The following is a 57,671-nucleotide window of genomic DNA, read 5'->3' on the forward strand; positions in this document are numbered from 1 at the left end:
TTCGCGAGCCGGAGGTTGTCCTTCACCGTCCCGTGGAACAGGAACACGTCCTGGAAGACCACGGACAGGCGCTCCAGCAGCGCGTCGAGCGGGATCTCGTTCACGTCGACGCCGCCCATCTCGACGCGGCCGCTCGTCGCTTCCCAGAGCCTCGGCACGAGCCGCGCGATCGTCGTCTTGCCAGCGCCGGACGGGCCGACCAGCGCCGTCACCTTCCCAGCGCCGGCCTCGAAGCTCACCCCGCGCAGCGCCTCGTTCCCGTCGGTGTAGCGGAAGCCCACGCCTCGGAAGGCCAGGCCATGGTGCAGAGGCTGGGCCTTCTTCGTCGCCTCGACCAGATCCGGGGCGAGCAGCACCCGCGCGATCCGCGCGTTGCCCTCGCCGATGCGCTTCACGTTCCCCCAGGCGAACATCACCCGCATGAGGGAGGTGAGGAGCTGGGGGCCGAGCACGAGGAACAGCACGAGGTCGGGCAAAGCGAGCGACCCGGCGAGGTAGAGATGGCCCCCCATCGGGACGAGCACGACCAGGCTGGAGCCGATGAGCGCATGGAACGCGCCGTACGCGCGGCCGTGGCGGCGCATGAACCGCTCCATCCAGCGGGTGTTCTCCTCGATCGACTGGGCGAGGTCGCCGAAGCTCTTCGCGGTGAGACCGAACGTCTTGATGACGTGGATGCCGCGCAGGTACTCGAGCAGCCCGTTGTTCGTGCGGTCCTGGGTCGCTTGCCAGGTGCGGTACTGCTCCTCCGTCCCGCGCAGGGCGAGGGACATCACCAGGACGGCGACCGGCGCGGCGGCGATGCTGGCGAGGGCCATGCGGTAGTCCACGCTGACGAGCGCCGCCGCGGTGAGCAGGGGGACGGCGAACGCCGCGACGCCGTCGGGGAAGTTGTGGGCGACGAACGCCTCGATCTGGTTCACGTCGTCCATCATCACGCGCTTGAGTTCACCGGTCGTGCGCGTGGCGAAGAACGACAGCGGCACATCGCCGAGCTTTCTCGCGAGGCGCATGCGCAGCTCGTGCAGCAAGCGGAACGCAGCGACGTGGGCCAGCACCGTGGCCAGGCCGGACATCACGTAGCGGAGCGCCACGGCGCCGACCGAGGCGAGCGCCAGGGTGCGCACCTCGTCGAGGCGCGGGGGCGTCGCGAAGATGGCCGTGGCCATGTGCGCGAGGAAGAAGAATGGCGCGAGTCCCGCCGCGACGCCGAGCACGGCGCTCAGCGAGGCGCCGATGACGAGGGGGCGTTGCGTGCCCATGAGGGCGAACAGGCCGCGCATGCCCTCCATGCGGTGCGCGTCGATCGGGGGAGGCTCGGTGGGCACGGAGAGGGCGTGTCCGTGCGTCTCGACGGCCGTCGTCACGAGGCCCTCTCGACGAGGTGTGCCGAGGGGTGCCTCGGACGATCGCCGAGGGCGGTCGAGGCGTTGCTTGCTGGAGCCTTCATCCCGCGTTCCTCCACATGAATGAGCGCAGGGCAGACACTATCGATAATTAATGAAAACGCAAGTCAATATCAAATCGAAGGCTGAAACAGGCCACGCGTGAAAGAGGAAGGGCGAGCGGGATGGCGTGGTGGGGTTTGCGTGGAGGTGAGCGGGAATGCCGTCGTTCGTGGCTTTCGCTTCTCGTCAGGGCGGAGCGGTGCGGAGAGAGGGGGCGATGGGGGGATGGTGGTGTTTCGCGGCGTGGGGCGAGAGGGGGACGTCGTGCGTGAAGGAGGGGGTCTCGCGGGGGCGCTCGGGGTCGAGCGGCGCTGTGTGCCGGCGTCGTGCACGGTGCAGTTCGCATGTCGTCGGGAGGAGGCGCGCTCGGCGGGAGCAGAAAGGCTGGGCTGACGGGGACGGTGCGTGGTGGCGCTGGGGTGAGCGGCGCTGATGCTGAAGTGGCCGTGGGCTGCCTCGGCGTGAGCAGCGCTTGCCTTGGGGTGAGCAGCGCTTGCCTCGGTATGGTCGCCGGCTGCCTTGGTGCGAGCAGCGGTTGCCTTGGCGCGAGCCGCGGCTGCCTTGGCGTGGACGACGATTGCCTTGGGATGAGCAGCGGTTGCCTTGGTATGGACGCCGGCTGCCTTGGTGTGAGCCGCGGCTGCCTTGGCGTGGACGACGATTGCCTTGGAATGGATGCCGGTTGCCCTGGCGTGGACAACGGCTGCCTCGGCGTAGGCGATGATCGCGTCGGCATGGATGCCGGCTGCATCGCGAGGGCAGCCGCTGCCCTGAGGTGAACCGCTGCTGCCTCGGTGAAGACGGGGCTGCTTTTGGAATGGAGGACGGTCGCTTCGGAAGTGTCACCGAGGCGGTGAGCCGATCCACGTGGGGCTCCCTGGAAGTCGCAGTGGCGACGGAATGAGCGCGGTGCGCTCGAGGGTGTGGCGCTGCGCGGCCTTGGATCTCCGTGCGGAAACGCTCGTGCATGCGGGTGCAGTGGCTGATTCGGTCCTCTGCGATGAAAAATCGAGTTTCGAAAATTTCTTTGGAAGAAAACGTCCCTTCGCGCGTCTCACATCACGCATCACGCGATGCACTTGTCGGCTCACCCGGCCGAAGCGTGACGTCATGGCGCCTCGACGACCGTCGAGACTGCATCGCCATGGCGTCGACACCGACACAGGAAACAGGCCCAGGGGAAGACCCAGGGACACGTCACGATGAAGGGAATCACTCGACATGACGACCATCGATCTCTCCGCGATGTCTGCGAACGTGCGTCAGGATTACATCCGCATCGGGCGGGGCTTCGGCTCCGTGGCGACGCTCGCTCAGGCCAACAAACACCTTCAAGCGCTCGGGAAATTCGGGGCCGAGCTCACGCGGCATGGGTTCAGCGCAGCGGACGCGGCGCAGCTCGCCAGCGCGCGGGATGCGCTGGAGCGCGCGGCCGTCGATCGGAGCGGTGTGAGGGGAGGCAACAGGACGACGCTCCAGACGCACCGCGAGCTGCTCGCTGCGGCGCGGCGCGAGCGGAGGGCGGCCAGGACCATCGTGCTGGCCACGGCGCGCGCCCTGCGTCAGGGCGGCGTCGAGGCGGACGAGGCGGTCGCGCGCAAGCTCGACGCCGTCCTGATGATCACGCGAAGGAGCCCGGGACGCGTCGGCGAGAAGCTGGCGGAGCAGCTCGAGGTGCTGCTCTCCGTGCTCCGTGACGTCGCAGTGGTGACGGCGACCGCCGATCGAGGGGGGCCACTCACCGTGGCTGCGCTCGACGCGACGCTGGTCAAGCTGCGCGCGAGCAACCAGGAGCATACGGGGGCAGGGACGCGCGTGGAGACCGAGCGGCTCGACATCCTCGATGGCCTCGTGTTGACGCTGATGCGGAACGCGCGCAAGGCGGCCGTCGACGCTGCGGCGCGGCTCGGCTCTCCAGCACTGGCGGCAGCGTTCGAGCTGACCGAGATCTATGGCCAGCCGAGGGCAACGGCCACGACCAGCCCGGCGCCGACGTCGCCAGTGAAGCCGTGTGCCGACGGGCCGCGTCCGGTCAGCCCGTCGGGAGGGACGCCGGCGTCGATGACTCCAGCGTCGATGGCTCCAGCGTCGATGGCGTGATCCCTGGGCGCGCACGTGGCGTGGTCCCTGGGGGTGCCCATGGCGTGATCCCCGGGCGCGTCGACGGCGTGCGCTGAGCCTGGGGCGCACGCCGAGCGCAAACGCGCGGGGTCAGGGGAGAGCTCCTGGCCCCGCACGAGGCCCATCCCTGCGAACCCGAAGCGTTCGTGAGCAGCCGCAACGGAAGCGTACCGGCGCTCGGCCGGCGGTCGCTCGCGGCGAGGCTCGATCGGGTCGACACCGGCATCCGCGCTGCCGCCGATCGTTGACCGCGGTCCATCGTTTCGGTACCCAAAAATGACGAGGACCGCGTCACGCACACCGTGATGCTGGCAAAGACCAAGGTTCGAAGGATCGGGGGATCCAGGATCCTCGAACCCAGCGATGGATGCGCCGAGAGGCGTCGGCGGGACGACCGCGTGCAAGGAGTGGCCATGAGGGCGAAGGGGTTCACCTGGGTCGTTCTGATTTCGGCGGACAGCGCGCTCCAGCCGCCGCAGCCCTGCCATCACGACGCGAGCAGTCCATTATCGGTACGGGTGGCCGAGCCCACCGAGCGGCGCACCCTGCCCCGTCGAGACGCCTGGCCCGAGCGCGAGCGCTGAGGTAAAGCTGGGGCGCGCCGATGCGCTCGCCCCGGATCCTGATCGCCCTGCTGTTCGGGGCCACGGCGTGCCTGGGAAGCAGCGAGCCTCCGGGCCGATCCTCGATGGAGCGGCTCGACCCGCCGGTGCTGTCGCCGCCGCCTCCCGCGCCGCCCGAGCAGGAGGCGGAGATCGTGCCGGTCGAGAGTCCGGACGCGCTGCGGCCAGGGCAAGGGGATCGGCTCGCCAGCACGGCGATGCGCACGTTCGTTCATGCCGAGCCGCGCCGTCGGTCGATGCGCCTCGGGTACCTGCGGGCCGGTACGGTCGTCGAGCGCGCGGCAGCGCCCGCCGGGACCGATGGGTGCAGCAAGGGCTGGTACGCGATCCATCCGCGGGGCTACGTGTGCATCGGCAGGACGGCGAGCCTCGACGTCGACCTCGACGTGGTGCACGCGACGCCGCACGGGCCACTACGCGGTGAGGCGTACCCTTACCGCTACGTGGTATCGCGAAATCCGCCGCCGCACCTCTACGTGCGGCTGCCGACTCCGGCCGAGCAGCGCAAGGTGGAGGGGTACGGAGGTCGGCACGAGAAATCGAGCTGGGAGCTGCGCAACGAGCAGCTGCTCGGTGTGCCGGATCCTCCCACGGAGTACCTGGCCAGCGGGCGTGATCTCCCGAAGCCGTACGGGGCCGAGGAGAAGCTGCGCTATGCGTCGCACCGGGGGCGGGCGCGGCACAACTCGGCGTTCGGGCTGATCTCCACGTTCGACTGGACGGGGCGCCGCTTCGGGCTCACCACCGAGCTGGATCTGATCCCGATCGACCGGACGCGCGCGGTGATCCCGTCGCAGGTGCGCGGGGTGGAGGTGAAGACGGAGGGGACGCCCGCGTTCGTCATGCACCACGGGGTGCGGACGCTGAAGCCCGACGCGGCCGGGGAGCTGCGCCCGGAGGGCTGGGCCGAGCATCGCTCGGGCTGGGTGCTCACCGGGCGGTCGGCGGTGAGCGGGGTCTACGTGGAGACGGACACCGGGCTGTGGTTGCCCGCCTCGGGGCTGCGCATCGCGCAGCTCGGCCGGGATCTGTGGGCGTACGCGAGCCGGGGGCTGAAGTGGATCGACGTTTCGATCGACCGGCAGATCCTGGTCGCGTACGAGGGGACCCGCCCGGTGTTCTCCGCGCTGGTCTCGACCGGGCGCGGAGGGCTCGCCGATCCGGAGACGACCAGCGCGACGGTGCAAGGGACGTTCTTCGTCCAGTCGAAGCACGTGAGCGCGACGATGGATGGGGACGAGGCGAGCGAGAACGCGCGGGACCTGCGGGATGTGCCGTACGTGCAGTACTTCCACAAGGGCTATGCGCTGCACGGGGTCTACTGGCACGACGACTTCGGCAAGGTGAAGAGCAACGGGTGCGTGAACATGTCACCCGCGGACGCGGCCTGGCTCTTCGCGTGGACCGAGCCCGTGGTGCCACCAGCGTGGCACGGGACGATCCACGAGAAAGGCGGGACGCTCGTCTACGTTCACCCGTGAGCCAAGCGCTTCGTTGTTCACCCGTGCGCCGGGCGCTTCGTCGTGCGTGGGCTGACGCGGTTCGCCGGCGGGTCAGTCGCGCACGGCGTTGACCACGAAGCGTTCGCGGACGCGCGCCTCCTTGGACTCGTGGCGCACCTGGATCTCGTAGCGGCCGGGTTCCTGGAAGGCGACGCGCACGGGGGTGCCGCCGCCGTCGCTGTGGGTGAAGCGGTGCACGCAGCGGGGAGCGATGCAGGGGTGTTCGAGGAGGCTCCCGTCCTCGCCGGGCACGCGCACGCTGACGCGCTCTGGCACCTCCAGGTGGACGACCGACGCGCGCCCGGCGTGATGATGGGTCCAGAGGTCGAGCTCGGCCCAGGTCTGCCCCACTTCGTCGAGCCCCACGGCGCGCTCCTCGAAGCGCTCCAGGGCGGCGATGGGATCGCCCTGGTTGCCCGCGAGATGCACGGCGACGGCGAGGGCTGCGAGGGCGGGGACGAGGGCCAGGCCGCCGAAAAGCCAGCGCGGGTTGCCGCGCTGCTGGGTGGAGGCGCCCTCGGTGGCCTCGGTGGGACGACGGGTGGGGAGGGCCGCGAAGGCGCGCGTGACGAGGTCTTCCGAGGGCTCGCGGGCGCGGAGCGCCTGGAAGCCTCGCGCCAGGTCTTCGGGGAGAGGGGGCAGGTCCTGCTCTCGGCGGTTCACGTCGACTCCTCCCGTGCCGGTAGCCCACCCTGGGCGACCATGCGTTCGTACACCTCACGCAGCCGTGCGCGACCGCGCGCATGGCGACTCTTCACCGTACCCTTGGGGATGGAAAGGAGGGCGGCGACCTCGTCGTGGCCCAGCTCTTCGATATCACACAGCACGATGACGGTCCGGAAGTCCTCGGGGAGCTGCTGCAAGCAGGCGAGGACCAGGTCGGTGTCCTCGGCGTGGATGAGCGCGGCGTCGGGGGCCTTCGCGTCGTCGGGGGCGAGGCCGAGCGCTTCGGTGCAGGCGTCCATGAAGCGCTCGAAGAGGCCGCGACGTCGCGCCTCGGTGCGGCGCTGTTCGAGGTACTCGTTCCGCGCGATGCCGCAGAGCCAGCCGGCGAGGTCCGAGCGACCTTCGTAGGTGGCAGCGTTCAGGAACGCCTTCAAGATGGCGTTCTGAAAGAGGTCGTCGGCGCGATCGTGATCGCCGCTGAGCGAGACGCAGTAGCGGTAGAGGCGCGGCAGGACCGGGCGGACCGCGGCCTCGAACTGTGCACGCGTGGTGCCGAGGGTCGAGGAGCGCGGGGCGGTCATGAGCGGCTCGGCACACGCCGGGTGCGTCGGCTGGCGGACTCTAGCCGGGTGCGGACGGATGTCCATCGTCGGCGCTGGAGGCCAGAGGGCCTCAGCCGCACCCAGCGCGATGCAGGACGCAACTGCCATGACGACGGGAGACGGGATGACGGGCCCGACGGTTCCTGGCGGGTGTCACCGTCAGGGGTCGTGGGGGGTCTCGACATGGGGGCGGGGGTTGCCGTCATGAAGACGAAGCGTCGGGAACCGCGCCAGCGCTCGTCCCGTCTCCCGCGCGTTCGAACCGTGGCAGCTGGCGCGCACTGCGCCTCTCTGGCCCGTCGACCCGAAAATTTTCATGGCCAGCACAGAAGTTCCAGTCCAGGCAGCGCCCCCGCTGGGGCCGTCCTGGAAGGCGGATCTCGTCTCGGGCTTTCTCGTCTTCCTCATCGCGCTCCCGCTCTGTCTCGGCATCGCGATGGCGAGCGGGTTCCCACCCGTCGCCGGGATCCTCACGGCCGTCGTCGGCGGCGTCGTCGCCACCTGGGTGGGCAGCGCGCGGCTGACCATCAAGGGGCCTGCCGCAGGGCTCATCGTCATCGCGCTGGGCGCGGTGACCGAGCTGGGCGGGGCCGACGGAGGAGGCTACCGGCGCGCGCTCGCGTGCATCGTCGTCGCCGCAGCGCTCCAGATCGCGCTCGCCCTCGCCCGCGCGGGCAAGCTGGGCGATTTCTTCCCGTCGTCGGTGGTGCACGGGATGCTCGCTGCGATCGGGATCATCATCTTCTCGAAGCAGATCCACGTCCTGCTCGGGGTCGCACCTGCCGCGAAGGAGCCGCTCCATCTGCTCGCCGAGATCCCCGCGAGCCTTTCCCGATTGAACCCGGAGATCGCGCTGATCGGTGCGCTCTCGCTCGCGATCCTCTTCGGCTGGCCCGCCGTCGCGGCGAGGTTCCGCTGGGCGAAGCGTGTCCCTGCGCCGCTCCTGGTGCTGGCCGTATCCATGCCGCTCGCGTACCTCTTCGATCTCGAGCACGAGCACACGTACACCTTCTCCATCACGCACCACGACTACACCGTCGGGCCGAAGTTCCTCGTCAACCTGCCCGGCAACCTGCTCAAGGCCGTCGCGTTGCCCGACTTCAGCCAGATCACGTCGTCGGTCTCGATCAAGTACGTGGTGATGTTCACCCTGGTGGGCAGCATCGAGTCGCTGCTCTCCGCCAAGGCCATCGACGCGCTCGACCCGCAGAAGCGCCGCTCGGATCTCGACAAGGATCTCCTTGCGACCGGCGTGGGGAACCTCATCGCGGGGCTCATCGGTGGCCTGCCGATGATCTCCGAGATCGTGCGCAGCTCGGCGAACATCGGCTACGGCGCGCGCTCTCGCCTCTCAAATTTCTTCCACGGCCTGTTCTTGCTGCTCTTCGTGGCGTTCGCGCCGGGGCTCATCCACCGGATCCCGCTCGCAGCGCTGGCGGCGATGCTGACCTTCACGGGCATCCGGCTGGCGTCCCCGAAGGAGTTCATGCACACGCTCCGCATCGGCAAGGAGCAGCTCGTGATCCTGGCGACGACGACGGTGGTCACCCTGGCGACCGATCTCCTGGTCGGCGTCGCGGTGGGCATCGTGGTGAAGATGCTCATCCACCTCCTCAACGGGACGCCCGTGAAGAGCCTGTTCCGCCCGGAGATCGAGGAGGTCGTCCTGGGGGAGCGGGTCACGCTGCGGGTGAAGCACGCCGCCGTGTTCAGCAACTACCTGGGTCTCAAGCGCCGCGTCGAGGCCCACCCGGACGCGCGGGTGATCGCGATCGATCTCTCCAGCGCGCGCGTCGTGGACCACACGGTGATGACCAACCTGCACGATCTGCGCGCCGCGCTGGAAAGCGAGGGCAAGAAGCTCGATCTCGTCGGGCTCGACGCGCTCCATCAGCTCTCGGCGCATCCGCTCTCGGCACGCAAGAAGGTGCTGCTCGTCTCTGCCCCCTCCCGCTGACCCCCCCACGACCATGAACTCTTCGAACGCTCCAGAACCTCACGCCGTGCCATCGCCCGAGGGGCGCCTCCAGTCGCTCCTCGACCGGGTGGGCCACCTGCTGCCAGCGCAAGGCCCAATCGGCGTCTTCATCCACCACAACACGCTCCACGCCTTCCAGCACCTGCCCTTCCACGAGGCGGTCTCTGCTGCGGGAGCGCTGTTCGGGGCCGAGAGCTACCTCGACGAAGCGGAGTACCGCGGCTTCTTCGAGGGGGGGCGCATCACCGAGGCAGACCTCGATGCGGCGCTGGACGAGTACCTCGACGAGGAGGCGAGGTCGCTCGCTGCGGAGGAGCGCCGGGGAGCGCTCTCCCGTCGCGCCATCGCGCGGCTCGCGCTGCTCCATCCGCTCCGCGCCGAGACGGCGGCGGGGCTCGTCTGGCGTCTGGCGGAGGAGGCAGGGCGTGCGGGGGCGGAGGCGACCCGCGCGCTCTGGGAGGCGTGCCGCGCCGTACCCCTGCCACCCGCGTCGCCTCGGGAGCCGTCGCTCGTCGACCGGGTGGGCATCGACCGGAGCCACCGGGATCTGCTGCTCGCGCTCACGGGGGACGACGCGGCCGAGCGCATCGGCTCGTTCCTGGTGAGGTTTCTGTCGGCGTACCTCGACGAGGGGGTGGCCCACTGGGCGATGCCCGAGCGAGAGCAGGGTCTGTGGGCGGCGTTCGTTTCGATGACGCGGGAAGCGCCGCCCGTCGTGGCGTTTCTTCACGGGCTCGCTGCCGAGATGGAGAGCTGCGCGCGGGAGCGCCTCGCGCCGGCGACCGTCGTGCTCCGTGCGCTGGACGAGCTGGGCGTCGCCGAGGCGCACCAGGAAGCGTACCTGACGCGCGTGCTGCTCGAAGCGCCCGGGTGGGCGGGGATGGTCCACCGGCTGGAGCACCACCCGGGGGATCGGGGGGCCGGGGCGCCGCCGGTCACGCTCGTGGAGCTCGCGGCGGTGCGGCTCACGCTGTCCCGGTACGCCCTGCGCGAGATCGCGCGGCAGCGGCTCGGCTACGAGGGGCCTCTGGCCGAGCTCTCGGAGTGCGTCCGTCGGAGCGTGCGGGGGGCGATGCTGCCCGCACGGTCGCCGGAGCACGAGCGCCCGTACCGGCTGTTCCAGCTCGTCCGGGTGGCAGGGCTGTCGGCGTCCGAGGTGGAGGCGCTGTCGGTGGAAGATCGGATCTGGACGCTCGAGGTGCTGGAGGCTTTGGGCGGCGGCGCGCGGCAGCGGGTGTGGCACGAGGCGTACGAGCGGCATCTCCGGAACGAGGTGATGGGGGCCCTCGCGGCGAACGTGCAGCGCCCGGTCGAGGCGCGGCGGGTGCGTGAGCCCATGCTCCAGCTCGTGTGCTGCATGGATGATCGCTCGTGTGGCCTGCGGCGCCACGTCGAGGAGCTGTCGCCCCACCACGAGACGTTCGGGATCGCGGGCTTCTTCGGTGTGCCCATTCGCTACCGCGGGCTCGATGACGCGGGGTACATGGACCTGTGCCCGCTCGGAGCCGAGCCGGCGTACGAGGTGGTGGAGCGCCCCGTCGAGGAGGCGCTCGGGGTGCGGCGTCAGGGGCATCGTCGAAGGTGGGCTCGCCTGCTGCACGCGCTGCGCCACGGGACGACCACGATGGCGCGTGGGGTGCTGCTCACGCCGACGCTGGGGGTGCTGTCGGTGGTGCCACTGGTGGCGCGGGTGCTCTTGCCGCGCACGACGGCGAAGCTCCAGGCAGCGCTCTCGGCGCGCCTCATGCCACCGCCGGTCACGCAGCTCCACAGCCCCGAGGAGGACGAAGGGCGCGGGGCACTGCGGCGGCTGACCGCGGCAGAGAAGGCGAGCCGCGTCGCAGCGTCGCTGGAGAACCTGGGCCTCGTGCAGGGCTTCGCGCCGCTGGTGGTGGTGCTCGGTCACGGGTCGAAGAGCACGAACAACCCGCACCAGTCGGCGTACGACTGCGGCGCGTGCGGCGGGCGGCTGGGCGGGCCGAACGCGCGGCTGTTCGCGGAGATGGCGAACGATCCGGCGGCGAGGGCGCTGCTGCGGGAGCGCGGGATCGTCATCCCCGAGACGACCTGGTTCATCGGCGGGCTGCACAACACGACCACGGACGGGATCACCCTGTACGACGAGCACCGCGTGCCGGCGTCACACCATGCGGCGCTGCGGGCGGTGAAGGCCGACCTCGACGAGGCGCGCAAGCGCCATGCGCACGAGCGGTGCCGGAGGTTCGCGTCGGCGCCGGCGCGGCTCGACCCGGAGGGGGCGCTTGCGCACGTCGAGGCCCGGGCCGAGGACCTGGGGCAAGCCCGACCGGAGCTGGGCCACGCGACGAACGCGGTCGCGGTGATCGGTCGGCGTGAGCTGACGCGGGGGCTGTTCCTCGACCGGCGCGCGTTCCTGATCTCGTACGACCCGACGCAGGACCCGGAGGGCCACATCCTGGAGCGCATCCTCGCCGCGGCCGGCCCGGTCGGGGCGGGGATCAACCTGGAGTACTACTTCTCTCGTGTCGACAACGCGCGCTACGGGTGCGGCACGAAGCTGCCCCACAACCTGGTGTCGCTGCTCGGGGTGATGGAGGGGACGGCGGGGGATCTGCGCACCGGGCTGCCGCGGCAGATGGTCGAGATCCACGAGCCGGTCCGGCTTCTCCTCGCCGTGGAGACGACGCCCGAGGTGGCCGCGGCCATCTGTGCGCGGCAGCCGGTGGTGCGGGAGCTGGTGGTGAACGGCTGGGTGCAGCTCGTCTGCGTCGACCCGGAGACGGGCGAGATGCAGCGGTTCCGGGCGGGGGGCTTCGAGCCGCTCGCGCTCTCGGTGCCGGCGCTGCCCGAGGTCGCGCGATCCGTCGATTGGTACGGGGGCAAGTCCGGTTTCGTCCCGCCCGCGGTCATCCGCGCTGCGGCTGCGGACCGTCCCGAGGTGTTCCATGTGGCTGCCTGATCTCTTCGTGGGAAAGCTCGCCGCCCTCGCCGTGCTCGCGCCCGCGATCGCGTTCGCTGCGCTGGGCGCGTGGACCTTGCTCCTCCGCGCCCCGAGCGAGCGGGTCGTGTCCCGGGTCGTGCTCTCCGCGGCGAGCTTGTCGGTCCTGTGCTCGCTCGTGGTCTGGGGACGCGCCGTGGCTGCGCCGCATGCCTTCGTGGCCGTGGACGTGGGTCACTGGTTCATGACCCCCCACTACGAGTTCGATCTGGTGCTGCTCGTCGACCGGCTGTCGTCGACGATGATGCTCCTCGTCTCCCTCGTCGTGCTGGTCGTCGGCCGCTTCTCGGTGGCCTACCTGCACCGGGAGCCGGGCTTCACCCGCTTCTTCCTGCTCCTCGCGCTCTTCTCCACCGGGATGCTGGGGCTGGTGTGCGCCGGGACGATCGATCTCTTCTTCGCGGGCTGGGAGCTGGTGGGCGCGACCAGCGTGCTGCTCGTGGCATTCTTCCACGAGCGCGCGGCGCCCGCGCGGGCTGCGGTCCGGGTCTACGTGACCTACCGACTCTGCGATGTGGGTCTTCTCGGCGGCGCGGTGCTCATGCACGAGCTCGCGCACACGTCGAGCTTCGAGATCGTGCTCGGTGGGGAGACGTGGCCAGGGACGGGCGCGGCGCTGGGGCAAGGAGGCGCGACGGCGCTGGCGCTCTGCTTCCTCCTGGCGGCGATGGGCAAGAGCGCTCAGTTCCCGCTCGGGAGCTGGCTGCCGCGTGCAATGGAGGGGCCGACGCCGTCGAGCGCGCTGTTCTACGGCGCGATCTCCGTGCACGCGGGAGTGTACCTCTTGCTGCGCTCGGCGCCGCTGTTGCAGAGCGCGCCCTGGGCGAGCGCTGCGGTGGCGGTGGTCGGAGCGCTGACGGCCCTCTACGGCACCGTGGTGGGGCGGGTGCAGCCCGATGTGAAGAGCGCCCTCGCGCACGCGACGATGTCGCAGGTCGGGATCATGTTCGTGGAGATCGGCCTCGGCTTCTACGGGCTCGCCCTGGTGCACCTGTTCGCGCACGCTTGCCTCCGCTGCCTCCAGCTCTTGCGCGCCCCCTCGGCGCTGCGTGACGCGCAGGAGATCACTGCGGCCCACGCCGGGGCACCGCTGCCGCGGCTCGGCATCGTCGGTCGGCTCTTGCCAGCGAGGTTCGCACGGCGGATGTACTGGCTCTCGCTGGAGCGGTTTCACCTGGAGGCGGTCCAGGAGCGGCTGGTGGCGGCGCCGGTGATGCGTTTCGGCGCGCTGCTCGATCGTGTGGAGCGGCGCTGGGTGGCGGCGCTCGCTGGCCATGGGGGCGCGGTCGGAGGAGGCGGCGGCGAGGCGGGGGCTGCCGGGGTCCGCGGGCAAGGATGTGGGGCGATGGCGCTCGTCGCCTCTCCCCTCCTGAGCGACCGGCGCGAGGTGAGGGAGGGGCGATCATGAGCGCGCTGCTCGTCCTCTCGGCCTTGATCCTCTCCCCGCTGCTCGGTGCGCTGCTGGTCGCGCGCGCGCCGCGTCGCGAGAGCGCCTTCCAGAGGGCGGTGGTCGCCTCGGCCGTCACCCTGCTTCTGGCCTTCGTCCCGTTGCTGCTCTTCCGAGAGGGGCGGGTGGAGGCGCTGGGGCCGCGGCTGCCGTTCGTGCGCGCCGGGCTGCACCTCGGCCTCGATGGCTACAGTGTGGTGCTGCCGCCCCTCGTCGCGGGCATGCAGCTCGCCCTCCTGGTCGCCGGGCGTCGCGCCGTGCTCGATCGTCAGAAGCTCGGCGCCATGCTGGTCACGGCGAGCGCGACGCTCGCGGTGCTGTGTGCGCGGGACCTGGCGCTGTTCGGGGTGGCCTGGGTGGCGACGCTCCTGCCTGGGGAGCGGCTGATCGCGAAGCAGGAGTCGCGTGACCCGCTCCTGCGGCGCACCTACCGGATCTTCCTCTTCGGCGGGAGCGCGCCGCTCCTCCTCGGCATCGGCCTCATCGCCTGGCTCGCAGGTCGCCAAGGGGGCAGTGCGATCTTCGATCTCGACGAGCTTCAGCGCGTCGGCCTCCCTGCTGGCTGGCAGCCGGTGATCTTCGCACTCCTCGGCATGGCGGTGCTCATGCGTCGTGCGGCCGTGCCGTTCCACGGCTGGCTCCCCGTCCTCCTGGAGCGAGGACCACTCGGGGTGGCGCTCTTGCTCGCGCAGGCGCAGGTCGGCATCCACCTGCTCCTGCGGGTCGCGGTGCCGCTCTTGCCCGAGGGCTGCTCGGTGGGCATGCCCCTCATCGCGGCGCTGGGGCTCGTGAGCCTCTTGCACGGCGCGGTGCTCGCGCTGGTGCAGACCGACCTGCGCCGGATGCTCGGCTACCTCATCTCCAGCCAGAAGGGGATGGTGCTGCTCGGCGTGGCCTCGATGACCCACGAGAGCGTGAGCGGCGCGCTCCTCCAGGGCATCGGCTCGGTCATCGCGTTGACCGGGCTCGCCATCGTGGTCTGGGCGGTGGAGTCGCGCACGGGCACCGCCGACATGCGGCAGCTCGGCGGCCTGGTGATCCGCATGCCCCGCACGGCGGCCTTCTTCTTCCTGCTCGGCTGCGCGGGCATCGGGTTTCCTGGCGCGCTCACCTTCGTCAGCGAGGACCTGCTCATCCATGGCGTGCTGCATGCACACCCCTTGCTGGCGGCCTTGATGCTGCTCTCCACGGCGATCAACGGGATCACGCTCTTCCGCGCGTTCCAGCGGACCTTCCTCGGTCCGGCGCCGCGCGATCGCCACGCCACCGTCGAGGCGCTGCTCCTCCGGGAGCGGGCGGTGCTTCTTGCGCTGCTCTGTCTCACCGTGGCCCTCGGGGTCGCGCCCTCGGGGCTTCTGTCGCTGCGAGAGCCCGTGGTCGATCAGGTGGTGGCTCACCTCCACCCGTGACGAGCGGCGCAGGTCCTGCTCCAATCACGGCCGATGCCTCTCGATGCTCCCCCCCTGGAAGGTCCCTACGACGTGGCGCCCCTCGACGAGCGGGGGTTGCCGCTGGTCATCGCCGCCCGCGCGCAGCGTGCCCTTCCGCCGCTGATCGAGTGGATCGAGGCGCGCAAGGAGGCGCTCCGCGCGCGGCTCCGCGCCCACGGGGCCCTGCTCCTGCGTGGCTTCGAGGTGCGGGAGCCCCAGGACTTCGAGCGCGTGGCCCGCGCCATCGATCCCGAGCTCTCCAGCGAGTACATGGGCACCTCGCCGCGCAAGGCGCTCACCGACTACGTGTTCACCGCGAGCGAGCTGCCAGGCTTTTACCCGATCCCGCAGCATTGCGAGATGACCTTCACGGCGCGGCCTCCGCGGCGGCTGTTCTTCTGCTGCACGATCGCGCCCGAGGCGGGAGGGGAGACCCCGCTCTGCGATTTCCGGAAGGTGCTCGCCGACCTGCGCCCCGACGTGCGAGAGCGGTTCGAGCAGCGTGGTGTCCGCATCGTGCGCAACTACGGCGCGCCGATCGCGGAAGCCGAAGGGGAGAGTGGGGTGGGGCTCTCCGCGCGTGTCCAGCGCTTCAAGCGGAAGCTCGATCCGTGGCAGCTCAAGAGCTGGGACGAGATCTTCGGCACGACCGATCGGGCCGAGGTCGAGGCGAAGTGCAGCGTCGAGGGGTTCCGGCCGACGTGGCTGCACGGAGGCGGGCTCCGGCTCACCAGCGAGCACGACGCGGCGCGGGCGCACCCGGAGACCGGCGAGCGGGCCTGGTTCAACCACGTGCAGGTCTTCCACCTGTCGACCGCCGTCTCGGAGTACCGACGCCTGTTCGCGCGGCAGCGTGCGCCGTGGCTGCTCGGCATGTGGCAGGTGAGCCGCGTGCTCAGCGCGGCGCAGCGGCGGCTGCGGCGCTCGGACGAGCTGACGATGCATTGCACCCACCGTGACGGCGGCGAGATCGCCGAGGCGGATCTGGAGCACGTGCGCGACGTGATCTGGTCGAACCTGGTGGTGTTTCCCTGGCGCAAAGGAGACGTGGTGGCGATCGACAACGCCGTCGTGGCCCACGGCCGCATGCCGTACCGTGGCCCGCGCGAGGTGCTCGTCGCCTGGGCGTGAGCGGCTTGGTCGAGGACTGGCCGCGGACCGGCCGAGGAGCCTGGCCGCGGACGGCAGGACGTCACGGAGGGGGGAGGGCGGCGCGGTGAGAGCGCCAGGTCGTCACGGGGGGGCGGCGGAGGGGGCGGGGGGCACGGCCGAGAAGGGGACCGACGGCATGCCGCCCGTGTACGGGCCGAGCTTCGCTCCGGTCGGCGCGTAGCGCTCGGAACACTGGCTGCTCGTGCCGCCGTGCTTGCTGGTGGAGCCATGCTTGCTGGTGGAGACGATGACGCCGAAGTCGCCACCCGGGAGTCCTCCGCCGCGGAGGTAGGCGCTGGCGACCTGGTCGCAGGTGGGCGCCTTGGCCGCGTTCTCGACCGTGCAGACGATCAGGGTCGGGATGGGGGAGGGGCCGCGGGCGGCGATGCCGGCGTCGAACTGATCCATGGCGGTGAGGAGCCTGTCGATGTCGAGGGCCATCGCGGGTCGGCACCCGAGCCCGACGACCGCCTTCACCCCGGGTGCCTTGGCGGCGTCTGCCATGACCTGCGCGGACTCGCCGACGGCGCGGGCTCCCTGCCCGACGACCCGCAGCACGGACTTGCCCGGCTTGGAGGTGGCGAACCAGTACGTGCTCCCCGCCACGAGGGCCATGCCGCCGAGGGTGACGACGCCCAGCAGGACCGCCGCGACGAGGCAGCAATTCCGGCCCCCGTTCGGTTTCGAGGGAGGATTGACGTAGAGGGGGGGCTGCGGCGGGGCTGGCGCTCCGGGGTAGGGCGGCCCAGGGAGGCCAGCATGGCCTTGCGGCGCAGCGTGGGCGTGAGCGGGGGAGCCAGCGAGAGAAGGTGAGCCGGCGTAGGGAGGTCCGGGCGGGAGGGGCATACGCGCTGCGGCGCAGGGTACACCGCCCGTTCACTGTGATGGGAGCGCGCTCAACCGGTCGACCGACGGGGGATCTTCGCGTGACTTGCCGAGGAAGAGCTCGCGCAAGCGCCGGTTCACGTGTTCGGCGTGCTCGCGCATCGAGGGGTGACCCGGGAGGTGCTCCAGCCGGCAGCGCGAGTACCAGTGGCGGATGAGATCGTGCCAGGTCGATGGGAAGGTCGGGCCGCCGTGGTTGAGGAAGAACGTGATGGGGCAGTCCGAGGGGCTGCGCCCCACGCTGTCCCACGCGGTGCTCGCGGCGCCGAAGTTGGCGCGGTGGTAGTTGAGCCCCCCCTGGATGTTGCCGGGCTTCAGGAAGTTGTCGAGGTAGATCTCCCGCTCCTCACCTTGCAAGCGGCGCCGGTCGTCGGAGCCGCTCGACAGGTAGTGCTCGAAGAAGCTGCGGCAGGCATCCCGGTGGATGCCGTGGTGGGCTTCGAGGTGCTCGGGCTCGTGGAGCTGCATCCCGAGAGGGTCGGGGAAGGCACTGTCCGGAGACGCGTCGCCCTCGAGCGCGCGCGCGTTGAAGCCGGGCGCGATCGGGTTCAAGACGGCGGCGCGGATCATGCGACCGCGGTGGCGCCGCAGCAGTTTGTGCACGACGAGCGCCGCCCAGTCCCGGCCGACGACGCAGACGCGCGCTAGGTCGAGATGATCGAGGAGCTGGATCACGTCGTCGACGACGTGGTCCACGTGGAAGAGGTCGACGCAGGAGAGGTCGGGCTTCTCGGAGTTGCCGTGGCCCCTCAGGTCGGGCGCGATGACGTCGAAGTGCTCGGCGAGTGGACCGACGTGCCGGTGCCATTCCCACCAGAAACCCGGCCATCCATGCAGGAGCAGAAGCGGAAGCCGACCTCGACGTCCCTCGCGGACGTAGTGGATGCGGATGCCATCGAGCTGCGCTTCGTGGTGAAGATACGCCTCGGGACGTCGAGCGGTCATGGGCCCCCCCTTTCGCGTGACGCCCTCTCAGCGTACACGCGGATCCACAGCTTTCCAGGTGACTCGGGCGCTTCCGAGCACGAGCGGGACGACACCGAGGGAAGAGAGAGCGTCCGCGGGGTCAATTTTCTGTCAGCGAGTGCTCCGGGCTGCATGCCCCGGGCGCGCGTCGCCGGTGGCACGAGCGCCCTCGAGGTGGCGGTGCCCGGGCCACCGCGGTGCGATGGCTTCGGCGCGCGAGCGTCAACGGCGTGAGGGATTCAGCGCCCGGTGAGCAGCAGCGCTTCGGCGAGCAAGAGCGCGTCCACGGGCCAGAACTCCGCGGGTCGGATCCGGGACGCTCTGGCCTCGGCCACGGGACGACAGGTCAGCACGAGACGACGCCAGCGCGCCGGGATGGCATCGCGTCCGTGCACGGCACCGAGCAAGGCGCCCGCGACGGCGGTGTTGGTGTCGGCGTGAGCGCCCTCCCGGGCCGTGGCGATGACGCCCGCTTCGAACGACGGCGCGCGGAGGAGGTGATGGAAGGCATTCTGCAACGCGACGAGGACCCACCCGGCGTCGGCAGAGAAGAGTTTGGGCGGGGTGTCGGCCGCAGCGGACAGCGCCTTCATCACGGGCTCGCTCCCCCCCCGCGCCGCCTCGTCGCGGGCCGCAGCGTAGGCCCCTTCGACCCCCTCGCCGCCGATGGCCGCAGCGATCGCCGCCACGTACGCCGCGCAGGCCTCGCGGCAGACGGGGTGAGGGTGGGTGAGGGCGCTGTCTTCACGGGCCCAGGTGGCGGCCTCGCGTGGGCGTCCGGCGCCGAGGATCCCGAGGGGCGAGACGCGCATCAGCGAGCCGTTGGACTGGCTCTCCGGATCGGCGGTGGCGAGTGCGGCGGCGAGCGCGTCCTCGCTGGTATCGGAGAGCGCGGCCGCGCCGAGGGCGCGTCGGGTCGTGCAGCCCATGTCGAAGGGGCGCGAGCGATACCAGTGCAGGTACGCATCCAGGGCTGCGCCGGGCGCGTAGGCGTGGAAGGCCACCACGGAGCGCGCCAGCATCAAGGCCATCTCGGAGCCGTCGGTGGGCTGACCGGCGAGGGTGCTCCAGAGGCCGCCATCCTGCAGATCCAGCCCTGCCGGGTAGCGCTCCGGGATGTCGTCCTTGTGCGCGAACTCCACGAGGGAGCCGAGGGCATCGCCCGTGAGCTGCCCGAGCAGGCACCCCTGGGCGCGCCGCAAGCGCCCCGCATCGGAGACCAGGCGTCCCGGGGTCGGCCTGAGGGGACCATAGGAAGCGTGCGGCACCGTGGGCGGGCGCTGCGGCGGAGCGAACCGCCGACCGAGCAGCTCACGGACCGCAGCGGGCGCACCCGCGAAGCAGCGCTCGGCGCTGACCTCGCCGAGCGGCCCGTAGGTGATCGGCTGTCCGCTCCCGTCGACGATCTCGCCACCGGCGGCGCGGACCAGCGCGTGTCCCGCGGCGATGTCCCAGCTCCGGCAGGCGCCGAACACCGCGGCCGCCACCCCGTCGCCGGCAGCGACCAGCGCGAGCCGGTACGCGATGCTGGAGAGCGGCTGGAAGCGCGCCGGGGCGATCGACGCCGTGACCTCCGGGGTGAACGGCTCGGCGGCGCCCGAGATGAACACCACGTCGTAGCGGCCCAGCCCGCGCTCGCCGAGGTCCCCAGCGATGGGCGCTCCGTTGCGGCAGACGGGGCCGAGCCCCTCGGCCCAGGTGAAGAGGTCCCCGTCGTCGTCGGGTGAGGCGTAGGCGAAGATGACGCCGAGCACGGGCGCGTCGTTCCGGGTGAGCGCGATGGATACCGACGCCACCCTGGAGCCCTGGAGAAAGGCCCGGGTGCCGTCGTTGGGATCCACGATCCAGCAATGAGAAGGGTCCTCGCCGGAATGGCTGCCCGTCTCCTCGCCGAGGAACGAGAACGGCGTGGCCCCGGTGAGGCGCTCGCGCAGGAGGTGCTCGACTTCCTTGTCGATGGGCGCGTGCCCGCCCTGCCCCGTGGCGCCACCTGGACGATGCAGCTCTGCTCTCAGGCGCTCCCCTGCGGCGAGCGCGGCTTCCCTGGCCAGCGCGAGCGCGCCCCCGTAAGACCTGGCCTCTGTGCTCAACGGGCCTCCACGTGCACCTGGAGTTCGAGTTCCGCGAGTTCGGTGAGGGAGGCGTCGCCGGAGAGCCAGGCGAGGTGGTCCTCGCCGCGGAGGTAGTGGGTGAAAAACGCGGTGACGTACGCCTTCGCGATCTGCTGCTGCGCGCGTCGTGGCAGGGCGGAGGCGCCTCCCGATGGGGCCTGGAGGTCGAGCGAGGTGGTGTAGCCGTAAGGGGTCACGCCGGGCACGGTGACCAGGTGGCGAGGGGCCGGCACGGTGTCGGCAAGGGCGCTGGACGCGTGCGGGCGCTCGGGCAGGCTGCCGTCCGTGAGGCTGCGCAGCTCCAGGGTCGGTGGCAATCCGGCGAGGTGGTGGCCGCTCTGCGCCGCGTCAGGGGGCGCGAGCAGGGCCACGGCGCGCACGTCGAACAAGCTCTCTCGGTCGAGGGCGAGGCCCAGGGCCGCTGTACCACCGAGGCCGTGGCCGAGGAGCCCGACGCGCTCGAAGTCGGCGAGCAGAAGTCCTCGCGAGCCTGCGCGGAGGTGCGCCAGCGCGTCACGCAGCGCTGCGGCGCGACGGACGGGGCCCTCTTCGGGCGTGAGCCACGACAGATCGGGCGCGATGACGACGAAGCCGTGGCGCGCCAGGTGGGCCATGAGGCCGGAGAGCTGGCGGTAGTCCTGGGTCGTGTCGTCTCGGCCTCCCTCGCCCTGGAGGCGCCTCGTGTGGGCCAGCGCGACCACGGGGAACGGCGCCTCTGTGGCGACGGCCGCGCCTTCTCCGCTCGCCTGTGCCGGGTAATAGAGCAGCGCCGTCATGCGCTCCGGGCTCTGGTACACGAGGCCCTCGAAGGGTCGGGCGTCGGCGTAGCAGGCGTCCTCCGAGAGCGGGACGTCGGTGAGGCGGCGGAAACCGGCGGCATGGCGGCCAGCGCGGAGCGGCGAGGGGACCGCGGGGGATGAGGCTCGGACGTGGGGGACGGGCTCTGGCTTCGTGACCTGCGCGGTGTGCGAAGGTGTAGCGCTCGTGGCGGGCGCGATGTGCGAAGGCACCGCGCTCGTGGCGGGCGCGGTGGAGGGCGACGGGGCCGCGTGCGGAGGCGTGGTCTCCGAGGGGGGTGATCCCGTCGGCGGCTCGAACACCGCCTCCTGGCGCATCGTGGAGGAGGGGGCCGCGCTTTCGGTCGGCATCGAGGGGGCCTCGGGGAGCCGGATCGAGGAGGGGCCGCCCGGCGTCGCCGTCGGTCCAGGTGTCGGGCGCGGCGGAGGCATCGACGAGAAGATGGCGCGCCGGAACCAGCCCGCCGTGTCGCGGGAGAAATGGGCCACGTGATCCCCGGCGACGACGACCGCTTCGAGACGCGAGGGCGGTCCTCCGGCACGCTGGAGCAGCGACACCTCGGCGCATCGCCCGAGTTCGGTCGCGAAGATCTGAGGCCCACGCCAGGGCAACGCCGGGTCGTCGTTGTCGCGGACCCAGTGCCCCACACCGGCGACCTTCAGCGGCGCGACCAGCTCGAAGTGCCCACGCTTGCCCGTTCTGCCTTGAAGCAGGGCCGGACGCCCGCTCACGCCCGACAGGATCTCGGTGGGCTCGCTCCACACCCGGTCCGGGCCGCACCAGCAGTGCATCAGCGTGTCCCCACGGCGCGCGATCACCTCCAGGTGGCCAGCGCCGCCGAGGTTGCTCTGCACCAGCGCCACCGCATCGAGCCGCCCCACACCAGCGCCGATGAGCACGGGGCCGCGCCAGGGCAAGCCCGACGTGTCGTTGTCGCGGACCCAGTGGGCGAGGCCGCCGGCCGAGATCGGCGTGACCAGCTCGAAGCAACCCCGGTGACCCCACGTACCCTGGATGAGCGCAGGAGCGCCCGTCACGCCCGAGGTCAGCGGGTACGCGCTGCTCCACGTCGCGCCGAGTTCCGCCGGGCGCCAGAAGAGCGCGAGCCGATCGCCGGCACGCGCCGCGACCTCCAGGTTCCCCGGGTCGCCGAAGTTGCTGCGGATGAGCGACACCGCGTCGACGGGCCCGAGCTCTGCCCCGAAGGTGTTCACGTAACGCCACACCGGCGGATCACTGGACGTATCGAGGACGTGGTGGGCGATGCCATAAGGCGGACCGTCGAGCGGCACCAGCAGCTCGGCCCCGTCCCGTCCAGCACCATCCTGGAGAAAGAAGCCGCCACGACCGGCGCTCTGGACGAAAAAGCCGCTGTTCCTGATGGGCATGGCGCAGACCCGACGCTGCTTCGACGGGGGCACGCAGCATAGCCTCCGCGGCTGCATCCCGGGAGCATGATCAACCGGCCGAGCGCGCATCGAGCGGCCACGAAGCGTGCCCTTCCCCGCCGCGCGAGGCCGTCAGCGTCACGTTGAGGACCGTGGAGCCCGCTCGACGTCGAGCGCAGAAAGATCCGACAAAGGGCGCGTGGTTCACCCTCGCGCGACGAGGGACGCGCGAGGGACTACCCGAGCACCCGGGCGAGGCGCTCCGACCATTCGGCGATCCCTGCCGAGTCCGCCAGCAGATCTTGCCGGATCTCGAAGAGCACCGCTGGCAGCCCGCGCGCGTCGCCGAAGTAGGGCACGGTGTGATCACCGTCCAGCGTGGGCTGGTACGGCTCGTTGTCGCCCACCTCGGGGACCTCCTCGCGCAGCCGCTCGATCAGCCCCTGGGCGAACTCGCGCGCCCCGAGGGACAGGACCGCGCACTGCCAGCGTCGGGCAATGCCGAGGAACACCGGCGTGAAGCTGTGCACCCCGATCACGGCGGTGGGCCTCCCTTCCGCTTGCCGCCGGTCCAGGTGCTGCGTCACGGCGTCGCGGAACGGCTCGAAGAGGGCGCGCCACCGCGCCGCACGCTCTCCCTCGGGCAGGCCGACGTTCCCCGGGATGTCCGTGCTCTCGCTGACCTCCACGATCGACGTCGGCGAGTGCCGAGGGCGGTTGCAGTCGATCACCAGCCGCGAGTAGTTCGTCATGAAGAGCGGCGCATCGAGCCGCTCGCCGAGGGCCCGCGCGAGCTGCGCCGCCCCGAGATCCCAGGCGATGTGACGTTCGAGTTCCGCGGCCGTCAGGCCCAGATCCCCGACCCGGCGCGGCAGCCGGTTCGAGGCGTGCTCGCAGACGAGCACGTACCTGGACGTCCCGCCCTCGTTCACCACCTCCACGGGCGCCGGCTCGTCCGGCCCGAGGAAAGGTTCATCGCTCGTGGACTGCTGCGCTGACGGCTCCCGCATCGACCCTCCACGTTCGTCGCAGAGCCTAGTAGCATGCGCCTCGATGCGCCACCGACCCGCCCTCCTCGCCCTCACCCTGACGCTCGCGCTCCCCGCGCTGCTCGCCGCGTGCGACGGCGAAAAGCCCTCCGCGTCGACGGCTGCGACGAGCACCGCGACGGCAACCGTGGCCGCTGCGCCTGCGCCCACGCCCACGCCGAGTGCCGAACCCGCGCCTCCGCCCAAGAAGAAGGAGGTCGTGTGCAGCAAGGACGCGGTCATCTCCTTCCCGGACGCCAACTTCGAGAGCGTCGTCCGCATCCAGGCCCAGAAGCCCACCGGTCAGATCCTCAAGACCGATCTCGCCCGCGTGAAGACGCTGAACCTCACCGAGTCCAAGCTCGACGAGCTGGATCCTTGCATCTTCCAGGAGCTCAAGGCCCTGAAGGGCCTCTACCTCCCACCTGGCAAGATCGACGACCTCTCCCCCCTCAAGAACCTCCACCAGCTCGAGTCGCTGCGCGCGTCGGCGAACCTGGTCAAGGACCTCACCCCCCTGTCGGGCCTCAAGAAGCTCGACCGGCTCGACATCGGCCGCACCCCGGTCGCCGACCTCACGCCGCTCGGCGAGCTGACCAGCCTCACCGAACTCCAGATCGACGAGACCGAGGTGACCGACCTCGGCCCGCTCGCGAAGCTCGAGAAGCTCGAGATGCTCCAGATGAAGCGGACCCGGGTCAGCGAACTCGGCCCGCTGCGCGGCCTGCGCAAGCTCAAGAACCTGTACCTCGAAGGCTCGGCGGTGCGGGACACGACCTCCCTCATGGGTCTGCCGGGGCTCAAGATTCACGAGTGACGTGAAGCACTGACCGGATCGCGGTCCGGCGAGCCGACATCGCGCGCCCCTGCGCGACGAGCTCGCCTATCCTGGAAGGCCATGCCTGGGCTCGACGTCATCTCGCTCTGCCCCTTGCGGGCGACCTCGCTGCTCTGGCGCCGGAGCACCGGCGAGCTGACGCAGACCGTCATCTGCAAGGCGACCTTCGATCTGTTGCCCGGCACCTGCCAGCTCGCCGAGCGCCAGGAGCAGCCGCTCGACGACGACGCCCACTGGAACGACGACCCCTCACGCAGCCTCTACGCGCCCAGCGACCTCGTCCCGTTCAAGGCCAGGGCCGACGTACTCCTCGTGGGCAAGGCGTACGCGCCCCGCGCGCAGCCGGTGCGCTCCCTCGTGGCGCGGCTCGTCGTCGCGGAGATCGACAAGACCGTCGAGGCGATCGTCGACAGGCTCCTCGGCCCCGACGGACAGCTCACCGAGGGACCCTGGTTCACCGCGATGCCGCTCGTCTACGAGCGCGCCTCGGGCGGCCCGGAGACGTGGAACCCCGTGGGCGTCTCCAGCAGCCGACCCGACAAGCAGGGACGCATCCGCCACCCCAACTTGCAGCCCGTGGGCCCCCAGCAGACCGCCACCAAGGTCACCACGCCCCCCACCGCCTTCGGCCCGCTCGCGCCGTCGTGGCCCGCGAAGAGCCGTCTCCTCGGTGCGCTCGGCGCCTCGTGGGGCCCGACCCATCACCTGCGCGCGCCGCTCCCCGAGCGCCTCGACCCTGCCTGGTTCAACGCGGCCCCCTCCGATCAGCAGGTTGCGGTGCTCCGCGCCGACCAGCGCCTCCGCCTGGAGAACCTGAACCGCGACCACCCATTGCTGCTCACCGCGCTGCCGGGCCTCCAGCCCTCGGTCCGGGCCGAGATCCAGGGCGAGCGCCCGCTCGACCTGCGGATGACCTGCGACACGCTCTGGATCGACACCGATCGCGCGGTCTGCACCCTGACCTGGCGTGGCCAGGTGCCCTTGCGCAAGCCCGACATGGCCGGGCGCGTGGTGGTCTCGATCATGGAGACGGGGGCCCGCGACGACGACGAGGACGAGCCGACCCAGGGCCACACCGCCACGGTGCAGGTCGACTTGCCTCGGGACGCAGCCCCTCCGTGGCTCACGTCGAAGCCGGTCTCTGCATCCGCGCCTCCTCCGCCAGGTCCCAGCGGCGTGGCAGCCGGCGCTGCCCTGCGCGCCGCGCTCGGGGGCGCCCCCCTCGGGACGGTCCACCTCGGTGCCAGCACGGCGCCCGCGAGCTTGCAGCCCGTCGCCGCTTCCCTGGGCGCTGCCGCATCCGTTGCGACGACCTCACCTGTACCAGGAGCGCCTGGCGCGTCACCGCCGACCGGCACCGCATCCTCGTCGGGCGCGCCGCCGCCCGCGCCGCCGCTGCTCGACGGAGGGATCACACAGAGCGTGGCGATCCCGCCGCCCGGGTCCCCTTCGCCGTCTCCGGTGGCGTCCGACCTCACGGCTCCACCGCTGACACCGTCCGGGGCTCCTCCCACGCCGTCGTCCGCGAAGCTCGCGTCCGCAGCACCACTGCCATCGGAGGCCCAGGTGCCCTCGTCCGCGCCGCTCCTGCCGTCGCCGCAGGTGCCCTCGTCCGCGCCGCTCCTGCCGTCGATGCAGCTCCCACCATCGGCACAGCTGCCGGTGTCCACCTCGCCGTCCTCGCCCTCGCCGTCTTCGCCAACGCAGGCATCGACGACGCCCCCCGCCTCACCGCTCGTCCCGTCGGCCTCACCCCTCGCGCCTCCCGTCGGCGCGTCCCGATCCCCGCTGGCTTCGCCCCTCCAGGGCGTCACATCCCCGTTGCCTGGCGCTCTCGCGGCGAAACCCACTGCAGCGCCAGCACCGCCACCGCTCGTGAAGCCCTCGCCGAGCGGCACGCCTCCCGCCCAGGTCCAGCCTGAACAGCGCTGGGAACCGCCGAGAGCGAGCGGCGCTGCGCGCACCGTGGGCGAGACCCTTGCGACCTCCGCGGAAGGCGCTTCTCCGGCAGGACCCGGACCTGCGCGCCACCGGGAGCTTTCGGCCAGCTCGCTCGGCGTCCTCGCCGCCTCCAACGCCGCAGCCGAGCCGAACCAAGCGACCCGCATGGCCCACGCCACGTCGCTCCCCGCAGCGTCTCCACCCGCCCCCGCCCGCGCATCCGGTACGCTCGATCTGCTGGAGCTGCTCTGGATCGACCCCCCCTTCGCCGCGAAGATCCGCAAGCAGCCCGACTGGAAGAAGCGCCTCGTCGACGTGGATCCCTTGCCGCGGGACGACGAGCGCGATCCCGAGGCGACGGCCGACAGACGAAAGGCCCGCGATCGTCGTGACGTCACGGCCCTTCTGCGCATTGCCGAGCCAACGGACCCGGAGGCCCTCGAAGCCCTCATCGAGAGCGCCCTCGACGACGGCGCCCTCGCTCCACCGCTCGTCCTCGTCGCGGGAGAGCTGTCGCTGCCGTTCGATCCGGTCGCCACGCTGGAGGCACTCCTCGCCGCCGCCGCCCCCTTCGGACAAGGAGACAAGCGCCTCAAGGAGACGATGGACGCGGTGGTCGCGCTCCTCGACACCCCTGGCATGTCCCGCGCCGGCAGCGTCGCCGAGTCCCTCTCGACGCGCGTCCGAGATGCCTTCACCCAGGCCTACCGCTCTCTCTCTCCGAGCTTCCTCGACGAGCACGCCGAGCGCACCCTGCTCGAGCAGCGCGCACACCAGAAGCGCACCCTGCTCGGGCAATCCTGGCTGCGGGGCTTGCTCACGCCGGCGCCCGGACAGAGCCCGATCCCGACCTACCTGCCCGAGTCACTCTCGACCGAGTTGCCGATGTACCAGCGCTTCAAGGTGCGCCTCGTAGCCGAGGCGAGGCTTCAGCTCGATCAGCTCGAACAGCACCCCATCGCCTTGCGCGCCGTGGCCCTCGCGCGTCTCGTCCCGCGCACGAAGCGCCCCTGACCTGCAGGCCGGGGGCGCGTGCCCTGCCACGTGCATCCGTCAGAAGGCCGTCCCGTTGACCCGCCTGCCCGGCGACGCTGCCGACGAGACCAGCGTCGTGTGCAGCACGAAACTCCCGCTCGCGTCCATGTCGGGACTCCGGTTCATCGAGACCCCGTCGGTGCTGGACAGCGCGCTGCCATAGCTGAAGGCATCGACCACCGTGCCCGACGAGGTGGCCAGCGTCACCGTGTCGCTACCGTTGTTGAGCGCGAGTCCGCCCGTGGATGCAGCCACCGCGTTGCCGACCCCCGACGGGATCCCCGAGGTGCCGCCGAAGACCACCAGCGCCTTGCCTGCGGCGAGCGAGGTGCCCGTCGGGAACCTGTGGCGCACGGAGACGGCGTCGGAGAGCGTGTAGCCGCCCAGGTTCACGGCCGTGCTGCCCCGGTTCACGATCTCGATGAACTCCCCGTTCGTGTCGCTCCCCGGCTCGTTGGCGAGGATCTCGTTGAGGAACACCTGCGCTCCTCCCGGGTTGCTGCTGCCGAGAGAATACCGCGCGATCACGGGGTAGTGATTGCTGGTCGTCGAGGTGTAGCTGCTGATGTACTGGTCCACCCGGTACACTTCGGCCGAGCCGCCGATGTAGAGCGGCTGGAGCGCGCTGGTGACGAGGTGATGGTCGAGCATGTGCGAGCCGGAGGCGGTCGACGCGAGACCGCTCTCGGAGAGCGAGAGCGTCGGGAAGAAGTAGCTCCCGGTGGCGTTGACGAGGTTCGCGTACGGTGACGGCTGGCTCGTCCGGATCGAGCTGTCGAGATCGTCGTTGAAATCGCCGACGACCATCACGTTCTTCCCCGCGTGTGTGCTGTCGATGTACGACTTCAGCGCGATCGACCCGTTCTTTCGCCTCGTGTAGCTCTCGGCGTCGTTGCTCGCCTTGGCGTGGAGCGTGATGAAGACGATCTCCTTCGAGGTCCCGTTCACGTTTGCCGTCAGCTTGATTTCGAGCGGCGGACGGCCCGCGAACTCGTAATCGTTGCCCGTCAGGATGATCTTCGCGCTCTGTATGCTGACGGCGCTGGTTTTGTAGATGATGCCGACCTTCTGCTCGGTGCTGTAGTAATAGCTGGACCCATTCGTCACCAGCGCATTGTTCGACAGGAATCCGGCATAGCCGGGCAGCTCCTGGAGCAAGCTGTTGAAATGGTCGACAATGGTGATCTCCTGCACTCCCCAGAGATCGAGGTCGGCCCCCTTGATCACGTCACGCGCATTCTGGAGTTGCAGCGTCTCGTTCGTGGGGCCCCGGCTCGTCATCCCGAACCACTCGATGTTCCAGCTCGCGACGTCGAGCGTGGTCGCGCTGCCGCGGGACGGGACCGTGGCCGCCTGGTCGAGCGTCTCCACGAGCTCGTCGTCCTCGGCGAGATCGTCGATGGGGACGGTGCAGGCGAGGAACGCGAGCGATGCGAGGGGTGCGAGCCATGAGATACGGAGTTGCTGCCGTCGCGACATGGAATTCCTCCTCACCGGGGCTGCCGCTGCAATCGCGGCGCACGGGTGCTGAGGACGCTGGTACCACGCGCCTGCCCGTCACCACGCCACGCGGAATGACCGCGACGCAATCTCCATCAAATGCACGGAAATATCCGATACTGCTGGTGAAGTCGCCGACGGACCGACGAATGAGTGGGGTATGCCTATGGCAACTCGATCCGCTCGGGGGGCGAGGTCCGGCATGTCGGCTCACAATCGGGACCATTGGGGTTCGACGTCGTGTACGTCGGGCGGTAGGAGCCTTCACCGAGGAGCTGCTCGTCGTGGAACACGCTGACCGTGACGCTGGCGGGCGTGGCGCCTTGCGCGAACTCGACGCCGCCGAGGTAGTGCTCCGAAGGAGCGAGGTTGCACCCGACCAGGAGGAGCTGGACGTTCGCGTCCGCAGGGCAGGGGGACGGGGCGTTGCACGAGAGGGGCAATGACGTCGTGCAGTCGACGGACCGGTCCTCGGTGACCACCCGGATCCGGTACTCGCCAGGGTTCCACGCGCCCGTGCGTACGAAGTCGACGACGAAGGAGGATGCGCACGCCAGCAAGGTGCAGTCGCTCGAGTCCGTGCCTCCGCAGCCGACCACCGACAGCGCGATGGCGCCGAGACTCCAGGAGCTCGATGAAGGTTTCATGACGGCGACGGTATCATGCTCCTGGCATTCCAGCGGGCGTGCGCCCCGAGGGACCGGGCGGCAGGGTTCCAGATGCTCACGTCCAAGCATCGCGATGGCGCCGATCGACAGCGACGCACGAGCCGTCTGCGCGGCGACGCTTGGGTGGCCAACCATCACGACAGGGTCTTGTCTCGACGCTGTGCGCCTCCCCTTCCGTGGTCGATGGTGCAAGACGGCCTCTTCGACGACGCGATGAGCGTCTTCAATCGGCGCACCTTGGAGAGGGTATTCCGGAGCGTACGTGAGGAGCACCACGACGTGCGGACCTCCTGGCTTCGAAGAGTTTTCCTCCGGGTGTCAGCCGGATCGGTGCCGTTCGGTGGGGGTGGCGGCTTTTGGAAGTAGGACTGAACACGAAAATCTCTGGCGATGCTGGTCTGGACGTTCGGGGAGGAGGGGGTCGGGGTTCCTGCAGGAGGGTGTGGAAGCTCCTGCAGGAGGGTGTGGAAGCTCCTGCAGGAGGGTGTCGAGGTTCCTGCAGGAGGGTCTCGAGGTTCCTGCAGGAGGGTGTGGAAGCTCCTGCAGGAGGGTCTCGGGGTTCCTGCAGGAGGGTCTCGGGGTTCCTGCAGGAGGGTGTGGAAGCTCCTGCAGGAGGGTCTCGGGGTTCCTGCAGGAGGGTCTCGGGGTTCCTGCAGGAGGGTCTCGGGGTTCCTGCAGGAGGGTGTGGAAGCTCCTGCAGGAGGGTGTCGAGGTTCCTGCAGGAGGGTGTCGGGGTTCCTGCAGGAGGGTCTCGGGGTTCCTGCAGGAGGGTGTCGGGGTTCCTGCAGGAGGGTCTCGGGGTTCCTGCAGGAGGGTGTGGAAGCTCCTGCAGGAAGGTGTCGAGGTTCCTGCAGGAGGGTCTCGGGGTTTCTGCAGGAAGGTCTCGGGGTTCCTGCAGGAGGGTGTCGAGGTTCCTGCAGCGGAGGAAGGTCTGGAGGTGACGGCGGTGCGACCGTTTCGGAAGGCTGCAAGCCCTCACCTCATTCTACCTCGTCGACATCCTCGGGCCCCCGCGAGACCTTCGACACCCAATTCTTGTAGTTTCTGGCGAGCTTTCGCTCTGGCGCCAGCTCAGGCATCGACGTCTTCGCCACCTCTTCCGTCCTTCCTCAGGGACCAGGCACTCGTCGTCCTGAACGCCAGTCGCTCCACACCGTCCAGCCCCCGAACATGTCATCGGAAGTGCCGCGTGGCCGTTCAGACCGAGGCGCTTTTCGAAGGCATTCACTCCCTTCGACGCCGCGACCCACCCTGTGTCGCCAGCACTGGACGCTGCGTCCTTGCACGAGTCGCGTCGTGCGACTTGTGCAAGCTCGCGGCCTCCTTGCACGAGTCGTCAGTGCGACTCGTGCAAGGCCCTTGGCCACCATTCCTCTGGTTCGACGGGGATTCCATTGTCTCGCGAATGGCATGATTGGTGTTTGGAGACTGTCGAGAAACTGCTCGCAACGCGACGTCTGTCCTGAACCTCTGACGCGGAGATGGCATGAAACGAGGCTCCACGACGAAGGCTCTGGTGTGCTGCGCTGTGACCTGCGCGTCCCTCTCGATGTCGCCGGACGCTGCGCAAGCAGACACCTTGGTCATCCTCCATCAGCGCTGCTCCCACGATTCCCTCGACGCCGCGAAAGCGGAGCAGCGTGTCGAATGGGCACGAAAATGCGCGCTGACACGTAATACCAAGGGACCATCGAGCTGGATCCCCACCGAGATGTATGCCGCGAACGGCGTCGAGCTGAAGGAATACCGGGACGAGGGCCTCGTGGGCAGGCGCTACACCGGCGGAACGAGCCGCTACATCAACACCACCTTCCGGACCACGCTGTTCGACGAGCTCGGCGGCACGTCCCAGACCACGGATGCGCTGATGTTCTTCAAGTGGACCAAGGTGCCGGCCAAGAAGCGCGCGCGCCCGCTCTACCCCACCTTCGGCAGCAACCCCAACGTCTCGCTCGGCAAGACGCTCAAGCCGAATGCGGGGCTGACGAATTGCAACCTCTATGATGACAAGGGGGTCGCGACCAGCACGTTCTATGTGAACGGTTACTGCGAATCGAGCTGCTACACGCCGGAGCAAGAGGTGCTGTTCCCCGACGGGTATCAGCGCATCGACGTCGCCGTCGACGCGCTGCGGCCGACGATGATCACCCTGACGCCCGACGCCACGCTCGACGACCTCCAGTTCATGGAGAGCCCGGTGGACAGCTACACGGCGGAGCTGCGCGACACGGATCACGTGATCTTCGAGATCGTGGCGGAATCAGGGGGACGGCTCCGGCTCACGGATCAGCACCCGGTGATCCTGGGCGACGGCAAGCTGGTGCAAGCCCGCGCGCTGAAGGTCGGCGACACGCTCCTGCGCGAGGACGGCGCGCTCGACCCCATCACCTCGGTCGAGGTGCGCGATCACCATGGCAAGGTCTACAACCTCCGGCCGAAGACCACCGATCGGGTCTCCAATCTCCTGATCGCGCAGGGCTATGTGGTGGGCTCGTCGCGCTACCAGAATGACGACATCGGCTACGTCAACCGGACGATCCTGACCGAGCACATCCCCGAAGCGCTGATCCCCGAATGAACCGTCGTCGACGGATGGTTTTTCGGCAGAGGGTGAAGCGAATGCAACGTCGATCCGGGGTCGGAGTGGGGGTCGGAATCGCGCTGGGGGTCGTGACCCTCGCGCTGGCGTTCACGGCGCTTCCTCTGCGCTCCACGAGCACCGGGCCACCACGGCGCGCGATGCACGCCCGGCAGGTGACGGCGCACTCGATCGCGGCGGCGTCGCCAGGAAGGAGCGTGGGCCGGGAGCCGGGCGCAGCCGTCGGCGATGGCCATGTGGCGCTGTCGCCGGAGAGGTCGCCTCCGAGGGCGCGGGGTGCGCCGGACGCGGGGGACGTCGAGCCGCAAGACGACGCGGGGCAGAGCGTGCTCCGGTCGGTGCTGGAGGGCGACACGCTGCTGTCCCGGTACTGGGCGCTGCGCAACCAGCCGCTCCATCGTCGAGAGCAGCGCGCAGGCTACCTGGCGCTGCTCTCGGATCCAGCGATGCACGAGAAGGTCCGACACGAGCTGCTTCACCCGAACGAGGCGTGGCAGGACGCGAGGCGCAACCTCCAGCAGCTCATGGAGGTGGACTACCTCGCCGACGCGCTCTCGTGGCCCGACAACCCACGGCGCGAGGCGCTGCTGGATCTGCTGGCCACCACGATCGGCGCGGACAACTTCACGCGAGGCGCCGATCTGGACCAGCGGCGCACGAAGGCGACGGTGAAGATGGAACTCTACGCGCTCCTGTTCGCGCTGGATCCAGCGCGGGCCCACGCCGTCGTCGAGGCTGCGCGGGGGACCCGGCTGGAGGGGCTGCTCCAGTTCATCGCCGAGGAGGTGCGTCGGCGCGAGCGGGTGCAGGTCGCCATGGAGCGAAGGCCTGGCGTCTTTGCTGGCGGGGCCGACGACGAGAGAGACGTTGCGGTGCGTGCGCGATGAGCACGCGAGGTGGAGGCATGCGGCGCGGTCATCCCATGGGGGAAGGTGATCGTCCGGTGTCGATGACGTGGGCGTCGAGGGGGACATCGATGAGGTTGGAGTGCACGGTGGTGGGCCTGGATGCGGTGGAGGGCCGCGGCCAGGGCGGGGGAGCGCGCACGCTGGGCGGGCTGCTGATGGTGGCGGCCTGGCTGCTCGTCGGGTGTGGCGAGACGAGCGAGGATCGGCTCCGAGAAGGCGCGTCGAGCCTGGCCGGTGGTGCGGGCCATGGGGGGCGTGGGGGCGCCGGAGGGAGCGAGGTCGGAGGCCTCCCCTGTGACGCCTGGCAAGGCGACCTGCTCACCGGAACCGTGCAGAGCGACGAGCTGATGGCCATCGTGGCCGACCCGCGCGGTGGCTTGCTCGTCGCGGGCTACGAGGCAGGCATCACCGGGACGACGAACATCCAGCCGAGCGGCGACGCGCGGGGCATCGTCCGTAAGGTCGCATCGGATGGAAGCCTGGTCTGGGAGCACCGGATCGACACGCCGGGCACGGAGACGGTGGAAGACCTCGCCGTGAGCGACGACGGGGCGTCGATCTACGCGCTCGGCCGCACGAGCGGCGCGCTCGCCGGCGCGAACCAGGGGAAGTTCGATCTGTTCGTGCGAACGCTCGACGGGGGCGGCGCGGCACTGCATACGCTTCAACTCGGTAATGAACGGCCACAGCACCCCCGGAAGTTGAGCCTGGATCCTGCCGGAGGGCTCGTCGTGGCGGGCTATGACGACATCTACGTTCCCACGAACTACGTCGCCGCGTGGCAGGATCCGTTCGTTCTCCGGCTGTCTCCTGCGGTGGGCGGAGGCAACGCGCAGGCGCTGCGCCTGGACTGGTGGCACCAGGACGACACGTCCGAGAGCGACGTGTTGCTGGGTCTGGGCGTGGACGTGAAGGGGGACATCTTCGTCTCCGGCAGCGACGGGGCAGGCGGGGAGTCCTGGGCCAACCTCCGCAAGCTGGCACCTGACGGCACGCTGCGCTGGGTCCACCAGTTTTCCTCCGGGATGTATGACGCTGCGACCTCGGTCGCCGTGTCGCCCGGGGGGGATCTCTTCGTCGCGGGGGCGACGTTCCGGAAGCTCGGCGCGGCGCAGTTCGGTCAGCAAGACGTGTTCGTCGTCCGGGTGGACGCGGAGACGGGCGTGGCGCAGTGGATCACGCAGGCCGGCTGGGAGACCTCCGACTACCCGATGGCGATGACCTTCGACGCGCACCAGAACCTCTACATCGCCGGGACCAGCACCTCCCTGGATGGCATGGACGCTGGGGTGTTCGCGATGAAGCTGAGCCCTTCGGGCGAACTCGTGGGCACGTGGCGGCGCGATTCGCCCGCCTTCGAGGAGGTGTTCGGCGCGGCGGTCGACACGTGCGGGCGGCTGTTCGTGGTGGGCTACACGGAGGGGGAGCTGATCCCGGGCAAGCTCCCCTCGGGCGAGCGGGATGGTTTCGTCATGCTGACCGACCTGTAGCCGAAGCGTCCTGCACGCGGTCGGTCGCGCTGCGAAGCCAGCAGGGGTAGCGACCATCGGGAGCGCAGGGGCCGACAGGCCCCTGATCCAGGGTACGCAGTACTAGCGGGGGACGCGCTGGAGGGTTCCGTCGTCGAGGTTGCTCCAGTAGACGTGGGTCGCGTCCAGGGCCATTCCGGCGGGGCGCGCTTGACCCGAGGCGAGCACCAGGGGGACGCCGCCATCGGTGGCGATGCGCTGCACGGTGCCGGCGGCGTCGGTCCAGTAGAGGTGGCCCTCCGCGAGGGCGAGGTGTTGAGGCAGGCCCGCGGTGGTGGTGAGCCTCATGGGGGCGCCGCCGGCGAGCGCGTCGCGCGCGATCACACCGTCGTCGCTGGCCCAGTAGACATGGTGCGTGTCGAGGACGAGGGCGCGGGGGGCGGACAGACCGGTGGCGATGGGGATTGCGGTGCCCCCCGTGAGCGGCGCCCGCAGGACCGCGCCCGCGCCCAGGTTGACCCAGTAGACATGGGTCGCATTCACCGCGAGACGAAAGGGGCCCTGCTGCCCTGATGCCACCGGCTGCGGTGTGCCTCCACCGAGGGGGGCGCGGAGCACCTTGCCCGTGTCGTGCGTGGTCCAGTATGCGAAGCCACCACCGAGGACGAGATCGTAAGCGGCGGGCTGGTTCGAGGCCAAGGTGGTCGTCCCGCTGGAGAGGCGGTCGAAGCGGACGATTCTGCCGGTGTCTTCTTCGCTCCAGTACAGCGCATCTGTGTCCGCGCAGAGCGCATGCGGGCGTGCGGCGCTGGCGACGTCGGTCCTCTCGCCGCCGTGGGCCGGAATCGACACGACGCGCCCCGCGTGAGGCTCGGTCCAGAAGAGGGTACCGTCGCTCACCGCGAGTGCGAAGACGCTCGGCAGGCCCGTGGCGAGGATCTCGGGCGCGCACTGGCCACGGGCGCAGGCCTGACCGGCGCAGTCATGATGGCAAGCGCCGCAATGGCGGGCATCGCTGTCGAGGTCGATGCATTCACCATCGCACGCCGTATGCCCCTGGGCGCAGACGCACGTGGCGTCCGAGCAGACCGCCGTCGCGGCGCACGGTTGCTGGCAGCCCCCGCAATGGTCGGGATCGTTCTGTAAATCGATGCAGGTGCCGTCACAGTCGAAAGTCCATGGCGGGCAAGGATCGTCGCCGTCCGGCGCTGGCGTTTCCGGTGGGCGTGCGTCGCTGGACGTCTTCGACGAGATGGAGAAATCGTCGAGGCCGGTGAGCGCTTCGCAGCCTGTCGTGACGAGGGCGAGGCCCACGCCAGCCATCGTGCAGCGCGCCCGGGAGAGGAAGCGGTGGCGAGCGATCAAGAGCACCTCCATGGCCAGCGACGCGCGAGGCCCTGGTCGCTGACGAGGACGACGTGGGGCCAGGCGCGGGGGACGAGGCGATTGGTAGAAGCAACCCGCGCGCCACAATGCGGTACGAGCCGCTCGTCAGAGACTTCCCGACGCGGTGGGTGACGCGTGACATGGTAGCATGCTGACTCGGTGGGGGAGGGATGCGGCATGCGGAGGCGGGGGCAGTGCGCGCCGTGGCGAGGCGCTTCGTGCGCGGTCCATGGCATTTCATGCGCGATCCTGGGTGCCCTTGGCGTGCGCCATCGGCTGAGCGCGAGGGCGTCTCGTCGCACCATCGTGCGGCGCGGGCGCAGGTCTCCGCTCAACCTCGGTCGGAGAGCGCGCCGTCGCGTCGACGCCAGCGCGTCCAGTACGACCGTGGCAGATGACCCGGCGACCGCGCGTCCACGGACGATGGCTCCGGGGCGCTCGGCGAGGCAGACCTTCCGCCAGGAACGCGCGCGACGACGCGGCGAACACGCGCGACGACGCGGCGCCGTGCAGGCGGGGAGGCGAGGGTGAGCCGACGCATCGGCGGCCCGAGGTCCGTGGAGCACGCGGAGGTCGAGCTCCGGGAGAGCGATGGCACGCCGCCCTGGTCCAGCGAGCTACCCGTCTCGGTGAATGTCTTGCTCTTGCACTGGCAGGCCGGGGGGCAGGAGGCGATCCCTTCGTCGGGCAGGCGGCCGAAGGTGGCCACCCCCATCGTTGCCTCACCGCAGATGCGTCAGCTCTACGAGCGCGTGGGGCGGGTGGCTCGCGGGGCGATCAGCGTGCTTCTCCTCGGTGAGACGGGCGTCGGCAAAGAGGTGATGGCGCAGGCGCTGCACGCACGCTCGCCGCGCGCCGGTAAGCCCTTCTTGCCGATCAGCTGCGCCGAGCTGGCGGAGTCGCTGCTGGAGAGCGAGCTGTTCGGGCACGAGGCGGGGTCGTTCTCGGGGGCGACGCGGGCCAAGCCGGGACTCATCGAGATGGCGGACGGAGGCACGGTGTTTCTCGACGAGGTGGGGGAGCTGCACCCGAGCATTCAGGTGAAGCTCTTGCGCGTGCTCGAAGAGCAGCGGGTGCGGCGCGTCGGCGGGGTGCGGCCGCGGGACATCGACGTGCGCTTCATCGCCGCGACGAACCGTGATCTCGCGGCGGGCGTGAAGCAGGGGGCGTTCCGACAGGATCTGTTCTTCCGGTTGAACGGGGTGTCGCTGACGATCCCGCCGCTGCGGGAGCGCGTGGAGGAGATCCCGCTCCTCGCGCAGCAGTTCTGCGCGCAGTGTGCAGAGCAGCTGGGGATCTCGCCGGCGCCGGAGCTGTCGCCCCAGGCGCTCTCCGTGCTGATGGAGCACGACTGGCCAGGGAACGTGCGTGAGCTGCGCAATGTCGTCGAGCGCGCGATCATGCTCAGCTCGGGACCCTCCCTCCAGCCGGAGCACCTGGACCTCTTTCGCGAGGACGACGGACCGCTGTCAGGGGGCAGAGCGCGTGAACTCCCGAAGCCAGACGGCGACGACGAGGAGGGAAAGCGCGCAGCCATTCTCCAGGTGCTCACCGACTGTGCGTTCAACCAGACGAAGGCGGCGAAGCGGCTCGGGATGTCACGCCGGACGCTGATCCATCGAATCGAGGAGTACGGGTTCGCGCGACCGAAGAAGCCGGAGGGCGGGAGGCCCTGAGCTGGGGCGTCGGACGCTTGCTCGCCGTGAAGGCCGGTTCTAGCCTGCCGATGCTGCCTCGTCGCATGACCTCGCAGCCTTTCGTCGACGCGGGGGCATGGAGGTCTCATGAAGTTCGGTAGGTCGAGGAGAGGGCGGGGGGTCTCGTGGTCGCACGGCGGCGTGCTGGTTCTGGGTCTGCTTGCTGCGGCCTGCGGCTCGGATCCCGAGCCGGGGCCCGACGGGAGCGGCGGCGCTGGCGCTGGCGCCGGTGGTGGCGGTGCACAGGGGGGCGAGGGCGGGACGGGAGGGCAGGGGGCGGGGACGTCCGAGTACCCCAGCGAGCCCGTGGCCGCGCCGTTCGACGTCTACTTCGATCCGCCCGTCGACGAGCGCTACGCCGACGCGCACCGCGTGGTCGGTGCGATCGAGGGGCCTCTCTGGGGCTGGGGCACCACCGAGCTGCTGGAGGGGTTCCAGGCGTTCCGGAGCGAGGGGTACAACCTACGCACGCAGAAGCTGCGCTGGGAGGACACTTACGAGGACGCGAGCTACCCGCTCAGGACCTTCAATGGCGAGCTGAACCAGCACCTCGTCGACGCCTTCAACCTGCACTACGCACACGGGTGCGCAGGGACGGCGGGTATGAGCGGCGCCGTCGACTGCCCGGCGCCAGGGCCGACACGACCCGAGGCGCGCTTCGTGCTGCTGCACCACGGACCCGACACCGCGGCGCTGGCCTGCGACAGGGACAGGACGCCCGTGCTCCTCGTCCACGGCGCGCTCCAGAACGGCAACGTGTGGCTCTTCCCGGGAGGGAACGACGGGGCGGGCAACGCCTACCCCGGGACGGTGCAGACCACGGGGTTCGTCCAGGCGCTGGAGGCCGAGGGGGTGTGCACGTTCGCCGTCACCTTCGGGAGCTTCCACGGTGACAACTTCAACCAGGCCACGCACCTGTCGAACGCCGTCGCACGCATCCGGGAGATCACCGGGGCACCGAAGGTGGATGTCGTGGGCTGGAGCAAGGGGGTCGTCGCCGCGGATCTCTACCTCGCCGATGTGGCGACCTGGGACGACTGGGGACCGAAGCACTTCGAGCGACTCGCCGCAGAGCAGGCGCGAAGGGTGCCTCGCTTCGACGCGGACGTGCGGACGTACGTGGCGCTCTCGGGGCCACACCTGGGCCTCGATCTGAACTGGCGGCACCCGTACAACAACCTGCTGATCGCGAGCACCGAGGAGAACGCTCCCATCGGGCAGGGGCCGATGGTCTGGAGCTGGATGAAGGCGATGCAGTGCGTCTCCTTCGGCTACGGGCCGCAGAACGTCTACGCGGTGAGCGTCTGCGAGGATCGCGGGGCGACGTGGCTCGACTACTGGCGAAGGATCTACTTCTCCAACATCACCGGGCTCGACGACGAAGGGCGCCCGGTGACGGACATGGGCCTCGGCGAGCTGAACGCCGAGCAAGGGCTCGCGGCGTCTGCGTACGAGTTCGACAAGTACAACCTGGCGCTCTGGGGCTCCATCGACGACAGCGGCAAGCACGTGTCGGCGTACTGGGGGCAGCTCCAGGTGGCCTACGATCTCCGGTCGGCGTACCCGATCCCGAACCGGCAGGACGATCCGCCGTCGTACGACTGGTCCCAGCTCGACACGGACGAGACGAAGTGGCGGGACTGGTTGCAGCTCAAGGTCGACTACCTGCCCACCCCACCGTTCACGGGCGCGGGCGCGTTGCTGGACGACGCCGGCCACACGATGTGCAGGCACACCGCGTACGAGCCCGAAGCGTCGGTGTGCGAGGCGCGGCATGTGTCCCACGATCCGTTGAACGCAGAGGAGTACGCACAAGGGTATGCGCGCTACCGGCTGATGGGCGGGCTCGGGATGGCGGCGGCGATGGAGATGGGTGGCAACCTGATCGAGAGACTGCGGGGCCACGGGCTGAGCCCTGCGCTCGATTCGCTGTACGTGGTGCACGGGACGACGGCGGGGGCGCCGGGCACGGCGTTCGAGATCGACGGGATGGACTGCCCGACCTGCGATCCCCATGGCGACGGGGTGCTCTTCGACGTGAGCATCGCGGCGAGGGATCAGCTCACGCAAGGGTGGTCCGAGGAAGACAAGGCGACGCGGTCGAAGCAGGACGGGGTGCCGCACGGGCACCTCGAGGTGGGGGTGTCGCCCGAGGTCTGGTCACGGATCCTGGACCACTTCGCCGCGGTGCCCTGACCCTGGGACGGCCTCATTGTGGTCGCGAGCGACCTCTGCGCTCGCGACCGGGCGGCTTCCCTGCGAAGGGCTTGCGGACTAGCCTCGGAACCCCTTGATCCCTGATGCCTGGTCCGCGCTGCGCGGCCTCTCCGCCCGACCCGCCGACGACGCGGGGCTCATCAACACCACGCTGACGGTCGGCGAACCGCCGCGCTACATCGCGCAGCGGGTCCATCCCCTCTTCGCGCCTTCGGTCCATGACGACATCGAGGCCGTCACGGTCCACCTCGCGTCGCGGGGTCGGGTCACGCCGCGGCTCGTGCGCACCGATGAGGGGGGCCTCTGGGCGCGGGATCCCGAAGGCGGTGTCTGGCGGGTGATGGACTTCATCCCGGGTCGCACCTTGCATCGGATCCCGTCGCCTGCCGTGGCCCGGGATGCCGGAGCGCTGGTGGCGCGCTTCCACGAGGCCGTCGATGACCTGGTGCACGACTACCGCCACGTGCGCCCCGGAGCCCACGATACCGGGCTCCACATGCAGCGGCTGGAGGGCACGCTCACCCAGAACGTCGTGACGGAAGAAGGTCGCGAGCGCGAAGGCGTCGATACGGGAGGACGCCAGAACACCGTGCAGGGAGAAGGCCGCGCGGTCGCCGAGGCGATCCTGGACGCTTGGCGCACCTGGCAAGGACGGCTCGATCTGCCCGAGCGTCACTGTCACGGCGATCTCAAGATCTCCAACATCCGCTTCTCGGCGTCGGGCGAGGCGCTGTGCCTCGTCGATCTGGACACGCTCGCCCGCTACCCGCTCGACGTGGAGCTGGGGGATGCATGGCGCTCCTGGTGCAACCCGGTGGGCGAAGACTCGCTCGAGCCGCGCTTCGATCTGGAGATCTTCGAGGCCGCCGTCGCAGGCTACCTGTCGGTGCGCCCCTTCAGGCCGGAAGAGCGGGAAGCGCTGGCAGGGGCGGCCGAGCGGATCGCGCTGGAGCTGTCGGCGCGCTTCTGCCGGGATGTCTTCGAGGATTCGTATTTCGGCTGGGATTCGAGGCGCTTCGCGTCGCGCAGGGAGCACAACCTCTACCGCGCGCGCGGGCAGCTCGCGCTGGCCTGCTCTGCGCGACAGCAGCGACAGCGCATCGCCGAGGTGCTCGCCCGGTGAGGTCCGGGCGAGCTGTGCTCGCATCAGGGGGTGGCTCGGATCAAGGCTTGTTGCCGCGGGTCCAGGCGAGCGCGAAGGCGTACTGATCGGCCCCCTTCTCGACGGCGGAGCGGACGAGATCGGCGCCGCCGTGGCCTGCGTTCTTCTCGATGCGCAGGAGCACGGGCCCGCCGGTGCTCGAAGCCTGCAGCGCGGCTGCGAATTTGCGCGCGTGCAGCGGGTCGACCCGATCGTCGCTGTCCGCCGAGAGAAGGAGGAGAGCGGGGTACTTCGTACCTGGCTTGACGTGGTGGTACGGCGAGTAGCCGAACAGCGCCTTGAACTGAGCGGGATCGTCGGCAGAGCCGTACTCGCTGATCCACGTCTTGCCCGAGCCGAACAGGTGGTAGCGCACCATGTCGAGCAGGGGGACCGCGCAGATCACGGCGGAGAACAGGTCGGGGCGCTGGGTCATGGCCGCGCCCACCAGCAGTCCACCGTTCGAGCCGCCCTGGATGGCGAGGTGCTCGGGCCGGGTGTACTTCTCGCGGACCAGGTACTCGGCGGCGGCGATGAAGTCGTCGAAGGTGTTCTGCTTCTTCAGGAGCATTCCGGCCTTGTGCCAGTCCTCGCCGTACTCGCCACCGCCGCGGAGGTTGGCGACGGCGAAGGTGCCGCCGCGCTCCAGCCACGGGTACACGGACGAGATGAAATGGGGCGAGTGCGAGATCTGGAACCCGCCGTAGCCATAGAGCAGGGTCTGCGTGCTTCCGTCGCGGGGCATGTCTTTGCGGCGGACGATGAACATCGAGACGCGCGTCCCATCCTTCGACGGAAAGAATGCTTGCTCGACGGTGAAGGGGGACGGGTCCACCGGCACCTGGATCTTGGCATAGAGCTCGGTCTTGCCGGTCTTCACCGAGGTCGCGTGGATCTCGGGGGGAGCGGTGTAGGACTCGAAGGAGAAGTAGGCTTCATCCTCGTCCGGTAGCCCGATGGGGCCGCCCACCGTGCCGATGCCCGGCAGCGGGAGCTCGCGAACGAGCTTGCCCTCCAAGCTGCGCAGCTCGACGAGGCTCGCGGCGTTCTTCAGGTAGCTGAGCGTCAGGGTGCCACCGATGATCGAGCTGCTTTCGAGCGTCGCCTCCGGGTGCTCGGCGATGACCTCTTTCCACTTCGCGCGCTCGGGCTGGTCGGGATTCACCTCGAAGACGCGGTAGCGGGGCGCGCCCTCGTCGGTGTGGACGTAGAAGCGGTCCTTGTGGACATCCACGCTGTAGTGCGCGCTCTGGCCCACCGCGAGCGGTCGGTCGGGTGACGGCTGGCCAGGCTTGCGGAGGTCGCGGAAGTACACGTCCGACGAGGACCAGCCATGGTGCACGTAGAGCAGCAGGAAGCGGCCGTCCTTCGAGAGCGAGACGTCCACGAACGTGGAGGGATCGCCCGTCCGCTCGCGGATCACGCGGTCCTTCTTCGGGTCCTCGCCGAGCTTGTGGAAGCGGACCTCGGCGTAGCCGGGCCGATCGGCGACGGGAATGGACGGGTCGGTCGGGAGCCAGACGTAGTAGAAGCCGTCACCCGTGGGGGTCCACGACGCGCCGGCGTACTTGGCGCCCTCGATGACGTCGACGGCCGACTTCTTGTTGGTGGCGACGTCGAGCACGTGCATCGTCGCCTCGTCGGAGTTGTTCTGCTGGACCTTGTAGGCGACGCGCTGCCCGTCCCACGAGGGGTGCCAGGAGCCGAGGGAGATGCTGCCGTCCTCCGACCAGGTGTTCGGATCGAAGAGCACCTTCTCTTCGCCCTGCTTCCCTTGTCGCCAGTAGATGACGGACTTCTCCTTGGTGGCGTGGCGCCGCGAGTAGAAGTACCGGCCCTTGCGGTGGATCGGAGCGGACACGCTGTCGATGTAGAAGAGTTCCTTGAGGCGGGCGGCGATGGCGTCGCGCTCGGGGAGGCTCTTGAGGACACCGCGGGTGAGGTCGTCCTCGGCCTTCATCCAGGCCTGGACCTCGACGGACTTCACGTCTTCCAGCCAGCGGAACGGGTCCGCGACCTCCACCCCGTGAAGGCGCTCCCGGATGGGCTCGGCGCGTGTGGGGGGGTAAGCGGGGCGGTCCGGAGGGATGAGGGGCGGCGGAGGATTGGAGGACACGGGCGTGGAGGAGGTCGTCGTCGTGGCCATGGTGGGGTCTGTGGACTGCCCCGCGCCGCTGCAGGCGACGGCGGAGAGGGTTAGGAGGAACGGTGCCGTACGTCGCACGGGGCGAGCATAACCGCTGGACGCCGGTCGGGGCACCGTGCCGATGGAATTGACAGGGGTGTGCTCGGGCCGCTCTGCTGATTTCGTGGGCTCGAACCAGAGAGCGCTGGCCCTCGTCGCGGTGATGTTCACGGCTTCGTGCGCTTCACCCGCCGTGGCTCCGGACCCGCAAGCTGCGCAGGTTCGCCCGGCACGGGTAGCCTCCACGGACACGGTGAGGGGGCCTGGGCGAGAAGGCACGCGGGTCGCTACCGCGCCGGAAGTCGCGCCGCGCGACGAAGATGTACCGTGCGACAAAAACGCGCCGCCCGACGAAGACGCGCCGCGTGGGGTCGAGCAGGAGCGGCCGGGCGAGGAAGTCTCGAGGGTCGCGGTCGTCCCGACCAGCGCTGTACCGTCCGCGCGAACGTTCGCGACGACGGTGCCGATCGGTACCGAGCGTCCCGTCTTCGTGACACACGGTCCGCAAGGGGAGCGACGCGCGGTGATCTACCTGCACGGGCGGTGCGGTGATCCCCATGCCTTCCACGCCTGGGACCAGGCCGTCGCGCAGCGAGCGACGGTGATCTCGATCCAGGGAGACGTGCCGTGCGAAGGGAGCCAGCGCACGACGTGGAGCCGCAGCGCCTCCGGGCTGGATCGCAGGATCTCGCGTGCGCTCACGGCAGTGAGCGCCGAGCGGGGCGCCCCGCTCGACGAAACGTCGCTCACCGTGGTCGGGTACTCGCTGGGCGCCTCGCGGGCCGAAGACCTCACCCGGGCCTTCCCGGGCCGCTACCCGCGGGCGATCCTGGTGGCCGGACCCGTCGCCCCGGAGGTCGGAAGCTTCACGGGGGGAGGTGCGGTGGTGGTGGTCGCCGGCGCTCTGGATCGTCGTGCCCACCTGCAGGAGGGGGCGGCTGCGCTGATCGCGGCGGGGGTGGTGGCGTCGTACCTGATCCTGCCTGGCGCGGCCCATGGTGCCTACGGGCCGGAAGGGGAGCGGGTGATGGGAGAGGCGTTCTCGTGGGTCTTCGAGCGCGTGCCGTCGCTGGCGCGCTCACCCTGACGTTCCGGTGCGCGCGTGCGGCCTTCGACGGCCCGTCGTCTTGCGGACCGAGGGGCGTCGTGCCGACTTGGTTGGCGTGCGGTGTGAGGCGGGCGGGGCCTCCTCCTCCTCGCTGGCTTCGGCCGCTGCGTGCTTCACCTTGCGACCCGCATGGGCCTTTCCTGGCGCGTGCTCCGCGAGGCTGCGCTTCAAGGCCTCGAAGAGATCGATGATCTTCGCTTTCGGCACCTCGGGGGCGACGGTGATCTCCTCCCCGGCCACCTTCTGCTCCATGGCCTCGACCACGCGATCCCGGTAGTCGTCACGGTGGCGCTCCGGATCGAACTCGTCGGCGGCGAGCTGGTCGATCAGCCGCTCGGCGAGATCCATCTCCGTCTGCTTGAAGGGGACCTTGCGAGGGAAGTCCACGTCCTCCATGGACCGGACCTCGTCGGCGTAACGCAGGCGGTGCATGATCAGGCCACCTTCGTAAGGGCGCAGGAGCACGAGCTGGTCACGTCCGCGCGCTCCGTGGCGTCCGACGGCCAGCCGCTCGGTCCGGGTCATCGCCTCGGCGAGCAGCGCGTAGGCGCGGTCGCCACCCTTGCCCGGCCCGAGGTAGTGCGTGTCCGAGAGGTAGGTCAGGTCGACAGCGGCCTCGGGTACGAACTCGAGGATGTCGATGCGCTCGGAGCGCTCTCCTTCGAGCTGCTCGAGTTCTCCCTCGGTCAGGGTCACGTACTGGTCGTGGGCGTATTCGTAGCCTCGGATGAGGTCTTTCCGGGCCACGACCTTCTCGTCCGTAGGGCAAAAATACTGCATGCGCACGCGCGTGCCGCATTTGCGATGCAGCATGTGGAACGACACGCGATGAGAGGTCGTGGCGGTATAGATCTTTACAGGGATGGTCACGAGTCCAAAGGAGATCGTGCCTGATCCAGTCGCACGGGCGGGCATGAACGGCATCTCTAGCGGGGTGCATGCCAGGAGCGTCTGACCCCATGAAGCTCGACGAATACCGGAGAAAACGGGACCCAGAGCGCACGAACGAGCCATTCCCAACGCCCGAGCAAGAGCGCCGAGCGCGCAAGAAGACCACGGTTCAGAAGCGCGGGACCCACGAGGGGTCGTTCGTGGTGCACCTGCATGACGCACGGCGGCGTCATTACGACCTGCGCATCGAGGTGGGAGGCGTGCTGGCGAGTTTTGCCGTGCCCCGCGGGCCGAGCCTGGACCCCAAGGAGCGGCGGTTGGCGGTCAGGACCGAGGACCACCCGCTCGATTACATCGATTTCGAGAAGGTGATCCCGGAAGGAAACTACGGCGCAGGTCCGATGATCCTCTGGGATCGTGGAACGGTGCGCTACCCGAACGGGTCGGCGGAAGAGGGGCTCGGGGGAGGCAAGCTCGACCTCGAACTCGCGGGCACGAAGCTCCAGGGAGCGTTCACCCTGGTGCGCACGGGGGGACGACGGGGACGAGGGAGAGCGGCGAAGGGGACGTCGGACGAGGACGAGAAGGGGGCCAGGCAGTGGTTGCTCATCAAGCGAAGCGACGAGTTCGCGGAGACCGACCGTGACCTGACTGCCGAGGCACCTCGTTCGGTGCTGAGCGGGCTCACCGTCGAAGAGCTGGAGGCCGGAAAAGCGCCGCCAGGGAGCCGGTCGAAGCCGGCGGCGCGTGCAGGTCGATCGGCCTCGGCATCGACGAAGGAGCGTGCAAAGACGACCCGGAAGCCAGCGAAGGCGGAGGGCGAGAAGCCGGGAAGGACCGCGAGGGAGGCTGTTCGGGCCGCCGCGAAGCGCCACGTGCCTCTGAGCAACCCGACCAAGGTGCTCTGGCCAGGAGAAGGGATCAGCAAGCGGGATCTCCAGGCGTACTACGAGGCGGTCGGTCCCCTGATGCTGCCTTACCTGCGTGACCGTCCGGTGATGCTGGTGCGCTACCCGGACGGGATCGAGGGCAAGCACTTTCACCAGTGGAGCGCGCCCCGGGGCGCGCCGAGCTGGCTCCGCACCGCCCGGCTGGAGACGGATCAGCCCTCGGAGGCGGTGGACACGATCCTGATCGACAGCGTGGAGAGCCTTCTCTACGTGGCCAACCTGGCTGCCATCGAGGTGCACACGCTGGCCGCGAGGGTGTCGGAGCTCGGGACCTGCGACTTCCTGACGATCGATTTCGACGTGAAGCAGTCCTCGCTGAGAGCCGCGGTGCCGCTCGCCCTGGAGCTGCGTCAGGAGCTGGAGGCGGCCGGGCTTCAGGGCTTTCCGAAGACCTCGGGGAAGACAGGGCTCCATGTGCTGGTGCCGCTGGGGCCGGGGATCCCCTTCGAGACGGCGAAGATGCTGGCTGACTTGCTCGGTAGGCTGCTGGTTCATCACGCGCCGGAGGCGGCGACGATGGAGCGGTTCATCTCGCGGCGGGGGAAGCGGGTGTTCGTGGACACGGGGCAGACGGGGCAGCACCGCACCCTCGTGGCCCCGTACAGCCCCCGAGCCGTTCCGGAGGGCACGGTCTCGATGCCACTCGACTGGGAGGAGGTGACACCGGCGCTGGATCCTCGCGCGTTCACGCTGGAGACGGTGCCGGGGCGGCTCGAGGAGGTCGGCGATCGGCTCGATGGGCTGCTCTCGGCGCGACCGGATGTTCCAGACGCGGTGGCGCGCCTGGAGCGCATGGCGCGAAGGAAGAGGGCTGCCTAGCGCGGCGGTGCGCGCAGGAGCCGTGCGCCAGGTCGATGCGGGGCCGTGGGGTGGATCGCTTCAATTTTCCGCAGGAGGCCTCTTCCGGGGTTCCGAGCTTCGGGTAGGCTCGCCGCTCATGGAGACCGTGATGTTCAAGCGGGTGCAGTGGTGGTCGATCCTGGGGGTGGTCGGCATGGTCGCAGGATGCGGCGGGATGTCGGCCGAAGATGCTCAGGAGCGTTGCGAGACGGAGCGGGGCATCGAGGTGACGAGCTGCGTCGACTCCGCGTCGTTCACGCAGTGCTTGAGCTGCTACGAGGAGTGTGGCGACAGCTGTCAGCGCGCGTCGGGTTGCCCGGCCGTGTTCTCGTGCCCCGAGTGATGTCCTGTTCGAGGGGCGTCTTTTTCCCCTGAGATCCTGGCCTGTCGTTCCCGTGGAGCACCGGCTTCCCGGTCACCGGCATCTCCCTCTCCAGGAGCGAGGTGCTGTGAGAGCGACGTCGTGGTGAAGGCTGGCGGCCTTCCTCGACGGGAAGGAGCCCCCATGCCAGCGGACATTCGCCAGTTCTTCGAAGGCTACGTCGATGCGTTCAACCGCTCGCTGGCAGGTCCTGTCGACAGTGACGGGATACGTCGGCATTTCGCGGAGCGGTTCCTCGCCGCAGGACCGGGAACGGTCGACGCCGGTAACAACGACCAGAGCTTCGTCGAGACACTCGAGAAGGGGTACGGGTTCTACCGGTCCATCGGGACGCGGCAGATGCGCCTGAAGGACGTGTCGGTCGTGCCCATCGACGACGCACACCAGCTGGTGCGGGTGTTCTACTCGGCGGACTACGAGCGGAAGAACTCGGTCGGCGAGGCGCCGAGCATCGTCACCATCGATTTCGACGTCACCTACGTCCTGCAGTCACGAGAGGCAGGACCGCTCATCGTCGCGTTCATCGCAGGAGACGAGATGGGGCTCTACAGGAAGCACGGGCTCGTGCCTGAGACCTGACTTCGGTACCCGTGGGCCATCGAGGGGTCCGAAGAGGAGTTCAGCGGAGATACCAGGCCCCCTCTTCTCGATCGAAGCGCAGCGGGTCTCGCTTGTGCTCGATACCGCCGCGGCCATCGTAGCGCTCCGTGGTCGCTTCCACTTCGGCGGTGTCTCCGTCGATGGTTTCTCGGCCGAGGGTGTACGAGAGCACCGTCAGCTCTTCGAGGCGGCCGATGCGGCCCTGCATCTTGTCGCGATGCTTCGGCTTGAAGCACGCCATCATGCTCTGGAGATCTCGGTTCTTGCTCGCCGTCAGGAACTCGCTGGCGATCTGGGTCGGCGTGGCCGCAGGATGACCGCAGGCTTTCGCGCCCTCGGGGAGGGTGGCCGGGGCCGTCTCGGCATCGCCGCTGCCAGCGTCGGTCGCAGCACCCGTGGAAGCGCTTCGGCAGGAAGCCGCGAGAAGGGCGAGAGCGCCCACTCGCAGGAGCATGAGGCGCGTCGAAGTGGATCGGGAGGAACGCATGCCAGCGTTCACGATAGGCAGAGGCGCCACCATGTCAACGCAGGGAGCGGCCGGGCGTGCAGCTGTAGATCCCGGCATTTCGGGGAGAACCTGGCGTGAGGGCGTGCGCTTGCTGGAGGATTTTGTGGCTCAGCGCGAGCGCACGCGCGTGAGCGCCTCGTCGAGGCTGTAGACCACCTGCTCGGCCTCATCGAGGGCGTTGGGCCAGTGAGGTGAGAAGCGCAGCGCGCCATCGGGGGTGGCGCAGGTGATCCCGAGCGCATCGAGCTCTGCGCGCAGGAGGGGGATGGCGACATCGGGAGGTGGTAGCGCCGACAGCGTGGCAGAGCGTCGCGATGGGTCCGCCGCGCGCAGGCTCTTGAAGCCCCGTTCGACGAGGGCGGGCTCGAGCACGTCGTTGAAGGCGTTCGCATGCTCGTGGATGCGCTCGACGCCGATCTGGACGATGAGGTCGAGAGCGGCTTCGAGGCCAGCGAGGCCTCCGGCGTTGACGTTGCCCCCTTCGACGAAGTCCGTGCGGCGGCGAATCGGTCGGTCGTAACGGAGGCGGTCGGGGCCCTCGAAGAGGAAGCTCACAGCGTCTTCGTGGCTCAGCCAGCCAGCGACGGTGAGGCGGAGGGCGGCGAGGCGCTCGGGGCGGATGTAGATGAAGCCGCAGCCTTCGAGGCCCATCAGCCACTTGTGGCTGCCGCAGGCGAGGTAGTCGATCTGGGCGGCGTGCACGTCGACGGGAACGGCGCCACAGGCCTGGACGGCATCGACGGCCAGAGCGGCGCCATGGGCACGACAGAGGGCACCGATTTCCGCGAGAGGCATGCGGAGTCCTGTCTGGAACTGCACGGCACTGACGGCGACGACGCCGACACCGCGCAGCAACTCGGCTTCGAGGCGCGCAAGTCCGTCGCCGTCCGGGGAGAGGAAGCCGTCGAGGGGAAGGAAGACGGGCTCCAGGCGGAACTGCTCGGCAGCGCGAAGCCAGGGCGTGACGTTGGCCGGGAACTCCCCCGTGAACAGGACGATCCGATCGCCCTCACGCCACGGGTGACAGAGCGCGAGCGCGGTGATGCCAGCTGTGGTGCTCTGCACGAAGCCGATGTCGGCCGCGCTGGCGCCAACGAGCCGACCGAGCTTCTCGCGGAGGCGCAAGCGCTGGGCGTGCCAGCGGGGGTAGGCGCCAGAGCCATGCTTGGCGTAGTCGTCCAGGTAGGCGATGACGGCCTGGCGCACGGGCTGTGACGGCGCGCTGATGCCGGCATGGTTGAGGAAGACCAGCGGAGCGAGATGAGGAAAGAGGCTCCGGTCTCCGAGCCGGGCAGTGTACTTCGGCGGCGGCGCGATCTCGGCGTTGTGACGCATTCATCCTCCAGCGGGGATGTCTGAGGGAGGGCGGGGGTCGAGGGAGCAAGGAGCGTGGAGGATCATCGCGGCCGCGCCGGGCGGTTCCCCTCGCGTGCTTTACGCTTGCCGGCTTCGGCGGGGCTGCCGCCACGGGCGCGTCTCATGTGAATGGGCAGCGCGCCTTTGCCGGATGCGGGAGGGACGAGACAGTGGGGCTTGGTGCCGATCAGATCCCGGCGCCCTGCCTTGAGGAGCGCCTCGCGTGCCTCGTCGTGGTGGGCGGGATCCCAGTAGAGGAGGAGCGCTTTCTGGAGGCGTTTGTCCCGCATGTCGTGGGCGGTGTACACGGGCTCCCGGGTGAAGGGGTCGATGCCCGTGTGGTACATGCAGGTGGCCATGGACATCGGGGTGGGGATGAAGTCCTGGACCTGGCGGGGGCGCATGCCGTGCTCCTTCAGGTAGATCGCGAGATCGACCATGTCCCGCAGGGTGGCGCCAGGGTGACCCGAGATGAAGTAAGGGACGAGGTACTGGTCCTTTCCCGCGGCGTCGCTCGCGCACCGGAACTGCTCGACGAAGCGCTCGTAGCTCTCGATGCCGGGCTTCTTCATCTTGTCGAGCACGTCTTTCCTGCTGTGCTCGGGGGCCACGGAGAGCTGTCCGCCCGTGTGGTGACGGGCGAGATCGCGGACGAACTCCGGCGAGCGCTCGGCGAGGTCGTAGCGGACGCCGGAGGCGATGAAGACCTTCTTCACGCCGGCCTCCTCGCGCACGGACTTCATGATCTGGAGGAGTGGGCCGTGGTCGGTGCCGAGGTTTTCGCAGACGCCGGGGTAGACGCACGACAGCCGGCGGCAAGAGTTCTCGATCGCCTCGTCCTTGCAGCGCATCTGGTACATGTTCGCCGTGGGGCCGCCGAGGTCGGTGATGACCCCGCGGAAGTCGTCCATGCGCCGGAGCGCCCGGACTTCCCGGAGGATGCTTTCCGCCGAGCGAGACTGGATGACGCGACCTTCGTGTTCCGTGATCGAGCAGAAGGTGCAGCCCCCGAAGCAGCCGCGCATGGTGACGATGGAGTGCTTGACCGTCTCGAAGGCGGGGATGGGCGCCTCGTACGTCCAGTGCGCCGCTCGGGCGAACGGGAGATCGTAGAGTTCGTCCATGAGCGGCGTGTCGAGCGGGATGGCCGGCGGATTGAAGTAGACGGCCTCGGTCCCGTGCGGCTGGAGCAGGGGCCGCGCATTGCCCGGGTTGGTCTCGAACTGGAACGCACGGGACATCTCGGCGAAGGCCTGCTTGTCCGCCTTGACCTCGTCGTAACTGGGGAGGATGACCGTCTTGCCATCGGTCACGTAACGTGAAGGTTCGATGTGCTCCCACTCGCCCTTGCGGAGGGAGAAGGCGGTGCCTCGGACGTCGCGGATGTCGCGGATCGTCTCGCCTTTGCGCAGCCGCTCGGCGACTTCCCATACGGCACGCTCACCCATGCCGAAAATGAGCAGGTCGGCTTTGGCGTCGAGCAAGACGGAGCGGCGTACCTGATCGGCCCAGTAGTCGTAATGGGCGATGCGCCGCAGGGAAGCCTCGATTCCGCCCAGAATCAGGGGGACCCCAGGAAAAGCCTGGCGGCAGAGGTTTCCGTAGACGATGGCGGCCCGGTTGGGGCGCAGGCCGACCTCTCCCCCCGGCGAGTACTGGTCTTCGCTCCGGATCTTTTTCTGAGCGGTGAGCTTGTTGAGCATCGAGTCGAGGTTGCCCGCCGTGATGCCGACCATCAGTCGTGGAGGGCCCATCCGGAGCAGGTCACTCGTGTCCTGCCAGGAAGGCTGAGCAATCATTCCGACCCGGAAGCCGCGGGCTTCGAGGAAGCGGCCGATGAGGGCTCCGCCGAATGCGGGGTGGTCGACGTAAGCGTCGCCATTGACGATCAGGATGTCGAGGCTGTCCCAGCCCCGGGCCTCCATCTCTTCACGCGTGGTGGGAAGAAAGGTGCGGAGATCGCGAGGGCGGGCACGAGCGTTCTTGCGGAGCTGGACGAACTGCACTGCGGAGCCACTGTAGGTGGCAGGACGATCCGCGGCAAGCAGCACGCCGAGAGCGAGCGATCCGGAGGGAAGACGGAAAGCTCAGCCTCGCTGGCTGGAAGAAATGATGTCGACTTGGCCTCAACAGAGCGGGTCTCCAGTAATCCGCGAGCTATGGGTTCTCGACGCGCCCATGAACGAGAATCGTGGGTTCGTGAGAACGGACTGGGGATGCCTGCCGAGTGCGTGGAATGACGGATCAGGGAGGAATGGGCCACGTAATTCTTTCAGGTGAAGGCCACGTTGGACTCTGCTCCCCAGCCACGGCGACCGGGTTGGGATACCATTCAGGCAATCGGCGTTCCCTTTCTCCGGAAGACCCTCCGGATGCTCGGTGTCACCGAGCCGGACTTCGACGAGGTGTTGCAGGAGGTGTTGCTCGCCACGTTCACCGCACTGCAGCGGTTCGACATCCATCGAGGTGCGCGTCTCGCCGGTCCGGACGTAGAGCCAGAGCCGCCGTCGGGCGCTCCGGCGCTGGCGCGGCTCCGGCAAGGAACGTCCTGGGGGCCTCTGCAGGGGTGGTTATTCGGTATCGCCTGGCGTCAGGTGAGCCATTACCGAGAGCGTGCTCATCGCCGTCGTGAGGTGATGGTCGGGCTGCTCCGGAAGGACGAGGGAAATGCGGCGCTCGCGTGGAATCCGGAGGAGGAGCTTGGGAGACGCGAGAGCCTGGTACGATTCGGCGCCGTGCTCGAGCGGCTCGATTTGCATCGACGGGCGGTGCTCGTGTTGCACGATCTGCTGGACTTCAGCATTGCCGAGATCGCCGAGGAGCTTGGGCTGAATCGTAACACGACGCAAAATCGGCTGCGTGTCGCCCGGGGTGAGTTCGAGGCCGCCCTGCGGCGGCTGAATGACGAGGAGTGGCAAGCGCTTGCGCTGAGCGGCGTGCCGATGCGCAGAGGTCAGGCGCCCCGGCGAAGGCGGAGAAAAGGCTCGTCATGACAGGAAGGTGGGGCGCGAAAGCGGCGTGGATCAGCGGCGGACGGCGGTGTAGAACGTGGCGCCAGGGCGCTGGATCCGCAGGAGCAAGCGACCGTCGCGCGTTGCCGCCTCGACCTCCGTGGCCGAAGGGTGTGGCTTGCCATCGGCTTCGAGGATGATGTCACCCGGGCGGATGCCAGCACGATCCGCTGGCGAGTCGGTGGCGACGCTGCGGACGCGCACGACGGAGGCTTTGGCTCCCTGTGGGGCGCGCGGGTCCGCGGCCTCTTGCACCGAGAGGCCGAGACCAGGCTGCTGCGATGCGGCTCGTTGCACGGGGAGGATCGGAGGGGCTGGTTCGTTCCTCGATTCGAGGGTGACCTTCGTCTGGTAGCGCTTGCCGCCGCGGAAAACGTCGAGGGTGACGACCTCCCCTGCATCATGGAGGAAGACCTCCCGGATGATGTCCTGTGCGTCACGGACCGGCTTGCCGAGGATCGCTGTGATGATGTCGCCAGGGTTCAAGTTGGCTTTGGAGGCGGGGCCGCTGGGGCTCACCGTGTTGATCAGCGCGCCCATGGAGGGGGCAGCGGGAATCTCGGCTGCGATTTCCGGCGTGAGGTCTTGGAGGCCGACACCGATCCAGGTGCGGTCGACGCGGCCCGTCTTGAGCAAGAGGTCGGCAACGCGGCGGGCCATGATCGAGGGAACGGCGAGTCCGATGCCCTGGCCCCGGCTGACGATCATGGTGTTGATGCCGAGCACGCGGCCCTCGAGGTCGACGAGCGGACCGCCGGAGTTGCCAGGGTTGATGCTGGCGTCGGTCTGAAGGTAGTCCTCGACGGCGTTGATTCCGACGCCTCCGCGCCCCTTGGCGCTGAGGACGCCGGTCGTGACCGTGTATCCCAGGCCGAACGGTGAGCCGATGGCGACGACCCAGGAGCCGACGCGTGCGGCGTCGCTGTCGGCGAAGTTGGCGGCTGGCAAGTTGCGGGCATCGATCCGGAGCAGCGCGAGGTCGGTGGAGGGATCGCGTCCGACGAGGCGCGCCCAGAACGTGCGGCCATCACGAAGGCGCACGGTGATGGCGCGAGCGCCGTCGATGACGTGGTTGTTGGTGAGGATGGCGCCATCGGACGAGTAGATGACACCGGAGCCGACGCCTCGTCGCTCGCCTCCACCGCGGAACCAGCGCAGGGGTGAGGACGTGTCTTCTCCCACCGCGACCTCGATCTGCACCACCGAGGGGGCGACCTTGTCGACGACGTCGGCGAAGGCATCGCCCAAGCGGCGGATGTCTTGGAGGGGTCCGGAGACGGTGCTTCTGGTGGGAGCAGCGAGGGGAGGAGGGGGCGCGGCGGGGCGCTCCGGGGCGCGCTGCGCGAGGGTAGGCGCAGGAACGGCAAGAGGAAGAAGGAAAGCGAGGGAGGTGACGAAGCGGCGGGCAGTCATGCTTCCTCCAGCAGCGGAAGGTCGGAGCGGGGGCGCAGCGGCCGTGCAAGTGGGGGCAGTATGGCGGGTTCAAGCGTCGTCGGGCCAGGCCTCTGTCCCTTCATCGCGCAGGTGGACCCGCTCGAGGCGCAGACCGTCCGGGGGCGCCGTGATGCCAGCATCACGGCGGTTGCAGGAGGCAAGGGCCCGACCGATGGCTCCCGGTGCGAGCCGGCCACGCCCGACGTCGACGAGGGTGCCTACCAAGATGCGGACCATGTTGTGCATGAAGGCGCTCCCTTCGACATCGACACGGAGCAAGCGAGGATCGCCGGGATCCTCGGTGATCTCGACGCGAGAGAGGGTGCGTACCGTGTTCGTCCGCTCGTCGGCGCTGGTGCGGAAAGCCGCGAAATCGTGGGTGCCGACGGCCAGGGCGGCTTCGTCGCGGGCTCGTTCGAGGTGGAAGTTTCTCAGGTCCTCCAGACGCCAGGCGCGGCCGCTCCAGAAGGGGTCCCGGGCGCGATCGCGCATCAGGAGGTAACGGTAGTGTTTCCCCAGGCTCTCGAAGCGGGGCACGAGGCCCGGGCGGACGAAGGCCGCCCGCCGGATGGCGATCTCTTCGGGTAGATGGCGCGCGATGGTGTGGACCCAGCCACGCGCCGGGAGGTTGGCGGTGGTGTCGAAGGCGATCCGCTGCCCGAAGGCATGCACGCCAGCGTCGGTGCGGCTGGCTCCGCGGACCTCTCGCACGCCGGGATCCACGGCCCGCACTGCGCCGAGCAGCTCGCCTGCGACGGTGCGACGGTCGGGCTGGAGAGCGAAGCCAGAGAACGGGCGTCCGTCGTAGGCGACGGTGAGCAGAACGCCGCGCGTCGCGTCGGTCATCGTGTAGTTCGGATCAGCTCAGAAGGAATCGCCACCAGCGCTACCGCCGCTGCCGCCCGACCCCCCGGAGGAATGACCGAAGCAAGCAGCGGTCTTGCTCGTGCGCACGCCGTAGCCATACAGGCATCGCACCTGCCAGCACTCGAAATCGGCTTCGCCGACCGAGGACGGGGCGTCGCTCCGCTCGCAGCAGTTGGCCGGCTCGCCGTCAGGGCAGGTGGCAAACTGCTGGCAGCCTTCGGCGGAAGGGGTGATGCCGTCTTGTCCGACGTTGTTCTCGCAGTCGAGGGTCGTCCCTTCCGAGCCGCAGGCAAAGCCGAGCGACCCGAGGGCCATCGCAGCCAGAAGAAGGGCGGGCGGGGTGGCGAGCCTGCGCATGATGAATTCCTATTGCTTGCGCGCCGCGAGGGGAAGAGGGGACGTGCGTTCGAGGGGGCATCGCCCTGCAGTGCGGGCCAGGCGGAACTACGACGAGACTGGCAACGTGTACAGGGAGATGGCGGTGTCACCATACGTGCGGGCAGCGCTCAGCGTGAGGCCGGCAATGGCTGGGGGGGTATCCCGGCGTGCATGCTCCAGGACGACGCGGCTGTCCGGCACGAGCAGGCCGAGGTGCGCGAGCCGCGCCGTGACGTCCACGGCCGCGTCGAGCTCGGCCCACGGAGGATCGAGGAAGACCAGATCGAACCTGCTCTCCGGGGTGAGGCGACCGAGGGCGCGCTCTGCGGGCAAGGGGATCACGACGGCCAGGCTGTCGAGGCCGAGGGAGGAGAGGTTCTCCCTCAGGGCGGTGAGGGCGGGGCGCCCACTTTCGATGAAAACGGCCCGATCGGCGCCGCGGGAGAGGGCCTCGATGCCCAGGGCGCCAGTGCCCGCGTACAGATCACAGACGACGAGGCCGCCCACATCGCCGAGTGCAGAGAACAGCGCCTCGCGCACCCGGTCCGTGGTCGGGCGGGTCGAGGAGCCGCGAGGAGCCGTCAGCCGGCGGCCTCCGAGTCGGCCCGAGATCACCCGCATCGGGCCATGGGGGGGGTGATCACCAGCGGTACGTCGCGCTCAGGCGGCCTGATTCCAGGCCCACGGAGGGCTGGAACGTCCACCCTGTGGTCGACGCGGCTGGTGAATCGCCGCTGGTGGCCAGCAGGTACACCCCGGCGCCTGCAGACACGGCGGCGAGCGGGAAGAAGATGGCCTGCATGAGCTCGAAGGTGCGGGCCTTGTCGCAGGCCGACGCCACGTGCTGCGCGTCGGGGCTGTTCCCCTGGCGCGCGGTCTCACACATGTTGCCGGTCACGGTGGAGCGGTAGGCGTCGACTTTCTCGTCGGCGATGGTGCTGTTCACCTGGAAGACGCTGACCAGACCGACGGCGCCGAACGCCACGCCGGCGCCGATGCCGGCGAAGCCACCGATCTTCCGCCAGTTCAGCGGCTCGCTGGATGCCGTCGGGACCGGCGTCAGGGTGACGTCTGCGGTGCCTGCCGCCTTCACGACGACGGCGGCTTCGGAGTCGAAGTGGCCCGTGGACTTCACCAGCACGCGGTGGTTGCCAGCGGGGATGGGGAAGGTGCCTTCTCCATTGACCAAGGCGCCCGCCGGCTGGCCGTTGATGAACACCTGGCCGGTGATGTTGCCTGCCTTGATGTGGATCGAGCCCTTGGGGGGGCCTCCGGTGAGGGCCTGAATCGAGTCCGCAGCGACCCGGCGGAGGGACTCGTCGTTCGCCTCCGTGAGGTTTGCGCTGTATTCGATGGGGGTGCTGGTGGTGCCCTGCCCGCGAACCCAGAGGTGAAGCTGGCCGACGACGCTGGTGCCCTTCTGGGTGACGTTGCCCCAGATATAGCGATCGGCCTTGATCTGATCGGCGATGCGTGACTGACAGCCCGCGTCGGGAATGTCCGTGCACTTCAGGCTGAGCGTCAAGACCTCGAGCGAGTAGTCCCCTTCGGCGAGAGACCAGCCCGGCACTGTCTTGAGCGCGGCACGGAGGGCCTTGGTGAGTGCCTCGGCCTGGTCGTAGGCCTCACCCGTCTGGATGGCCACAATGTTGATGGGGACCGTGTCCGGCCCGGGCTCGTCCGCGAATGCCGGAGCCGTCGCGGCCAGGCTGGAGGCGAGGACCAGCGAGGCGACGAGGCCTGTTCTCTGAGCGCGCTTCATCATCAGGATCGGATCCCAGCTCGGGTTCAAAAGACACGTTACCTGGCTCCCCGCCACGAACGCAATCTGACGACGGGGGGCGGCAGGAGGAAGCGCCGAGGCAGATCGCGGTCACCACGGGGTTCGTTGGGCGCACCTCACTGTCCAGGTGAGGCTGGTGTGCGAGCGGCGCGTGCTACCCTGCGCGAGGGGGCGTTGACCGCGCCGCAGAACCCATGATGGACGCGCTCGACCAAATTCATGTCGTTTCTGATTTGCATCTGGGGGGGATCCCTGGACACCAGATTTTCAACCAGGGGCACGCTCTCGCGGCCGTGATCGACCATCTCGGTCGCGAGGCCAGGCATCGACGGGTGGGGCTGGTGTTGAACGGCGACATCGTCGACTTTCTGGCGGCGGAGGGGGCGACCTACCTCGATCCCCTCGGTGCGGTGGACAAGCTGGAGGTGATCTTCGACGACGACGCCTTCAAGCCGGTGTGGGACGCCCTCGCGCGCTTTGTGCTCGGCCCGGGCGCGGTGCTCGTCCTGGTGCTGGGCAACCACGATGTGGAGCTCGCACTGCCCGAGGTGACGGAGAGGCTGGTTCAGCGGATCGCTGGCTCCGACGAGGCGGCGCGGAGCCGCGTGCGGCTCGGCATGGATGGGAGCGGCTACGCTTGTGAGATCGGCGGGCGACGGGTCCATTGCGTGCACGGCAACCAGGTCGATCCGTGGAACCCCGTGGATTTCGCCGCTCTCGGCAAGGTCGTCCGTGCCATCGAGGCAGGTGAGATGCCGCCGAGGTGGGAGCCCAACGCAGGGACTCGGCTGGTGGTGGACGTGATGAACGACATCAAGCTGGACTACGCCTTCGTCGACCTGCTCAAACCCGAGAAC

General features: G+C 69.5%; 42 protein-coding genes (2 of these 42 cut by a window edge). 21 read left to right on the forward strand and 21 right to left on the reverse strand.

The window, feature by feature from the left end; genetic code table 11:
• A protein-coding gene (locus CMC5_RS04165; RefSeq protein ID WP_245678282.1) for an ABC transporter ATP-binding protein crosses the window boundary here: on the reverse strand, positions 1 to 1,367 show its 5' portion. Its footprint begins 478 nt before the window's first position; the window shows 1,367 of its 1,845 coding nt (coding positions 1-1,367); it begins with the start codon at positions 1,365 to 1,367; its stop codon lies off the left edge, out of view.
• A gap of 1,302 nt (positions 1,368 to 2,669) precedes the next feature.
• Here CMC5_RS04165 and CMC5_RS04175 point away from each other — a divergent pair.
• Positions 2,670 to 3,548, forward strand: coding sequence for a hypothetical protein (locus CMC5_RS04175; protein WP_050429200.1), 879 nt, complete (start codon positions 2,670 to 2,672; stop codon positions 3,546 to 3,548).
• 625 nt (positions 3,549 to 4,173) lie between these two features.
• A complete protein-coding gene (locus CMC5_RS04185; RefSeq protein ID WP_050429202.1) occupies positions 4,174 to 5,673 on the forward strand; it encodes a L,D-transpeptidase in 1,500 nt (499 codons plus the stop codon).
• A 72-nt stretch (positions 5,674 to 5,745) separates the two neighbouring features.
• Here CMC5_RS04185 and CMC5_RS04190 read toward each other — a convergent pair whose 3' ends face one another.
• Positions 5,746 to 6,357 (reverse strand): hypothetical protein, encoded by a 612-nt coding sequence (locus CMC5_RS04190; RefSeq protein WP_050429203.1) that lies wholly within the window; start codon positions 6,355 to 6,357, stop codon positions 5,746 to 5,748.
• Positions 6,354 to 6,941: an RNA polymerase sigma factor gene (locus tag CMC5_RS04195; protein WP_050429204.1), complete on the reverse strand. Its 588-nt coding sequence runs from the start codon at positions 6,939 to 6,941 to the stop codon at positions 6,354 to 6,356. The genes CMC5_RS04190 and CMC5_RS04195 overlap by 4 nt, the downstream gene beginning before the upstream one ends.
• A 337-nt stretch (positions 6,942 to 7,278) precedes the next feature.
• On the opposite strand from CMC5_RS04195, the gene CMC5_RS04200 reads away from it, so the two are divergent.
• From CMC5_RS04200 to CMC5_RS04220, 5 genes are read left to right on the forward strand one after another with little or no spacing between them, the layout of a single operon-like run.
• Positions 7,279 to 8,919 (forward strand): SulP family inorganic anion transporter, encoded by a 1,641-nt coding sequence (locus CMC5_RS04200; protein WP_050429205.1) that lies wholly within the window; start codon positions 7,279 to 7,281, stop codon positions 8,917 to 8,919.
• 13 nt (positions 8,920 to 8,932) lie between these two features.
• The gene (locus CMC5_RS04205; protein ID WP_050429206.1) at positions 8,933 to 11,878 is read left to right on the forward strand and encodes a YbcC family protein; all 2,946 of its coding nucleotides are present in this window, start codon (positions 8,933 to 8,935) and stop codon (positions 11,876 to 11,878) included.
• Positions 11,865 to 13,325, forward strand: a complete 1,461-nt coding sequence (locus tag CMC5_RS04210) for a proton-conducting transporter transmembrane domain-containing protein (RefSeq protein ID WP_082362232.1) — start codon at positions 11,865 to 11,867, stop codon at positions 13,323 to 13,325. The genes CMC5_RS04205 and CMC5_RS04210 overlap by 14 nt, the downstream gene beginning before the upstream one ends.
• The gene (locus CMC5_RS04215; protein ID WP_050429207.1) at positions 13,322 to 14,773 is read left to right on the forward strand and encodes a complex I subunit 4 family protein; all 1,452 of its coding nucleotides are present in this window, start codon (positions 13,322 to 13,324) and stop codon (positions 14,771 to 14,773) included. The genes CMC5_RS04210 and CMC5_RS04215 overlap by 4 nt, the downstream gene beginning before the upstream one ends.
• 33 nt (positions 14,774 to 14,806) lie before the next feature.
• Positions 14,807 to 15,925: a TauD/TfdA family dioxygenase gene (locus tag CMC5_RS04220; protein WP_050429208.1), complete on the forward strand. Its 1,119-nt coding sequence runs from the start codon at positions 14,807 to 14,809 to the stop codon at positions 15,923 to 15,925.
• Positions 15,926 to 16,027: 102 nt separating this feature from the next.
• Here the strand turns inward: CMC5_RS04220 and CMC5_RS04225 are convergent, their stop codons facing one another.
• The 5 genes from CMC5_RS04225 to CMC5_RS04250 form a co-directional block, all read right to left on the reverse strand.
• The gene (locus tag CMC5_RS04225) at positions 16,028 to 16,792 is read right to left on the reverse strand and encodes a hypothetical protein (RefSeq protein ID WP_156338170.1); all 765 of its coding nucleotides are present in this window, start codon (positions 16,790 to 16,792) and stop codon (positions 16,028 to 16,030) included.
• Between the two features lie 30 nt (positions 16,793 to 16,822).
• Positions 16,823 to 17,776 (reverse strand): alpha/beta fold hydrolase, encoded by a 954-nt coding sequence (locus CMC5_RS04230; RefSeq protein ID WP_082362233.1) that lies wholly within the window; start codon positions 17,774 to 17,776, stop codon positions 16,823 to 16,825.
• Between the two features lie 260 nt (positions 17,777 to 18,036).
• Positions 18,037 to 19,887 carry an inositol monophosphatase family protein gene (locus tag CMC5_RS04240; protein ID WP_050429212.1) on the reverse strand — a complete coding sequence of 617 codons (1,851 nt, stop codon included), beginning with the start codon at positions 19,885 to 19,887 and terminating at the stop codon, positions 18,037 to 18,039.
• Positions 19,884 to 22,127, reverse strand: coding sequence for an alpha/beta hydrolase (locus CMC5_RS04245; protein WP_156338172.1), 2,244 nt, complete (start codon positions 22,125 to 22,127; stop codon positions 19,884 to 19,886). Before CMC5_RS04245 ends, CMC5_RS04240 begins: the two co-directional genes overlap by 4 nt.
• A gap of 203 nt (positions 22,128 to 22,330) precedes the next feature.
• Positions 22,331 to 23,104 (reverse strand): N-formylglutamate amidohydrolase, encoded by a 774-nt coding sequence (locus CMC5_RS04250; RefSeq protein ID WP_050429214.1) that lies wholly within the window; start codon positions 23,102 to 23,104, stop codon positions 22,331 to 22,333.
• A gap of 43 nt (positions 23,105 to 23,147) precedes the next feature.
• Here CMC5_RS04250 and CMC5_RS04255 point away from each other — a divergent pair, with 43 nt between their 5' ends.
• Both CMC5_RS04255 and CMC5_RS04260 read left to right on the forward strand, forming a co-directional pair.
• Positions 23,148 to 23,939 carry a leucine-rich repeat domain-containing protein gene (locus CMC5_RS04255; protein ID WP_050429215.1) on the forward strand — a complete coding sequence of 264 codons (792 nt, stop codon included), beginning with the start codon at positions 23,148 to 23,150 and terminating at the stop codon, positions 23,937 to 23,939.
• An 81-nt stretch (positions 23,940 to 24,020) separates the two neighbouring features.
• Positions 24,021 to 26,915: a DUF2169 family type VI secretion system accessory protein gene (locus CMC5_RS04260; protein ID WP_050429216.1), complete on the forward strand. Its 2,895-nt coding sequence runs from the start codon at positions 24,021 to 24,023 to the stop codon at positions 26,913 to 26,915.
• 39 nt (positions 26,916 to 26,954) lie between these two features.
• On the opposite strand, the gene CMC5_RS04265 is transcribed toward CMC5_RS04260, so the two are convergent.
• Entirely contained in the window at positions 26,955 to 28,415 is a 1,461-nt protein-coding gene (locus CMC5_RS04265; RefSeq protein ID WP_063796206.1) for a lamin tail domain-containing protein, read from the reverse strand.
• Between the two features lie 185 nt (positions 28,416 to 28,600).
• Positions 28,601 to 29,083, reverse strand: coding sequence for a hypothetical protein (locus CMC5_RS04270; protein ID WP_050429217.1), 483 nt, complete (start codon positions 29,081 to 29,083; stop codon positions 28,601 to 28,603).
• 1,732 nt (positions 29,084 to 30,815) lie between these two features.
• On the opposite strand from CMC5_RS04270, the gene CMC5_RS04280 reads away from it, so the two are divergent.
• From CMC5_RS04280 to CMC5_RS04290, 3 genes are all read left to right on the forward strand, one after another.
• Entirely contained in the window at positions 30,816 to 31,682 is an 867-nt protein-coding gene (locus CMC5_RS04280) for a Hint domain-containing protein (protein WP_169796452.1), read from the forward strand.
• Between the two features lie 41 nt (positions 31,683 to 31,723).
• The gene (locus CMC5_RS04285) at positions 31,724 to 32,590 is read left to right on the forward strand and encodes a hypothetical protein (protein ID WP_156338176.1); all 867 of its coding nucleotides are present in this window, start codon (positions 31,724 to 31,726) and stop codon (positions 32,588 to 32,590) included.
• An 89-nt stretch (positions 32,591 to 32,679) separates the two neighbouring features.
• Entirely contained in the window at positions 32,680 to 34,101 is a 1,422-nt protein-coding gene (locus tag CMC5_RS04290) for an NHL repeat-containing protein (protein ID WP_156338177.1), read from the forward strand.
• Positions 34,102 to 34,203: 102 nt separating this feature from the next.
• Here the strand turns inward: CMC5_RS04290 and CMC5_RS04295 are convergent, their stop codons facing one another.
• Positions 34,204 to 35,445, reverse strand: a complete 1,242-nt coding sequence (locus tag CMC5_RS04295; RefSeq protein WP_156338180.1) for a hypothetical protein — start codon at positions 35,443 to 35,445, stop codon at positions 34,204 to 34,206.
• A 548-nt stretch (positions 35,446 to 35,993) separates the two neighbouring features.
• Between CMC5_RS04295 and CMC5_RS04300 the strand changes: the two genes are divergently transcribed.
• From CMC5_RS04300 to CMC5_RS04310, 3 genes are all read left to right on the forward strand, one after another.
• On the forward strand, positions 35,994 to 37,142 hold the full coding sequence (locus CMC5_RS04300; protein WP_245678283.1) for a sigma-54 interaction domain-containing protein: 1,149 nt from the start codon (positions 35,994 to 35,996) through the stop codon (positions 37,140 to 37,142).
• 162 nt (positions 37,143 to 37,304) lie between these two features.
• Entirely contained in the window at positions 37,305 to 39,359 is a 2,055-nt protein-coding gene (locus CMC5_RS43970; RefSeq protein ID WP_050429224.1) for an esterase/lipase family protein, read from the forward strand.
• Between the two features lie 94 nt (positions 39,360 to 39,453).
• Complete coding sequence (locus CMC5_RS04310) at positions 39,454 to 40,503, forward strand: phosphotransferase enzyme family protein (protein WP_050429225.1); 1,050 nt, start codon at positions 39,454 to 39,456, stop codon at positions 40,501 to 40,503.
• A gap of 40 nt (positions 40,504 to 40,543) precedes the next feature.
• Here the strand turns inward: CMC5_RS04310 and CMC5_RS04315 are convergent, their stop codons facing one another.
• The gene (locus tag CMC5_RS04315) at positions 40,544 to 42,667 is read right to left on the reverse strand and encodes a prolyl oligopeptidase family serine peptidase (RefSeq protein WP_082363386.1); all 2,124 of its coding nucleotides are present in this window, start codon (positions 42,665 to 42,667) and stop codon (positions 40,544 to 40,546) included.
• A 529-nt stretch (positions 42,668 to 43,196) separates the two neighbouring features.
• On the opposite strand from CMC5_RS04315, the gene CMC5_RS48325 reads away from it, so the two are divergent.
• The gene (locus CMC5_RS48325) at positions 43,197 to 43,793 is read left to right on the forward strand and encodes an alpha/beta hydrolase (RefSeq protein WP_156338185.1); all 597 of its coding nucleotides are present in this window, start codon (positions 43,197 to 43,199) and stop codon (positions 43,791 to 43,793) included.
• On the opposite strand, the gene ku is transcribed toward CMC5_RS48325, so the two are convergent.
• Positions 43,785 to 44,828, reverse strand: a complete 1,044-nt coding sequence (gene ku / locus CMC5_RS04325) for a non-homologous end joining protein Ku (RefSeq protein WP_082363387.1) — start codon at positions 44,826 to 44,828, stop codon at positions 43,785 to 43,787. The genes CMC5_RS48325 and ku overlap by 9 nt on opposite strands.
• Here ku and ligD point away from each other — a divergent pair.
• The 3 genes from ligD to CMC5_RS04340 all read left to right on the forward strand — a co-directional run bounded on the left by ligD (position 44,774) and on the right by CMC5_RS04340 (position 47,456).
• Positions 44,774 to 46,474: a non-homologous end-joining DNA ligase gene (gene ligD, locus CMC5_RS04330; protein ID WP_050429228.1), complete on the forward strand. Its 1,701-nt coding sequence runs from the start codon at positions 44,774 to 44,776 to the stop codon at positions 46,472 to 46,474. The genes ku and ligD overlap by 55 nt on opposite strands.
• Before the next feature lie 118 nt (positions 46,475 to 46,592).
• Positions 46,593 to 46,838: a hypothetical protein gene (locus CMC5_RS04335; protein ID WP_050429229.1), complete on the forward strand. Its 246-nt coding sequence runs from the start codon at positions 46,593 to 46,595 to the stop codon at positions 46,836 to 46,838.
• 162 nt (positions 46,839 to 47,000) lie between these two features.
• Positions 47,001 to 47,456, forward strand: coding sequence for a hypothetical protein (locus CMC5_RS04340; RefSeq protein WP_050429230.1), 456 nt, complete (start codon positions 47,001 to 47,003; stop codon positions 47,454 to 47,456).
• Positions 47,457 to 47,496: 40 nt separating this feature from the next.
• Here the strand turns inward: CMC5_RS04340 and CMC5_RS04345 are convergent, their stop codons facing one another.
• The 3 genes from CMC5_RS04345 to CMC5_RS04355 all read right to left on the reverse strand — a co-directional run bounded on the left by CMC5_RS04345 (position 47,497) and on the right by CMC5_RS04355 (position 51,266).
• Complete coding sequence (locus CMC5_RS04345; RefSeq protein WP_050429231.1) at positions 47,497 to 47,931, reverse strand: hypothetical protein; 435 nt, start codon at positions 47,929 to 47,931, stop codon at positions 47,497 to 47,499.
• A gap of 162 nt (positions 47,932 to 48,093) precedes the next feature.
• On the reverse strand, positions 48,094 to 49,320 hold the full coding sequence (locus CMC5_RS04350; RefSeq protein WP_050429232.1) for an aminotransferase class V-fold PLP-dependent enzyme: 1,227 nt from the start codon (positions 49,318 to 49,320) through the stop codon (positions 48,094 to 48,096).
• 62 nt (positions 49,321 to 49,382) lie between these two features.
• Complete coding sequence (locus tag CMC5_RS04355) at positions 49,383 to 51,266, reverse strand: YgiQ family radical SAM protein (protein WP_245678624.1); 1,884 nt, start codon at positions 51,264 to 51,266, stop codon at positions 49,383 to 49,385.
• A gap of 447 nt (positions 51,267 to 51,713) precedes the next feature.
• Here CMC5_RS04355 and CMC5_RS04360 point away from each other — a divergent pair, with 447 nt between their 5' ends.
• Complete coding sequence (locus tag CMC5_RS04360) at positions 51,714 to 52,334, forward strand: RNA polymerase sigma factor (protein WP_050429233.1); 621 nt, start codon at positions 51,714 to 51,716, stop codon at positions 52,332 to 52,334.
• Positions 52,335 to 52,364: 30 nt separating this feature from the next.
• On the opposite strand, the gene CMC5_RS04365 is transcribed toward CMC5_RS04360, so the two are convergent.
• The 5 genes from CMC5_RS04365 to CMC5_RS04385 form a co-directional block, all read right to left on the reverse strand.
• Entirely contained in the window at positions 52,365 to 53,765 is a 1,401-nt protein-coding gene (locus tag CMC5_RS04365; RefSeq protein WP_050429234.1) for a trypsin-like peptidase domain-containing protein, read from the reverse strand.
• Between the two features lie 69 nt (positions 53,766 to 53,834).
• Entirely contained in the window at positions 53,835 to 54,632 is a 798-nt protein-coding gene (gene truA / locus CMC5_RS04370) for a tRNA pseudouridine(38-40) synthase TruA (RefSeq protein ID WP_063796207.1), read from the reverse strand.
• 18 nt (positions 54,633 to 54,650) lie between these two features.
• Positions 54,651 to 55,010 carry a hypothetical protein gene (locus CMC5_RS04375; RefSeq protein ID WP_050429235.1) on the reverse strand — a complete coding sequence of 120 codons (360 nt, stop codon included), beginning with the start codon at positions 55,008 to 55,010 and terminating at the stop codon, positions 54,651 to 54,653.
• A gap of 87 nt (positions 55,011 to 55,097) precedes the next feature.
• Positions 55,098 to 55,652 (reverse strand): 16S rRNA (guanine(966)-N(2))-methyltransferase RsmD, encoded by a 555-nt coding sequence (gene rsmD, locus CMC5_RS04380; RefSeq protein WP_050429236.1) that lies wholly within the window; start codon positions 55,650 to 55,652, stop codon positions 55,098 to 55,100.
• 19 nt (positions 55,653 to 55,671) lie between these two features.
• Positions 55,672 to 56,796 carry a hypothetical protein gene (locus tag CMC5_RS04385; protein WP_050435708.1) on the reverse strand — a complete coding sequence of 375 codons (1,125 nt, stop codon included), beginning with the start codon at positions 56,794 to 56,796 and terminating at the stop codon, positions 55,672 to 55,674.
• Positions 56,797 to 57,011: 215 nt separating this feature from the next.
• On the opposite strand from CMC5_RS04385, the gene CMC5_RS04390 reads away from it, so the two are divergent.
• Positions 57,012 to 57,671, forward strand: partial view of a metallophosphoesterase gene (locus CMC5_RS04390; protein WP_245678625.1) — the 5' end (the start) only. 879 nt of this gene lie beyond the right edge of the window; only the first 660 of its 1,539 coding nucleotides appear in the window; its start codon is at positions 57,012 to 57,014; the stop codon falls past the right edge of the window.

The organism is Chondromyces crocatus, from assembly GCF_001189295.1.
Classification (GTDB): Bacteria; Myxococcota_A; Polyangia; order Polyangiales; family Polyangiaceae; genus Chondromyces; species Chondromyces crocatus.

Excerpts from the sequence above, each read along its gene's own strand:
- CMC5_RS04175 (WP_050429200.1), top strand. The coding sequence starts at position 2,670 with ATGACGACCATCGATCTCTCCGCGATGTCTGCGAACGTGCGTCAGGAT.
- CMC5_RS04185 (WP_050429202.1), top strand. The coding sequence starts at position 4,174 with ATGCGCTCGCCCCGGATCCTGATCGCCCTGCTGTTCGGGGCCACGGCG.
- CMC5_RS04195 (WP_050429204.1), bottom strand. The coding sequence starts at position 6,941 with ATGACCGCCCCGCGCTCCTCGACCCTCGGCACCACGCGTGCACAGTTC.
- CMC5_RS04200 (WP_050429205.1), top strand. The coding sequence starts at position 7,279 with ATGGCCAGCACAGAAGTTCCAGTCCAGGCAGCGCCCCCGCTGGGGCCG.
- CMC5_RS04205 (WP_050429206.1), top strand. The coding sequence starts at position 8,933 with ATGAACTCTTCGAACGCTCCAGAACCTCACGCCGTGCCATCGCCCGAG.
- CMC5_RS04210 (WP_082362232.1), top strand. The coding sequence starts at position 11,865 with ATGTGGCTGCCTGATCTCTTCGTGGGAAAGCTCGCCGCCCTCGCCGTG.
- CMC5_RS04215 (WP_050429207.1), top strand. The coding sequence starts at position 13,322 with ATGAGCGCGCTGCTCGTCCTCTCGGCCTTGATCCTCTCCCCGCTGCTC.
- CMC5_RS04220 (WP_050429208.1), top strand. The coding sequence starts at position 14,807 with ATGCCTCTCGATGCTCCCCCCCTGGAAGGTCCCTACGACGTGGCGCCC.
- CMC5_RS04225 (WP_156338170.1), bottom strand. The coding sequence starts at position 16,792 with ATGCCCCTCCCGCCCGGACCTCCCTACGCCGGCTCACCTTCTCTCGCT.
- CMC5_RS04230 (WP_082362233.1), bottom strand. The coding sequence starts at position 17,776 with ATGACCGCTCGACGTCCCGAGGCGTATCTTCACCACGAAGCGCAGCTC.
- CMC5_RS04250 (WP_050429214.1), bottom strand. The coding sequence starts at position 23,104 with ATGCGGGAGCCGTCAGCGCAGCAGTCCACGAGCGATGAACCTTTCCTC.
- CMC5_RS04255 (WP_050429215.1), top strand. The coding sequence starts at position 23,148 with ATGCGCCACCGACCCGCCCTCCTCGCCCTCACCCTGACGCTCGCGCTC.
- CMC5_RS04260 (WP_050429216.1), top strand. The coding sequence starts at position 24,021 with ATGCCTGGGCTCGACGTCATCTCGCTCTGCCCCTTGCGGGCGACCTCG.
- CMC5_RS04265 (WP_063796206.1), bottom strand. The coding sequence starts at position 28,415 with ATGTCGCGACGGCAGCAACTCCGTATCTCATGGCTCGCACCCCTCGCA.
- CMC5_RS04270 (WP_050429217.1), bottom strand. The coding sequence starts at position 29,083 with ATGAAACCTTCATCGAGCTCCTGGAGTCTCGGCGCCATCGCGCTGTCG.
- CMC5_RS04280 (WP_169796452.1), top strand. The coding sequence starts at position 30,816 with ATGTATGCCGCGAACGGCGTCGAGCTGAAGGAATACCGGGACGAGGGC.
- CMC5_RS04285 (WP_156338176.1), top strand. The coding sequence starts at position 31,724 with ATGCAACGTCGATCCGGGGTCGGAGTGGGGGTCGGAATCGCGCTGGGG.
- CMC5_RS04290 (WP_156338177.1), top strand. The coding sequence starts at position 32,680 with ATGAGGTTGGAGTGCACGGTGGTGGGCCTGGATGCGGTGGAGGGCCGC.
- CMC5_RS04315 (WP_082363386.1), bottom strand. The coding sequence starts at position 42,667 with ATGGCCACGACGACGACCTCCTCCACGCCCGTGTCCTCCAATCCTCCG.
- ligD (WP_050429228.1), top strand. The coding sequence starts at position 44,774 with ATGAAGCTCGACGAATACCGGAGAAAACGGGACCCAGAGCGCACGAAC.
- ku (WP_082363387.1), bottom strand. The coding sequence starts at position 44,828 with ATGGCTCGTTCGTGCGCTCTGGGTCCCGTTTTCTCCGGTATTCGTCGA.
- CMC5_RS04335 (WP_050429229.1), top strand. The coding sequence starts at position 46,593 with ATGGAGACCGTGATGTTCAAGCGGGTGCAGTGGTGGTCGATCCTGGGG.
- CMC5_RS04340 (WP_050429230.1), top strand. The coding sequence starts at position 47,001 with ATGCCAGCGGACATTCGCCAGTTCTTCGAAGGCTACGTCGATGCGTTC.
- CMC5_RS04345 (WP_050429231.1), bottom strand. The coding sequence starts at position 47,931 with ATGCTCCTGCGAGTGGGCGCTCTCGCCCTTCTCGCGGCTTCCTGCCGA.
- CMC5_RS04350 (WP_050429232.1), bottom strand. The coding sequence starts at position 49,320 with ATGCGTCACAACGCCGAGATCGCGCCGCCGCCGAAGTACACTGCCCGG.
- CMC5_RS04355 (WP_245678624.1), bottom strand. The coding sequence starts at position 51,266 with ATGGAGGCCCGGGGCTGGGACAGCCTCGACATCCTGATCGTCAATGGC.
- CMC5_RS04360 (WP_050429233.1), top strand. The coding sequence starts at position 51,714 with ATGCTCGGTGTCACCGAGCCGGACTTCGACGAGGTGTTGCAGGAGGTG.
- CMC5_RS04365 (WP_050429234.1), bottom strand. The coding sequence starts at position 53,765 with ATGACTGCCCGCCGCTTCGTCACCTCCCTCGCTTTCCTTCTTCCTCTT.
- truA (WP_063796207.1), bottom strand. The coding sequence starts at position 54,632 with ATGACCGACGCGACGCGCGGCGTTCTGCTCACCGTCGCCTACGACGGA.
- CMC5_RS04375 (WP_050429235.1), bottom strand. The coding sequence starts at position 55,010 with ATGCGCAGGCTCGCCACCCCGCCCGCCCTTCTTCTGGCTGCGATGGCC.
- rsmD (WP_050429236.1), bottom strand. The coding sequence starts at position 55,652 with ATGCGGGTGATCTCGGGCCGACTCGGAGGCCGCCGGCTGACGGCTCCT.
- CMC5_RS04385 (WP_050435708.1), bottom strand. The coding sequence starts at position 56,796 with ATGATGAAGCGCGCTCAGAGAACAGGCCTCGTCGCCTCGCTGGTCCTC.